Here is a 54,362-nt window from a genome sequence, read left to right on the forward strand (position 1 = left end):
ACGCTGCCGCGTCCACCGCAAGCCCGGCTCGCGAACGTGACGACCACAAGATCGCCCCTCAAGGATGAGCCGGGATGCACGACGCATACGCCATTTCCGAATTTCGGTAAAGCGGAATATTTTTCCCGGAGGGGATTGACGCGCCCGCGACACAGGTCGCGCAACGAGACGCCTCGCGCAGAAGCAACAAGGGGCGGTGCAAAACACCGCCCCTTGGCGCGAAACGAGGCTGCGGCGAGGACAGGCGCCTAATACGGCTGATAATAGCCACGCGGACCATAGTAGGGACCGCCGCCGTAATATCCCTGGCCGCCGTAGTAAGGACCGGGGCCGTAATTATAGCGGTCCTCGTAGTACTCCTGGCGCCTGCTCTCTGCGATCGCGCCGCCGATCAGACCTGCCGCCACGCCCATGAAGGCAAGGCCTGCAGCGTTCGGACCCCGTCGATAATAGCGGTGACGGCGAGCCGCGCTGAAATCGGTCGCAGCCGGAGCGGCCGGGCCCGCAGCAGCGGACTTGGTAGGCGCGGGCGAGTTGGCAGCCGAAGGCGTGATAGAGGCCGAAATCAGAACAAGACTTGCGAAAGCTGCCAACACAACGTTGCGGCCGGCTGCAGAAATCATCGGTCCCTTATTCATCTTGACCTTCCCATGTTCTGCTCAAAGCGACATCATCGAACAAGACTTAATGCGCAAACCACTGAAATGGTTTCGTGATCGCGGCAATCTGCCACGCTTTGAACGATTGTAAACCGAACGTCCAAGTCCAGCTTGCACCATCCAACATGAGCGGATAATGAACAGACGCACCGCTTTTCGGTCGCCGTAAGCGTTTTACGTGAACCAACGCATCAACCGACGCCGTCGGGATCGATGCCATCCTTGGGTTCACCGTGACTGACGCGTTCTATTCCAAAGAGAAAATCAGATGATTGCGGTTCGCAAACTGCCGGCGCGCTATGCGCCGATCGTGATGCCATTCGTGCTGTCCATCCTCATGACGGCCGTGGTGTCGGTCATTTCCACGCTTCGAAGCCTCGGCGCAACGCCGGCGTTCATCGCGACCTGGCCGGGCGCCTGGGCGCTGTCATGGCTGGTCGCCTTTCCCACGTTGCTGATGGTGCTGCCACTGGTCCGCCGGATCGTGGCTTGCGTTGTCGCTGCTCCCTCGCCGCCAGGCCGATAGCAGGCGCGGACGGCGGCGCATGACGCACGCCGTCCCGCTTCCGCGTGACCTTACGATAGCGCGCCGAGTACGCCGCGCGTCGCCTTGTCGATCTCCTCGACATAGCGGCGCCGGGCGAAGGTCTCGGTGAGGAAGCCGACCACCTTGCGGCTGTCGGTGGAATCGACCACTGCCAGCATCTCGGCCTCCGCTTCGTCGAACACCGCCATCGCCGACTTCACGTTCATTTCCGGGATCAGCACGATCTCGGTCAGGCGGGCGAGCTCGATCACCTGGATCTCGTCGGCGATGGTGTCGAGGTCGCCCGAGAACAGATCGGGCAGCAGGACGAGGCCGACATATTCGTCCGCATTGTTGACGATGACGATCCCGGGCCGCGAGCCCAGCGCGAATTCGCGGCGGACCGCGGCGATCGTCGTGGTCGACGGCACCTTGCCGACATCGGAGCGCATCAGCCGCTCGACGGTGAGGTTGCGCAGCCAGCCGACGTCGTTGGCGCTGCGGATGGTCTCGCCGCGCAGATGCAGGCGCCAGGTCGAGAAGGAGTGTCCGAACATGAAGCGGACGCAGATCGAGGTGACGATGCAGCCGGCGAGCACCACGGCGGTGACGTCGACGTTGCGGGTCATCTCGAGCACGAGGAACGACATGGTCAAGGGACCGCCGACGATGGCGACACCGAGGGTCGCCATGCCCGTCAGCATCGCCACCAGCGGATCGATCACGAAGTTCGGGCTGATCAAGAGCAGCACCGCGGAAAAGAACTTTCCGATCAGGCTGCCCACGAACAGCGAGGCAAAGAACAGCCCGCCGCGGAAGCCGGAGGCAAGCGAGATCAGGCAGGCCGTCACTTTCAGGGCGATGATCAGCGCAATCAGACCGATCGTCATGTCGTGAAAGAGATCGAGCACCATGGCGCCGTGGCCGGCCGCCAGCACCTGCGGCGTGACAATCGCAAAGCCGCCGACGATGAGCCCGCCGATCACCGGGCGCAGCCAGACCGGCAACCATTTGAACAGGCGCTCGAACATCGAGGACGAGCGCATCACGGCGATGCCGACGCCGCTGGTGACGAGCGCGAGCCCGATCAGCGCCAGATATTGCTCGACGCCGACGGCGCTCACCTTGGGGATTTCGAGCGAGTATGGCGCGCCGCCGAGCCATTGCGCGGTCAGCGCACCGGCGAGCGAGGCGGCGAGGATCGGCGCGGCGCTGCCGACGGAATAGACGCCAACGATCAGCTCGCAGGCGTAGAAGGCCCCGGTGATCGGTGCACCGAAGGCGGCCGCGATCGCCGCAGCAGCGCCGCAGCCGACAATCAGGCGCAGATCGTTGCGGCGCAGATTGAAGAACTTGCCGAGCAGCGAGGCGATGCCCGAGCCGATCTGGGTATAGCCGGCCTCGAGGCCGACGGAGGCGCCGCAGCCGTTCGAGATCAGCGTCTGGCTCGACACCACCACGCTGTCGCGCATCGACAGATTGCCGCCACGCAGCGCGTTCGCCTCGATCGGATCGACCGCGCTGGAGAGCTTCAGCCGTCGCCGCCACCATTCCATGATACCGAGCGCCAATCCGCCCAGCGCGGGCGCAATCAGCGCGGCCCAGGGACTGACGCTGGTATTGGCGGACAGGCGGACGTCGATGGGAATGCCGTAGATCACCATATGGGCAATCTGCGCAATCTCGGCCATCAGCGTCACGATGGCGCCGGCGAGCGTGCCGATCACCAGCGCCAGCGGGATCAGATAGAATTCGTTGCTGCGCAGCAGCGCCCGCAGCCGAACCATGACACGGTTCGTCCCCTTGCGGTCGGCGAGATGTCTGATCCGCAGGAACACTTTCGGCCCGCCCTACTCTTCCGACATGCCGTAGCCGGACATGCTCTGGCGGACCCGCTCGATCTCGGCGCCCGACAGCAGCGGCGGCTCTCCGATCTGGAGACAGCCGTGATATTGCCGCGCCAGCGTCTCGACCTCGACGGCGAGCCACATCGCCTTGTCCAGCGACTTGCCGACCGCGATCATGCCGTGATGGTCGAGCAGGCAGGCAAGCCGGCCCTCCAGCGCCCGCACGGCATGTTCGGACAGCTCTGCCGTTCCGAAGGTGGCATAGGGCGCGCAGCGGATGCTGTCGCCGCCGGCGGCCGCGATCATGTAGTGCACGGGCGGGATCTCCAGGCCCATGATCGCCAGGATGGTGCAATAGGTCGGATGGGCGTGGACGACAGCGTTGACGTCTGGCCGGGCCTTCAGAATGTCGAGGTGGAAGCGCCACTCGCTGGACGGCTTCTGATCGGGCGCGTGCGAGCCGTTCATCGTCATGAACACGATCTGGTCCGGCGTCATGGCGTCGTAGGGCACGCTGGTCGGCGTGATCAGAAGCCCGTCCACATGCCGGACGCTGATATTGCCCGAGGTGCCCTGGTTGATGCCGAGCGCATTCATGCGGCGGCAGGCGCCGATGATGGCCTCTCTCTTGTCGAGCTCGTCCGCTGTCATCGACATCTCGATTTCCTGACGATGGGCGCCTGTCAGACGGGGAGTACGTCAAGCAATATGGCAGCGCAAGAGAAAGCGGACCGGATCACGCGCGATCCCGCCAGCCGCTTCATGGCATCATGAAATAAACATGAAAATCAACGCATTAACAGATTGTCGCGGCTCTATGACAAGCTCGCCCGGACCGCCGCGATGCCGTTGATCACGAACTGCACCGAATAGGCCGCGAGCAGCATGCCGAGCACGCGCGAGAGGACGGCGTTGCCGGTGCGCCCAAGGCTCCGCGCGATCATGTTCGCGGAGACAAAGCAGGGCATGCAGAGCAGGCACACGGCGAGGACGACCGCGATGATGATCGCGAGCCTCGGCCCGTAGCCGGCATCGCCCGTCAGGAGCAGCGTGGTCGCGATCGCGCCGGGACCGGCCATCATCGGGATCGCCAGCGGGAATACCGCGACGTCGGAGGCATGCTCGGAGCTCGCCTTGTCGGCCTCGCGGGCCTCGCGATGCGGACGGTCGCCGAAGATCATCTGGTAGGACACGCCGAACAGCAGCAGTCCGCCGGCGATCTGGAAGGCGGGGATGCCGATCCCGAGCTGGCGCAGCAGCCAGTTTCCGATCAAGGCAATCACCACCAGGATCGACGCCGCAATCAGCGGCGCGCGTAGCGCGATGGTGCGTTTGGTCTTGTCGGGCATGCCTCCGGTCGCGGCGAGGAAGGCGGGCGCAAGGCCCACGGGATCGACCACCAGCAGCAACGTGACGAACGCGGACAGGGAGAAATCAATCATGTCTCGGTGGGCTCCCTGGACACAGGAACGATGGCTGGCGGACTGACTTAGCCCGGCAGAACCGCTTTGAAAATCACCGGAGATGCACAATGAGCGACAGTGGAATTGGAATGTTGCTGGGCCACCTTTCGGGCAACCTGCTCTGGCTCTGGTTCATCGGAGCCTTCGTGCTCGGTGGGGTCCTCGTCTACGGCGTGGCGAAGGCGGGCCGCCTGCGGCGCCGCGAGCGCGCGCAGCTCGACCGCAACACCGAGGAGCGGCAGCGCCAGGAAGATCCTTACAAGCGTCCGACCTGAGCGACGCGGCGAGTGAGCTTGCCGTTTGGAACTTTCGTTCACCTAAAGGCTTGGATCGCCTGAGGATTGAGGAAGGCGATGCCTTCCCGTGTCACCTCGACAGGAGGATTTATGGCCAAGAAAGCGAAGAAGCGCACAACCAAGAAATCGTCGACGGGCCGCCCCCGTCAGGCGCCGAAGATGTTGAGCGACCTATTCCTGGAAACGCTCAAGGACATCTATTTCGCCGAGAACAAGATCATCAAGACCTTGCCCAAGATGGCCAAGGCTGCCAACTCGAAGGAGCTCGCGGCGGCTTTCAACAAGCATTTGCGCGAGACCCAGGGCCAGGTCAAACGTCTCGACCAGATCTTCAAGATGCTGGGCAAGCCGGCCCGCGGCAAGCCTTGCGAAGCGATCAACGGCATCACCGACGAAGGCGCCGAGATCATGAAGGAGTTCAAGAACGCGCCTGCGCTCGACGCCGGCCTGCTCGCAGCCGCGCAAGCGGTCGAGCATTACGAAATCTCCCGCTACGGCACGCTGCGCACCTGGGCCGAGGAGCTCGGCATGCAGGACGCTGCAAGGCTGCTCCAGGCGACGCTGGACGAGGAAGAGGCGACCGATCACACGCTGACCGAGCTTGCCACCTCCGTGATCAACCTCGAGGCGGAAGAGGAATACCGCCAAGCGGCCTGAGCCACACGTGGCGTGACGACGAAACGCCGCGGCCCAAAGGCCGCGGCGCTTGTGTTTTCGGATCGCACGATCCGCATGGCACCTCCGCGCCGCCGGGCTGGAATTCTCGGGAACCGGCCCCATATTCAGCGTTCCCCACCGCCGAGCCCGCATCATGCAACCCAAAAATCCCCTCGACTGGATGCTGTCCGAAGCCCTGGACTCGCTGACGCGCGCCGAACGGCTGCGCCAGCAGTTCGGCCGGCAGGACGCCTGCTGGGAGCCACCGATCGACGTGCTCGAAACCGAGCATGAGCTCCTGATCCTGGTCGCGCTTCCCGGCGTCAATCCCGACAATGTCGAGACTGTCATCCATGACGGCGTGCTCGTCATCTCCGGCCAGCGCACCCTTCCGCCGGAGCTTCGCAACGCCCGCATCCACCGGCTCGAACTGCCGCAGGGGCGTTTTGAGCGCCGCATTGCATTGCCTGTTGGCCGCTACGCCATCAGCCGCTTCGTGATGGACGGCTGCGTCGCGCTGCGCCTCGCCAAATCCTGAGGTCGATCATGGCCACCGAACCAATGAATACCGCACCGACCAATCCCCAGAGCAATTCCGACGTGAAGATTCCCGAAGACGCGCTGATCATCATTCCCGTGCGTGAGATGGTGCTATTCCCCGGCGCCATCGCGCCGATCGCGATCGCGCGGCCGAAGTCGGTCGCCGCCGCGCAACAGGCGCTGCGCGAGCAGCGGCCGGTCGGCATCGTCCTGCAACGCAGCCCCGAGACCGAGGAGCCCGGACCGGACGACCTCTATCGGGTCGCGACCATCGCCAACATCGTGCGCTACATCACCGCGCCCGACGGCACCCATCACATCGTCTGCCAGGGCGTGCAGCGCGCGCGCATCCTCGACTTCCTGCCAGGGACGCCGTTCCCGGCCGCGCGGATCCAGCAGATTCCGGAGCCGACCACGAGCACGCCCGAGATCGAGGCCCGCGGGCTGAACCTGCAGCGCCAGGCCATCGAGGCGATCGAGCTGCTGCCGCAGGCGCCGCCCGAGCTGATCGCGATGTTCCAGGGCACCACCGCGCCCGGCGCGCTGGCGGATCTGGCGACCTCATTCATGGACATCAAGCCGCAGGACAAGCAGGAGGTGCTGGAGACCATCGACCTCGCCCTGCGCGTCGAGAAGGTGTCGAAGCATCTAGCCGAGCGGCTGGAGGTGCTGCGCATCAGCAACGAGATCGGCCAGCAGACCCGCGCCAGCTTCGACGAGCGGCAGCGCGAGGCGATCCTGCGCGAGCAGATGGCGACCATCCAGCGCCAGCTCGGCGAAGGCGACGGCAAGGCGGCCGAGGTCGCCGAGCTGACTGCCGCCATCGCCAAGGCCAACATGCCGCCCGAGGCGGACGCGCATGCGAAGAAGGAGCTGCGCCGCTACGAGCGCATGCCGGAGGCCGCCGGCGAGGCCGGCATGGTCCGCACTTACCTGGACTGGCTGATCGAGCTGCCGTGGGCGCTGCCTGCGGAGAAGCCGATCGACATCAAGGAAGCGCGCCGCATCCTCGACGCCGACCACTTTGGCCTGGAGAAGATCAAGAGCCGGATCATCGAATATCTGGCGGTGCGCAAGCTGGCGCCGCAGGGCAAGGCGCCGATCCTGTGCTTTGTCGGACCGCCCGGCGTCGGCAAGACCTCGCTCGGCCAGTCCATCGCACGCGCGATGGATCGTCCCTTCGTGCGCGTCAGCCTCGGCGGCGTGCATGACGAGGCCGAGATCCGCGGGCATCGGCGCACCTATATCGGCGCGCTGCCCGGCAACATCATCCAAGGCATCAAGAAGGCCGGTACCCGCAACTGCGTCATGATGCTGGACGAGATCGACAAGATGGGCCGCGGCGTGCAGGGCGATCCTTCCGCTGCAATGCTGGAGGTGCTCGACCCCGAGCAGAACGGGACGTTCCGGGACAATTACCTGGGCGTGCCCTTCGACCTGTCGCGCGTGGTGTTCATCGCGACCGCCAACATGCTCGACCAGATCCCCGGTCCGCTGCTGGACCGCATGGAGCTGATCAGCCTTGCCGGCTACACCGAGGATGAGAAGCTGGAGATCGCACGGCGCTATCTGGTGCGGCGGCAGCTCGAGGCCAACGGCTTGACGCCGGAGCAAGCCGAGATCGAGCCGGAAGCGCTGAAGCTGGTGGTCAAGGGCTACACCCGCGAAGCCGGCGTGCGTAACCTCGAGCGCGAGATCGGAAAGCTGTTCCGCCATGCTGCCGTGCAGGTCGCCGAGGGCACGGCTGCCAAGGTCGTCGTGACGCCGAAGGATATCGGCACCGTGCTCGGCCAGCCGCGCTTTGAAGGTGAGATCGCACAGCGCACCAGCATTCCAGGCGTGGCCACCGGCCTTGCCTGGACGCCGGTCGGCGGCGACATTCTGTTCATCGAGGCGTCGCGAGTATCAGGCCGCGGCGGCATGATCCTGACCGGCCAGCTCGGTGAGGTCATGCGCGAGAGCGTGCAGGCTGCGATGACGCTGGTGAAGAGTAAGGCCACGCAGCTCGGCATCGATCCGCAGCTGTTCGAAAAGAGCGACATCCACGTTCACGTGCCCGCAGGCGCGACCCCGAAGGACGGGCCGAGCGCGGGCGTCGCGATGTTCACGGCGCTGACGTCCCTGCTCACCAATCGCACGGTGCGCAGCGACACCGCCATGACCGGCGAGATCTCGCTGCGCGGCCTGGTGCTGCCGGTCGGCGGCATCAAGGAGAAGGTGGTGGCGGCTGCGGCCGCTGGCCTGAAGCGGGTGATGCTGCCGGCGCGCAACAAGCGAGACTATGACGACATTCCGCAGAGCGCGCGGGATAACCTCGAATTCATCTGGCTTGAGCGCGTCGACGAAGCCATCGCCGCGGCGCTCGAGCCGGCCGAGGCCAAGATCGAGGCCAAGATCGAAGCGGCGGAGTGAATGCGATGAAAAAACTGCTGGAAAGAGCGAAGCGATCGCGGACAACGCAACGGCTGCGCCAGTTGCTCGATCGCGCCATCGACGGGGTTCGCGATGCGCTGGCGGCATCAGGACCGCGGCTTCAGCCGATCCCGGTCCGCGCGAAGCGCCGCAAGGGTTGAGCCCTCCGTCTCAAGTCCTCGCGACAGCCCCGAACAAAAGGCCCCCTCCACGCGAGGGGGCCTTTGCGTTGTTAGCCCACGGCGTCCTTGGCGGCCTTGACCGGGCGGGCGCGGACGATCTTGCGGGCCGGCTTGGCCTTGAACATCATCTCTTCGCCCGTGAACGGGTTGGTGCCCTTGCGCGCCTTGGTCGCGGGCTTCTTGATGACCACGAACTTGGCGAAGCCCGGCACCAGGAACAGGCCGTTCTTCTTGAGCTCCTTGTGACCGACGTCGGTCAGCGTCTCCATGACGCTCTTGACGTCACGCTTGGAAAGCTCGGTGGTGGTCGCGATCTTTTCGATCAGCTGCGATTTCGACATTTGGGTGGCCATCGTGTCTCCTCTGATTCGTTGACGGCTGCATATTAGACCAACCGGTGAAGGCCTATAGCCTTCTGCACAGTTTTGTCGGGGTTTTACGGGCTTTTTTGGCCCTCTGTGGCAAAAAACCCTGCTTTTTAGCCACTTCCGGAGCGGGAGAAGCCTCAGGCAGCGGATTTTACCTTGTTTCAAAGGCCCGCACGCAGCCTTGCTAAAGCTGATTCGATGCTTTCGACAAGCGACGACCGGCCTCTTTGTCGAAAGCCGGCCGCGATTCACCCTGAAAAATAAGGCTAGATCGTCGTGATGCGGCGATGGCGGGTACTTTCTCTCCCTTATTTCTAAGGAGCGCGACGAGCTTCGCTCGCGCTAGATACGTTCGATGATGACGGCCGGGGCCATGCCACCGGCCGCGCACATGGTGACGAGACCGCGCTTCAAGCCGCGCCGTTCGAGCTCGTCGAGCACGGTGCCGATCAGGATCGAGCCGGTGGCGCCGATGGGATGGCCGAGCGCGATCGAGCCGCCATTGACGTTGACCTTGGCGCGGTCGAGCCGGAGGTCGCGGATGTATTTTTCCGCAACCACGGCAAAAGCCTCGTTGATCTCGAACAGGTCGATGTCGTCGATGGTCAACCCCGCCTTCGCCAGCACCTTGCGCGTGGCCGGCACCGGCGCGTTCAGCATCAGCGTCGGCGAGTCCCCCATGTTCGCCATTGCGACGACGCGGGCGCGCGGCTTCAGGCCGTGCGCCCTGGCGTAAGCGGGCGACGCCAGAAGGATCGCGGCGGCGCCGTCGACGACGCCGGACGAATTGCCGGCGTGGTGCATGAAATCGATCTCGAGGTCGGGGTACTTCTGCAGGATCAGACCGCGATAGGTCGTGCCCTTGTCGTCGAGCGCATGGTCGGCGACCGCGGGGAATGCAGGCTTCAAAGCGCTCAGCCCTTCCATCGTGGTCTGCGGCCGCGGATATTCTTCATGGTCGAGCGCGAGGCTGCCGTCCTCGCGATGCACCGGCACGAGGCTCTTCTTGAAGTGGCCGTTCGCGATCGCATGCGCGGCACGCTTCTGGCTTTCGAGGCCGAGCGCGTCGACGTCCCTGCGCGTGATGCCCTCCAGCGTCGCGATCGCGTCGGCGCAGACGCCCTGATGCGACTGCGGATGCTGCGCACGCAGGCGCAGATTGCCGTTGTCCATCATCATCGGGCCGCCGCCGCGGCGTCCTTCCATCGACATCATCTCGCAGCCGCCGGCGACGACGAGATCTTCCGCGCCCGCCATGATCGAGCTTGCGGCCATGTTGACGCTGGTGATGCCGGAGCCGCAGAAGCGGTCGAGCGTCACGGCACTGGCGCGCACGTCGTAGCCGGCGTCCAGCGCCGACATGCGGCCGAGATCGCCGCCTTGCGTTGCGACCTGCGCGCTGCAGCCCCAGATGATGTCGTCGACGTCGGCGGTGTCGATGCCGGTGCGCGTCGCCAGCGCACGCAGCACGGTTGCTCCGAGCTGCTGCGGATGAATGCCGGAGAGCGCCCCCTTGCCGGCCTTGCCGACGCCCCGCGGGGTTCGGCAGGCATCGATGATGAGTGCGTCGGTCATTGGCGTGTCCTCTTGTTATGAGTGGTTGAGGACGGTTTTGAATAAGGCAGAGAGTGGAGTCAATGCGCGGCGCTGCACTCCCTCTCCCCGTTCTTACGGGGAGAGGGTTGGGGTGAGGGGCTGTCTCAACAAAGACGGTGACAGACGGACTCGCGGAGACTCCCCCTCACCCGGATTTTCCGCTGCGCGTAAAATCCGGCCTCTCCCCGCAAGCGGGGAGAGGCGAAGAGACGCCGCTACGCCCCCGCCGCGTTCTTCGCGATCACGTTGCGGTAGAAGCTTGCGCTGAGTTTCGGCGTGCGCACCTGGGTGTCGAAATTGACGTGGTAGAGCCCAAAGCGCTTGTTGAGCCCGAACACCCATTCAAAATTGTCCATCAGGCTCCAGAGGAAATAGCCGCGCACCGGCACGCCTTCGGCGGTAGCGCGCTGGAGCTGGGCGAGGTAGTTGCGCAAATACATGATGCGGTCGGTGTCGTAGATCTTGCCGTCGGGCGTCACGACGTCGTCGCCGGAGGTGCCGTTCTCGCTGATATAGATCGCATCTGTCTTCCAGATCTTCGCCGCCAGCTTCGGCACCCAGTAGATCGTCTCGGGGCCGACGCGCAGCCAGTCCGAATTCATGTGCGGGAACGATTTCGGCATCGGCAGCGGCATGAAGCCCGCGCCCTGGTCGGAGGCCACCACGTAGTTCTGTGGCGCGTAGATGTTGAGGCCGAGGAAATCGACCGGCGAAGAGATGATCTTCAGCTCCGCATCGGTGTATTTCGGCGCAGCGCGCCCGGCGAACTTCAGGAAGGCGTCGGTATACTGGCCCGTCATGATGACGTTGAGATAGCCCGCGTTCATCTCGCGCAGCGCGATCTCGGCGGCACGGACGTTCTCCGGCGTGTCGATCGCGGGCGCGCAGGCATCGATGTTCTCGGCCGGTCCCACCCTGGTGCCGCGGCGGCCATGGGCGCGCACCGCCTGCACCGCGAGCCCGTGCGCGAGCGCGCTGTTGTGCCTGATCTGATTGACCTCGGCTTGTGGCAGCGTCACGCCCGGCGCGTCGATGCCGATGCCGTAGCCGAAATGGACGAAGCGACCGCTCTCGTTCAGTGTGAAGACGTTCTTGACGCGATCGGTCAGGTGCTCGGCGACATAGGCCGCGTAATCACCGAAGATCCTGCAGGTCTCCGTCGATCGCCAGCCGCCAAACCGGTCCTGGAGCGATTGCGGCAGGTCCCAATGATAGAGCGTCAGCCACGGCTCGATACCATTCTTGAGGAGTTCGTCGACCAGGCGGTTGTAGAAGTCGAGTCCCTTCGGGTTGGGCTTGCCGTCGCCGTCCGGAAACAGCCGCGGCCAGGCCACCGAGAAGCGATAGGCCTTGCAACCGAGCTCCCTGATGAGCGCGATGTCCTCCTTGTAGCGGTGATAGTGCTCGTTGGCGCGGTCGCCGGTGGTGCCGTCCTCGATCTTGCCGGGGATGCGAACGAACTTGTCCCAGATCGAGGCCCCTCGCCCGTCCTCGTTGACCGCACCCTCGACCTGATAGGACGAAGTCGCCGTGCCCCAGACGAAGCCCGCCGGAAAGCCGTCCACGTTCCGCGGCGGCGATGCGGGCTTGGCGTCCGCGACCTCGAGAGGATTGGCGATTCCGGCTGCGGACAATCCCGCCAGCGTGGCGAACTGGCGACGCGAGACCTTGTCCGACATTGATCCTGCTCCGGGGTGATGCTCTTGCGGCGGCACCATGGCGAATCGCGGGTCGTTTGAGAAGCGGGCGAGCCGAGGGCCGAGGATGCAGGATTGCAGAATGCGACAAAGTTGTCCGAAAGGGGCCACGGCGATCGTCGGCAGAGCTACCCCAAAGCCGAAATACCAGCCCCGCCGTGATTTGAATTCCAGCCCAATCCGGCGAGGAAGTTGTCAGTTCCCTCGATACGAAGGCCCGTAGGCTCACAGAATGCCATAAACCGCTCGGAAATTACGACCAAAGTTCGCAAATATGGCGTATGGTGCGCCATCGCCGCTCCGCTCTGGGCGATTGTCTGTCTGCACCGGTCAAGCAAGGGAACGACTGACTTATGACGCGATTTGACCGCATGGGACTGTGGTGACCTCTTCCGCTTGACCAAGCGCCTGTCCTGCCAGGGATACAACGACTGACCCCGCGTCAGAGCCACTGTGAATTTCGAGGTAGATATATGTCGTATGCCTACAAGCTGAATGAAGACGTTCGCCACCAGCCGCAAGGCCCGCAAGGACGTGCCGCAACTGAGCCACCGATGATTTACACCATCGTCCAGCATATGCCCATCGAGGCCGATGGACGTCTCCGATACCGCATCAAGTGCAAGTCGGAGAAAATCGAGCGAGTCGTCACGGAAGATCAGCTTTCGTATTCGCAGTGATCTGCTTGATGACGGTGGCTTCCGCGATCAGCGCGAGCGCTTCGGCAACTTTGGCAGCTTGTCGGGATTGAACGGCGGCATCTGCCGGCTTCGTTCAGGTGCGGGCGTCTGCTGTTCCGTCAGAATCAGCGTACCCTGGAGGACCATTCCCGGCACCTGCACTGCCGTCGCCGTGTAGGTCGCGACCTTGCCCGGGCAGTTTCCCTCGATATCCAGCGTGAGCTCATCATCGACGCCGAACATCGTTGCGCGTCCGTCGGTGTGGCGCTTCGTCGACACGGTGGCGGTGAAGCGATCTCCGTCGATCTTGCAAGAGCCGTGATAGGTCATCAGGCTGTCGCAGCCCCAGATCTGTCCGTCTGCGACGTGGACGATCCCGGTCCCCTGATCGAGCGGTGTCTTGTACCAGGCGGCGTAGGTGCCGTCCTTCAGCATGGGAGCAGTCTCCCGGTATTCCCTCGCGCATCATCCACACGATCAGCGCTAACAAAGCGTTAATCGCGCGGCCCGTGCCAATCCTGGCTATCCCTGCGCAGCTCGGCTTCCAGGTCCTCGATGATGCTGTGAAGCAGACACGCGGCAAGTGGATCGGTCACTTCGCGCTCCAAACGCCGGTAACGCGCGATCTGAAATTCCTGCTCTCTCAACTGGTGCTCTGTCATCGGACGGGCCCTCCGACAAACCGACGCAGAGACAGCCAAGTCGTTTCGTTACAATTTTAGGATCATTCGCTATGGTTTCCGATCGGTAAAAACAACGCGACGCCGGGCTTCGCCGGCGCGCGGGATCATCGGACGTGTCAAAGGTCGATACGCCGACATGCGCCGCTGTTACGGCACATCACCGCTTCTCCGACTCTCGCCGATGCTGTGCGGCTTGTTGAGGAAGAACTCCCGGTTACCGAGAGCCGCTTCCGCGTATTGATCAATCGCAACCTGGATGGCCTCGATGTGCATGCGGCACCAGCCCTCGAGGCAGGACAGGCGCCGCGCATGATGGAGCGCCTTCAGAAATTCCGGGGGCTCCTGCATGTCGGAGAAGTAGGTCGGCCTCTCCCCCTTCATGCCCGTGCCATCTCTCGCGGCGGAACAAGGCGGTGCTTCTCACCACCAACGCGCGATGGCATCGGCCGACGGCGGGGAACGAAGAGGCTGGCGACGACGATCGGGTCGGTGTCTCCGAGCGCGGCCCGCTCCTGAACGAGGCCGCTCATCACTGTGCGCATCTTCATGACTTCGCCTGCGACGAAGCTGCAATCCTCGTCCCTGTTGATCTGCTCATGCATGATCGCCTCGGCCTCACGCATGCTGACTCGTAACGCCCTGATGATCCTGCGGATTTCGTTGATGCGGTTGTCCATGGCTCGCTCCCTTGGCTGGACGAGCAACATAAGAACAAAACATGAACAATGAGTCAATCGGCTTGAGGTAGAACAGAGCCGGCGTGACACGCGGTTCCGGGCGGCGCCACCCCGCGCCAGCCCCCGGGCTTACCGAGCCAGATCAGAACGTCACCCGCATCCCCGCATAGAAGGCGCGCGGCCTTGCCGGACTGAGCGAGCGCGGGTCGGTGAACTCGGCACCGCCATTGGTGAAGTTGGGCACGGCTTTGGTGTCGAAGAACTGTCCGTAGGTCGCGTAGCGCTTGTCGAAGATATTGTCGATCTTGCCGTAGAGCTGGACGTTCTTGGTCACCTGGTAGGACGTGTGCAGGTTGAACACGGTATAGGACGGCAGCTTCGCATATTGGTTGGACTCGTCGCCGACCAGATATTGGCTGGAGACGAACAGCGCGTTGCCGCCGACTTTCCAGACGTCGGTGACGGCATAGTCGATGCCGACCTTGACGCGATGGCGCGGGATCGCCGGGAGCTTGTTGCCGGGCAGCACCTGAATGGTCTCGGTGACAGTATCCCTGAACGGGCTTTCGGAACCGAGCGCGAAAGCATCGAGATAGCGTGCGTCGACGAACGCGTAACTCGCCTGAAACTGAAGCGTGGGCGACTTGATGTTGACCTCGGCTTCGAGCCCCTGACGCCTGGTACGGCCGACGTTGGAGAAATAGCCGAAGCCGGTGCGGCCGACTGCGGGAACGGCGACGATGTCGTCGTAATTGGTGGCGCGGAAGCCGCCGATCTTCCAGCCGAGCGTGCCGATGTTCAGCTCCCTGCTGCCGCGCAGACCCGCCTCCACGGTCTTGGACACGACCTGCTTCAATGGCGGATCGGAGACGAGAAACGCGGCAATGAGACAGGGACGGGCAGGATCGGCGCAGCCGAGTTCGAGTGGCGTCGGAACGCGGTTGGCCTCGGAATAGCCGGCATAGGCCGTCAGCTCCGGCGTGATCTTGTAGGTGCCGCCGATCACCGGATTGAAGCGGGTGAAGGTGTGATCGCCGTTGAGATCGGTCCCGAGCTGATCCTCCAGCGTGATGCGCGCCACGTTGAAACGGCCGCCGCCGGTGACAGCGAAGGCGTCCGTGATATTGAACGTGTCCATTGCGTAGAGGCCGTTATACTGGTTGACGGTCCGCAGCGAGACAGGGCCGGCAACGGTATCCGGTACGCCGGTTGGCCCCAGGAAGAGGCCGCTGCCGCTGACGACGTAGTTTTCTCCGATCGTCCCGATTTCGGCGGTGGCGTTGTAGCGCGTGACACTGGCGTCAAAGGTCGTGCCCATCACGAAGCGGTTGTCGTGGCCGAACAATTGATCGGTGTTGGTGGCCTGCCCCGAGACGCCGAAGGTGGTCGAGCGTATCGAGCTGCGGTCGATCTCGCCGAGGATGGTCCCGGACGCGAAAGGATTGGCAAGCGGCAGGCCGTTCACGCCGTTGGCCGGTGTGGCGCCGTCGCCGAAGCAAAGAAGGCCGCTGAGCCCCGGATCGGTGCATTCCTGCGCGTCGGTCGGATTGCCGTCGACGAGCTTCTGCTCGTACCGGCGCACATGGGCGGTGCCTTCGAGCGTCCAGGTCGGCGTCGCATCGACCTTGCCCGTCAGGTTGAGATAGCCGACGCGGTTGGAAGTGGTCTGCGGGGTCGTGTAGGTCGCGCCCCAATATTTGTCGAGCAGCTCGGCGGGACCGGCGGCGCTGGCGCCGAAATCATTCTTGGCGACGCCCATGTTGGCGTGGAATTCGCTGTCGCCGGCCTTGTAGCCGACATCGCCGTAGAAGCGCCGCACGTCCGACTGGGAGAAATTGCGGAAGCCGCTGTCGTGCAAGCCTTCGAGCGCGGCATAGACGCCGAAGTTCTTGTCGACCGTCTTGCCCCATTGCGCCGAGCCCTGGATGCGGCCGAACGAGCCGCCCATGAGATCAAGCTCCGCGCCCTGATAGGTGAAACCGTCCTTCATTTGCAAATTGATCGCGCCGCCCAGCGCGTTGAGGCCGAAGGCGGGGTTGTTGGTCACGAGCGTCACCGACCGGATCGCCGCGGTCGGGATCAGATCCCAGTTGACGGCGTCGGAGAAGGCTTCGTTGATGCGGACGCCATTCTGATACACCGCGAGGCCTTGCGGCGTGCCCGTCACGGGCGAGGCAACGAAGCCGCGGAATTCGATGTCCGGCTGAAACGGATTGCCGGTGACCTCGCTGATGTTGACGCCGGCGATGTTGTCGCGAAGCGCGTCGGTGATGTTCATCGAGCCGGTGCGCTTGATCTGGCTGGCGTCGACGGCGTTGATCGCCGACGGGACCTTGTCGACGTCAAGACCTCTGCCGGTACCCGGCGCGGTCGGGTAGACGTAGAGGCGCGTCCTGGGGCTCGCGGATGACGGCGCTCCGATGTGCGCGACCGGACGCGATGACGCAGTGCGCCGCGCCGTTGACGGCGGCGGCGCCGTCACCTCGACCGGCGGCAGGTTTTGGACGTTGGTTTCCTCGTCCGGCGCGGCCCACGCGGGGATCGCAAAGACGGAGAGCAGCCCGGTCGAAACCGAGGCCATCAACAAACGACGATTGAACCCAAGCTTGAACCGAACGCGATCGCCCATCCCAGCCTTCCCATCCGTCACCACCGGCTGTTTTGATTTTCGCCGGTTGGTCGAAACGAGTGTAATCGGCAGCGATGACTGCGCCAGCCACAAAAGGTCGGGCCGTATCCGCACCAATCTTCCCGACCAAATCGGGAATTTTTCCCGACGCGATCAGGCCGCCGCCGTCGGAACCAGCGCCTCGACGGTCAGACCGCCTTCACCGGAGACGACGTTGAGCGTGCCGCCCAGCGCGAGAATCCGCTCGCGCATGCCGACGAGCCCGAAGCCGAGCTTCTGGCCCGGCTCCATGCCACGGCCATTGTCGCTGACCCGCACCCTGGCACAGCTGCGGCCGTCGCTTGCCGCCTGCGTCACCGGCTCGATGACGACATTGACCGAGGTCGCCCCGGCGTGGCGGAACACGTTGGTGAGCGCCTCCTGCACGATGCGGTAGATGGTGAGGTCGGCGGTCTCCCCGGTGACGCCAAGCGCCGGCGAGATCACGGTCTCGATAGTGACATCGGGATGCGACTCCCGCCACAGCCGCGACATCGATTCCAGTGCCTGGCGCAGGCCGAGCTCGGCCAGACCGACGGGACGGAGGCGCTCCAGCACGCGGCGATTGAACTGCTGAAGCGCATTGATCTGCTCCAGCATGGCACTGCCGTGTTTTCGCACGGCCTCCGCACTCGGGGCGCGTCCGTCCGCCTGCTTCGCCAGCGCGCTGGCATGCGCGCGCAGCGAGAACAGATATGGCCCGAACTCGTCATGGAGCTCGCGTGCGATCTCCTTGCGCTCGACGTCCTGGAGCGACACCGTTCGCTCCGCAAGGCGCCGCTTGTCCTCGATGGCGTCACTGAGCGTTGCCGCAAGATGGTTGAGCTTGGTGCAGATCGCGGCGAGCTCCGGCGCGCCGCCCGGCGCGACGCGCGCCTGATAGCGCCCGTCTTCGAGCTCGGCCATCACATCCGCCAAGGACTGGAGCGGCGCCAGTGCCCGGCCGACCACATTCATCATCACCAGGAACAGCGCCAGCGCGATCGCCGAGCCGACCTCGAGCTGGGTTACGATGGCGTCCCATATCTCGGCAATCTCGTCATCGGGATGGGAGGTGATCAGCAGCGAACCCGGCTTGCCATGGATCGAGACGGGTACGCTCACCGCGGTCTGCTCGGGATGAACCAGGCTGACGAACCAGGCCGGCGGCGCGCGGGTGTCGTCATCGGCGTCGGTCCGGGGCTGCGTCAGCGGACTGCCGGCTTCGTCCCGAAGCGCGATGCTGACATGGCGCAGACGGCTGAGGTCGCGCGCGATCTGGTTCAGCCTCGCATCCGGATCGGGCGCCTCGTTGAGATCAGCAACGATCATTTCGATGAATTCGCGCGCGAGCCGGATCACGCTCTGGTCCTCGGCCCGCACGCGCGGTCCGGCTTCCGCGACCTGGCGGCCGATATTGACGGCGAGTCCCAGCGCCAGCAGCAGCGCCAGCAGCAGGTTGATGCGCCCGCGCAAGGATAGATTTTGCCACATTGGTCTCGCCCGCGCCCCGCGAAGGATTGGCCTGCGCCTGTCCGATAACGTTGACAGAGGCGAAGCGCCCGATATCTAATCGAAAGCGTACAGCAATCCCGGCCGGGCGCGAAACAGGCCAAGACGCTGTCGCGAGGAACGCCCATGCGCATTTTGATCGTCGACGATCATCCCATCGTCGCCTCCGGCTGCCGTGCCGTGCTGGCGGACGAGGGCGAGATCGAGATTTTGGAGGCCGCCGACGCCGAAGACGGCGAGTGCGTCTTCATCGTCGAGCGCCCCGACCTCTCGATCATCGACATCAACCTGCCGACCGTGTCCGGCTTCGAGCTCGCGCGCCGCATCCTCGGGCGCGCGCCCGAGGCTCGAATCATCATGTTCAGCATGAACGACGACCCTGCTTTCGCCGCGCGTGCGATCGAGTGCGGCGCCAAGGGCTATGTCTCCAAGACCGGCGACCCCGACGATCTCGTCGAGGCAATCCGCACCGTCGGCGGCGGCGGCACCTATCTGCCGAGCGCGATCGCGCGCAGCATCGCCTTTGCCGGACCCGCTCTGGCGCAAAGCCCGCTGTCGAAGCTGAACGCGCGCGAGATGGAGATTTTGCGGCTGCTCAGCGCCGGAAAGAGCCTATCCGAGATCGCCTGGCTGGTGCAGTCGTCCTACAAGACTGTCGCCAACACCTCGTCCATCATGCGCCAGAAGCTCGGGGTGAAAACCTCTGTCGAGCTGGTGCGCCTGGCGATCGACAGCGGCGTGGCCTGACGGCGCCACGAATTCGGTCACACAAGCGTTGCAATCCTGATGTGGTGTGATGCCACGGAGCATAACGGCATGACGATCCAGACTGTCTCGACCAACACATCCTATGGCGGCGTGCAGGGCGTGTATCGCCATGCCAGCCAGGCGACCGGAACCGACATGACGTTCTCGGTCTACGTTCCTCCGCATGCGCAGAGCGCCAAACTGCCCGTGGTCTGGTATCTCTCCGGCCTCACCTGCACCCACGCCAACGTCACCGAGAAGGGCGAATTCCGCAAAGCCTGCGCCGAGCTCGGCCTGATCTTCGTCGCGCCCGACACCTCACCGCGCGGCCCCGACGTGCCGGGCGATGCCAACAATGCCTATGATTTCGGTCTTGGGGCCGGCTTCTATGTCGACGCGACGGAAGCGCCGTTTTCACGCAATTATCGCATGTGGAGCTACGTCACCGACGAACTGCCGAAACTCGTGGCAGAGAATTTTCCAGTCGATGCAAAGCGCCAATCGGTGATGGGCCATTCGATGGGCGGCCATGGCGCGCTGACGGTGGCGCTGCGCAACCCGCACCGTTTTCGCGCGGCCAGCGCCTTTGCGCCGATCGTGGCGCCGTCGCTCGTGCCCTGGGGCATCAAGGCGCTGACCGGCTATCTCGGACCGAACAAGGACGTTTGGCGCAGCCACGACACGGTGGCGCTGATCGAGGACGGCGCGAAGTTTTCAGGCTTCCTCGTCGACGTCGGCGAGGCCGATAATTTCCTGAAGGAGCAGCTTCGTCCTGAATTGCTGCAGGCGGCCTGTGCCAAGGCCAACATCCCGCTGACGCTGCGACTGCAGGCGGGATACGACCACAGCTATTATTTCATCTCCACCTTCATGGGCGATCACCTGCACTGGCATGCGGAGAGATTGAAGGGGTAAATCCCCCTCACGGCTTGCCGTAATTCGGTGCCAGCAAGCGGTTGCGGATCAGATAGTTCATCGTGCGCGTCCAGGATTCATCCGTATTGCCGCGCATGTCGGCACTGGCGGCCGTGATCATGTTGCCGGTCTTCACGTCGCGCAGGTAGATGTTGAGGTTGATGATCAGGTTCGAGACCTTCTGCACCATGCCGGTGATTTCCAGATCGGCACCCAGCTGCCCGGCAAGCTTGAGGTCGCAGCCGCCGCAAGCCTGCAGATTGCTGTGACGGGCCGCATCCCGGATCGGCGCGATATCGAGCAGCTGGAACCTGCCTGACTCAACCAGTGCCTTGCGCAACTGCTCGCTGATGAGTTCGAGCCGCGCCTCCTCGGGCTTGGATCCATAGAACTCGCCGGGCAGGCTGGTGTCGATCAGTTCAAAGTCGAATACCGCGAGTTTCGGCGGATCGGCGAGCGCGGCCGAGCCCGTCAACAACAAAGCTGCGAAACATATCAGCGCTCGCATGATCGTGATTCCCGGCGTGGCAGCGTGAGGACGAAATGCGGGGTTGCATGCCCTGACAAATCGGTCATGCTTTAGCAGAGACAATTCTCCATCGGCGGTCAAGCCGGGGAGAACATCTGGAGGAAACATGATCCGATGGTTGATCGGCCTGATCGGCCTGGGTCTTGCAGCGACGAGCGCGCTCGCGGCCGACCCCGTCATGATCGGCGTCGGCTATCTCGGAATCGCCGGCACCAGATCGACGCTGTCGCTGGTCGAGCAGCCCGCGGAGAATGACGGCGTCGCCGGCGCACGCCTGGCCATCGAGGACAACAACACCACCGGCAAATTCCTCAACCAGCGATTTACGCTTGAGGAGCGCCGGATCAAAGAGGGCGAGGATGCCGTGCAGGCCGCGACCGACCTCGCCGCACGCAACGGCTTCATCATCGCCGACCTGCCGGCCGACGCGCTGCTGAAGGTCGCCGACGCCCTGCGCGACCGCGGCACGCTGCTGTTCAACGCCGGCGCGATCGACGAGCGGCTGCGCGAGGCCGATTGCCGTGCCAACATCATCCACACCGCGCCGACGCGCGCAATGCTGGCCGATGCGCTCGGCCAATATCTGGTGTGGAAGCAGTGGAAGCGCTGGCTGCTCGTGGTCGGCTCGCACGACGAGGACAAACTGTTCGCCGATGCGCTCCGGCGCACCGCGACGCGGTTCGGCGCCAAGATCGTGCAGGAGCGCAGCTTCGAGGACAAAGGCGGCGCGCGCCGCACGGACTCGGGCGTGACGCTGATCCAGCGCCAGATGCCGGTATTCACGCAACAGGCACCTGCCTACGACGTGCTGGTCGCCGCCGACGAAAGCGAGGTGTTCGGCGCCTACCTGCCCTATCGCACCTGGGATCCGCGGCCTGTCGCGGGCTCTGCCGGCCTGGTGCCGCGCAGCTGGGACGCCGCGCAGGACCAGTGGGGCGCGATCCAGATGCAGAACCGGTTCGTCAAGCTGAACGCGCGGCGCATGACCGCGCTCGACATGCAGGCTTGGACGGCCGTGCGCATGATCGGAGAGGCCACCTCGCGCACCAATTCCGGCGACGTCAAGAAGGTCACCGATTTCATCAAGGGGCCGGATTTCTCCGTCGCCGCCTTCAAGGGCACGAAGCTGACCTTGCGCGACTGGAACCTGCAGCTGCGCCAGCCGATCCTGCTGGTCGACGGCCGAATGGTGGTGTCGGTGTCTCCGCAGGAAGGTTTCCTGCATCAGGTCTCCGAGCTCGACACGCTCGGCTATGACCGCCCGGAGAGCAAATGCAAGCTAAAGTGAGGACATTAAAGTGAGGACTTGGACGTTGCGCGCGTGGCGCATTGGGTTGCTGTCCGGATTGGCACTGGCGGCAGCGCCGGCGCATGCGTTCGTCGCCTATGTCTCGAACGAGAAGAGCAACACGGTGTCGGTGATCGATACCGAGAGCTGGACGGTGACCAGGACCATCAAGGTCGGCCAACGCCCGCGCGGCATCGATTTCACGCGCGACGGCAAGTTCGTGATGGTCGCGGTCGGCGACGACGACACCATCCAGATGATCGACGCCAAGACGCAAACCGTGGTGGACAGCCTGCCCTCCGGGCCGGACCCTGAATTGTTCGCCCAGGATGCCGCCGGCAAGGTCCTCTATGTCGCCAACGAGAACGACAACACGGTGACCGTGATCGACCTCGAGAAGCGCGCCCGCCTTGGCGACATCCAGGTCGGCGTCGAGCCCGAGGGCATGACCATCAGCCCGGACGGCAAGACGCTGATCAACACGTCCGAGACCACCAATATGGCGCATTTCATCGACACGTCGTCGCGCCGGATCGTCGCCAACGTGCTGGTCGACGCGCGGCCGCGCTTTGCCGAATTCAAGCACGACGCTTCCGAATTGTGGGTGTCCTCGGAGATCGGCGGCACCGTGTCGATCATCGACCCCCGCAAGCACGAGGTGACCGGCAAGATCAATTTCGAGATTCCGGGGTTGAGGAAAGAGGCGATCCAGCCCGTCGGCATCGGCATGACCAAGGACGACAAGACCGCCTTCATCGCGCTCGGTCCCGCCAACCGCATCGCCGTGGTCGATACCGGCTCGCGCAAGGTGACGAAGTATCTGCTGGTGGGACAGCGGGTCTGGCACATGGCATTCACGCCGGACGAAAAATTTCTGCTCACCACCAACGGCGTCTCGAACGACGTCTCCGTCATCGACGTCGCCGCGCAAAAAGTGATCAAGACCATTCAGGTGGGCGAACTGCCTTGGGGTATCACGATCGCGCCATGACCAGCCCTGCTCCCATCGCCGAACAACGCGAAACACCAAGGCCCGATCCGGCGGCCGTGCCCGCGCTGTCGATCGACGGCGTCAGCCACGCTTATGGCCCGCGCCGCGCGCTGGTGGACGTGTCCTTCAACGTACAGCCCGCGAGCTTCACGGCCCTGCTCGGCCTCAACGGCGCAGGCAAGAGCACGCTGTTCTCGCTGATCACGCGGCTGTTCGGCATCCAGTCCGGCCGCGTCAGCATTTTCGGCCATGACATCAGCAAAAGCCCCGGCGAAGCGCTGCGGTTGCTCGGCGTCGTGTTCCAGCCGCGCACGCTCGATCTCGATCTGTCGCTGACGCAGAACCTGCTCTATCACGCCGCACTCCACGGCATCAGCCGTCGCGAGGCCGCTGCACGAGCTGCCGAGCTGCTCGGCCGCATCGGGCTTACCGAGCGCGCCGGCAGCAAAGTGCGCGATCTCTCGGGCGGGCAGATGCGACGGCTGGAGATCGCACGCGCCCTGCTGCACCGGCCGCGCCTGCTGTTGCTGGACGAGCCGACCGTCGGCCTCGACGTCAAGGCGCGCGCCGACATCATCGGCCATGTGCGCCAGCTCGTGAGCGAGCAAGGCATCGGCGTGCTCTGGGCCACGCATCTGTTCGACGAGATCATGACCGGTGACGATCTCGTGGTGCTGCACCAGGGCAAGGTGCTGGCGCAGGGACCGATGAGCCGCGTCGTCGCGGAAGCCGGCGCGCAGGACGTCAACACCGCCTTCATGCGCCTGACCGGCGCGCAGACCCTGCCGGGCGGCGGCGCATGAGCAGCATCACCACGCGCGAGGCGCCACGCGGCTTCTCCGCCGCCGAATACATGACCTGCCTCACGGGCATCGTCTGGCGCGAGGGACTGCGCTTCCTGCACCAGCGCGAGCGTTTCGTCTCGGCGCTGGTGCGGCCGCTGGTGTGGCTGTTCATCTTCGCCGCCGGCTTCCGCCAGGTGCTCGGCATCTCCATCATCCCGCCCTACGAGACCTACATCCTCTACGAGGTCTTCATCGCGCCCGGGCTGATGGCCATGATCCAGCTCTTCAACGGCATGCAGTCCTCGCTCTCGATGGTCTACGACCGCGAGATGGGGAACATGCGCACGCTGCTGGTAAGCCCATTGCCGCGCGGCTACCTGTTGTTCTGCAAGTTGCTCGCGGGCACCGCGGTGTCGCTGCTCCAGGTCTATGCGTTCCTTCTGATCGCCTGGTTCTGGGACATCACCCCTCCTCTATCAGGCTATCTCACCGTGCTGCCGGCACTGATCCTGTCCGGACTGATGCTGGGCTCGCTGGGCATGCTGATCTCCTCCGGCATCAAGCAGCTGGAGAACTTTGCCGGCGTGATGAATTTTGTCATTTTCCCGATGTTCTTCGCTTCATCGGCACTCTACCCGCTCTGGCGGGTGCAGGAGGGCAGCCCCTATCTCTACTATGTCTGCGAGGCCAATCCGTTCACCCATGCGGTCGAGCTGATCCGCTTCGCGCTGTACGGACAGATCAACTGGATCTCGCTGGCGGTGGTCGCGACCTGCACAATCGCCTTCATGATCGGCGCGATCTATGCCTATGATCCCTCGCGCGGGCTGGCGCGACGAGGCCCTGCGGGAGGCGAAGGATGACGGTTCGGGTTCTGGCCATGGCCGCTCTGATGCTTGCAGCCGCGAGCACGGCGGCACGCGCGGCCGATCCGCGTTATCCGGATTGGCCCTGCACGCAGGCAAAAGTGCCGGAAATTTCGCTCGCCGCCGTCTGGGCTGGTCCTTCGCTCGACGACGTGCAGAACAAGTGGAAGGACGACGCCAAAGTCAGCGCGCTGGTCGCCAAACTGTCGGCACGCAAGACGCCGCTGGACGAGGCCGAGAAGCTGGTGAAGGAGTTCTTGGCGGGCTCCGCGGCCGACAAGACCGCGAATGCGAAACTGCTGTTCGCAGGCCTGTTCGACACGCTCAACGCTCAGCGCTCGCAGGTCATGAGCGGGCTGGAGCGCGTCAGCCGCAAGCAGCGCGAAGCCGCCGACAAGATCCGCGAGGAGAGTGTCCAGCTCCAGGCGCTCCAGGGCGCCACGCCGCGCGACGAGGCCAAAGTCGAGGCGCTCAGCAACGAGCTGATCTGGAAGACCCGCATTTTCGAGGACCGCCACAAGGTGGTGCGGTTCGTTTGCGAGGTTCCCACGACCATCGACCAGCGGCTGTTTGCGCTCGGACGCGTGATCCAGCAGGAAATGGAATAGAGTCAGCCTCATTGACCGCCTGCAGCCGGTTCCCGCGCCTCCATTGCGGTCATTAACCTGTCGCCGCGCTGTATGCCGGAACCAAATCGGTCTAGGATGTCTTGTCGATGGGTAATCCAAGGCATCGGGAGGCCTCGATGGGAACCACGAAATTCATCCTCGCAGGCGCTGCGGCCATCAGCATGCTCGCAAGCAGCGCATTCGCTGACGATCTGACCGGAATGGTCACCCGGATCGATCGGCTCAACAGTACGATCTCGATCCAGCAGACGCAGAAGGGCACGGTCGGTGGCAGCGCAGGCGGCGCCGGCGCGCTCCAGCAGTACAAGGCCAAGGATGCCGCGATGCTCGACGCCGTCCATGCTGGCGACCGGGTGAGCTACTCTGCGACCGACAATAACGGCACGGGCACGCTGACGAAGTTGCAGAAGCAGTAGTGTTGCCTTCACCTCTCCCCGCTTGCGGGGAGAGGTCGGAATTCGCGCGCTGCGCGGATTCCGGGTGAGGGGTACAGTGTCCCTCGATGGGTTCAATCTGAGGAGAAAGGCCCCTCACCCCAACCCTCTCCCCGTAAGAACGGGGCGAGGGAGCGCACCTGCGCTAGGTGATGCAGCTTGCCTACTGCTCCGGCCGCGGCTCGGGCTGCGCCTCCTCAGTAGGAAGCTTTGCGCGCTCCCAGCCATCGGTGCCATCGGGATACCAGGCGACGTTGTAGCCATACGCGAGCGCGCGCTTGGCGGCGTTCCAGGACATCCAGCAATCGGCCAGGCAATAGATCACGAGCAGCGCGGTCTTATCGCCGTGTGATGCACGCGCGAGGCCGCGCTGGAAATAGTCGTCCATGGCGGGCGGCAGCGTGCCGTAGCCAGTATCCGGCAGCCAGATGCTGCCCGGGATGTTTTTGCGCGGCGCCTCGCGCCAGACGGTACCCGCGGGAAGGTTCTTCGGCTTCGGCGCGCGCGGCAGCACGTCGATGAAGGCGCCGCTCTTCGCGTGCCAGATCGCCTCGGCTTCTGACGTCGACAGCACGCGCGCGCCGCCGAGCGTCGCCGGCACGGGCGCGCGATAGTTGTCGGTGCGATAGCCCTCGGGCTCGAACGGCTCCTGCTGCTGCGCAACGACCGGCGCCACCAGCATGGCGGCGACGAGCGCAACGGCAAGAGGCCGCTTCATGGCGTCTGCCTCATGGCGTCTTCTTGGCCGTCTCCGCGCCGAGCGGCCGATCGCTCTCGTCCAGCAGCGGCACGCCGAAGTCGAGCAGGATCTTGTTGATCTCGCCCTGGTTCTCCTGGATCAGCTTGTTGAGCTGCCGCTTCCAGTTTTGGTCGGCGCCACGCACGCCCATGCCGATGCGATAGACCAGCTTTGGCCCGGTGGTTTCCTTCACCAGCGGCGTGACATGAAGCGATCCCGCCTTCTTCGCGTAGAACCCTGCCATCGGTCCCCACAGCACGCCGGCATCGATCTTGCCGGCCGTAAGGTCATCGATCATGGCCTGCGCCGAATTGTCGTAGCGCGTGTCGATCATCAGCGGATAGGGCTTTGCATCACCCATCAGTCCCGCGATGGCCATGTTGGTCGCAGGCGGCGTGCCGGCGACGATGCCGACATGCTTGCCCTTCAATCTGGTATCCTCGAGCGTGTCGACCTCCTCCAGCCCGCTGCCTGCTTTCGCGACCAGGGCATAGCTCGTGCGGTAATAGGGATTGGTGCCTTGCACGAGGTCGTCGCCTTGGGGGAAACCCATGATGACGTCGCAGCGATGCGAGCCGAGCGTCATGCGCACGAAGCCGGTGGCTTGCGGAAAAAAGACATAGTCGAGCTTCTTCTGGAGCTTGTCCGCAAACAGCTCGGCAAGCTTGTTCTCGAACCCCTCGCCCTTCTCGTTCGAGAACGGCAGATTGCGCGGGTCGGAGCAGACGCGCAGCACCTTGGGATCGACCAGCTCGAAGGAGAGGTCACCCGTCTCGTTGGTCTGCGCGATGGCGACATCGCCGAATGCCCAAGACGCAACCAGGATACTTAGTGAAAGCAACCAGCGACGATGTCGTCCGGCCTCCGTCATCGCGCTTCCTCCTAGGCTTGTTTGAATGCTAGCCATGCAACGCATGACGCGCCATGTTTTGCCAGACTGTGTGCTGGCTTTTCTTTGTTGCAGTGCAATGCGCGCAAACCCTTTGAACTGAGGCGGAAAAGTGTCTCGCATCGCTCTCGTGATCGCAGCCTTGTCCCTGCTGGTGAAAGCGACGCTAGCATGCGCCGCAGCGGCCGAATTGCCTGTGAGCGAAGTCGCACCCGGAATCTTCGTACACTCCGGGACCATCGCGCTGATGACCCGCGAGAACGAGGGCGACATCGCCAATGTCGGATTCATCGTGGGCGAGGATGCTGTGGCGGTGATTGATACCGGCGGTAGCGTTCGCGAGGGCGAGGCGCTGCTGGCGGCGGTGCGGGCCCGCACCAGCAAGCCGATCCGCTACGTCATCAATACCCACGGCCATCCCGACCATGTTTTCGGCAATGCGGCCTTCGCCATCGGGGACACCATTTTCGTCGGTCACAGCAGGCTGCCGCGGGCGCTCGCGGCGCGCGGGCCGTACTATCTCGACAATTTTAGGCGCATCATGGGCGACGAATTGATATCTCCCGTGAAGATCGTGCCGCCCACAATGCTCGTCACGGACACCCTGACGCTCGATCTGGGCGCGCGCCGCCTGACCTTGCGGGCCTGGCCGGCCGGGCACAGCGATAATGACCTGACCGTGTTCGACGAGACGACGAAGACGCTGTTCACTGGCGACCTCGTCTTCCTCCGCCATATTCCGGTGATGGACGGCAGCATTCGCGGCTGGCTCGGCACCCTCGGGGAACTCAAGAGCATTCCGGCGCAGCGCGTCGTTCCCGGTCACGGACCCGTGAGCGAATGGCCTGCGGCGCTGACCGATGAACGGCGCTATCTGACGGCACTGTTGGCGGACGTCCGGGCATCGAACAAGAAGGGCGAGCCGATCCGAACCGCCGCAGACAAGGCGGCCGCCTCGGAACGGCCGCACTGGGAGCTGTTCGACGACTACAACGCCCGCAACGCAACCGCAGCATTTTCGGAAATTGAATGGGAGTAGCGGACGCGCTACGATGCGCGAAACGTTGCTTCGTCCGCGGGACCAAGACCATGACGGGATGCACGCGCCGACTGCCTCTGATCGCCCTGCTCCTCGGCATTGCATTCGCCGTGCCGGCGCAAGCGGAAGAGGCTTACGATCCCTGGCCGGGCCTGGTGCAGGACATCTTCAGTAACCGTCCGATGAATGACGGCGGCAACGTCATTGGCATCGAGATGCCGTATCGCGCCGAGGACGCGGCCATCGTGCCGGTGACCCTGCGCAGCAAGCTCTCGCCTGGCGATGCCCGCCGCATCCGTTCGATCACGCTGGTGATCGATCGTAACCCCGCGCCGATGGCAGCGAAGTTCGAGCTCGGGCCGGATGCCAACGTCACCGAAATCTCGACGCGCGTGCGCGTCAACAATTACACCGACGTCCATGCGGTGGCCGAGCTCAGCGATGGACAGCTCTATGTCTCGAAGGTCTATGTAAAGGCTTCCGGCGGCTGCTCGGCACCGGCGGGCAAGAATGCCGAGGAAGCCCAGAACCGGCTCGGTCAGATGCGCTACCGCCAATTCGCGCGCGAAGAGGCCCCGGCGAGCCGCATGCGGGAGGCGCAGATCATGATCGGCCACCCCAACAATTCCGGCCTGCAGATGGATCAGGTCACGCAGCTTTACATTCCCGCCTTCTTCGTCAACCAGCTCAAGCTGACGCAGGACGACAGCCCCGTGCTCTCGATGGAAGGCGGCATCTCGATCTCGGAAGATCCCAATCTGCGCTTCACCTATGTGTCCAACGGCGCCAGGCGTTTTCGCGCGGAAGCCAAGGATACGGACGGACACGTGTTCCGCAACGAGTGGGATGTGGAGAAGCCGGGGACGTGAGGGCGTCCATTATCCTCCCTCAATATCCCTCGCCCCAACGATACTGCCATGCGATACCGACAGCTGTCAGTTCGCTTCCCGTGCGGCTGGTGATGCCGGTGCTGGCTGAGAGCTTGACTGAGTTTTGTCGATCGATCGGAAACGCAACCGTCACGCCCGCGCGCGAGATGGCCTGCTCGTTGTCGTTTTTGATGCCGTTGAGGGTCGTGCTGCCGCCGGCGAAATACAGTCCGTCCAGCGCCATCCATATGCCGGACTGGAACGTGTAGATGACATGTCCCTGCACCGCATAGATCGGAGCCTGCGAGAACGTCTTGCCGCCGAAGAAGTCGGTGTTGTCGCTGAAGAAGGTCACGCTGGGGGCGAGCTCGACGGTCCATGGTCCCCATGCCTTTGAAACTCCCAGCTCGGGCCGGAACGACCAACGGTTGCCGCCGAGGTTAAGCAGCTTGGTGCTGTCATATTGCCCGAGGGGCGCGGAGACCTGAAGGCTTACGCCCACGATCAGATCCTGGTGGTAGCTGACGAAGTCCTTCGCCGAGAGCGCGGGAGCCCCAAACAGGTTGACCGAGACACGAAATCGCGGATCGCCCAGACCGGACATCTCTCGTGCGCGCGGCTCGCCGTTGACGAGCCCATGCGCGGCAAACGACGATGTCGGCACGATCGCGTCGAACTTGGCCGACTGGCCGGCGAGGTCGAAGGACCGAACATAGGCCACTACGCCGGTATCGGAGCGGAATGTGGCATCGGCGATCGCGGTGCTGGGATCGAACGCGAGCTTGCCTTGGGCGTAAACGTAGCCCGAGATCAGGAAATTCAACCCGACAGGCGTATTCGAATACGATCGCGGCTCGGCCTCCTGCGCGCTCGCACTCGAGACCGCCGACAATGCGGCGACTATTCCCAATGCCGGGCCGAGCGGGAACCGTCTTGCGCGACGCGCTTGAGGCGCATCGGCGTTTGCATCATCGATGATGGGCGCATCACCAACCGCCCGGTGCACTCCAACGTCGTGCCGGTCCATCGAGATATCCTACCAAGCAAGCCCGTCGGATCATACCATCGAAGCTCCGCCGGCGACCTTGACGAGGGAAGCGAAGCAGCGCGGCACAGTCAAAAACACCTCACCTCGGCTTCCGCCTGCGCGCGCCTGAGGTCATTCACCGCGGAATTCGCCTGCTCCGACGTGCGGAACTGGACGCCGAGATTGCCGCGGACCTGGGACATGCTGAGCGCGGTTTCGGCGGTGACGTAGCGCTCATAGGACACGATCGAGGCCACAACGTCGATCGAGCAGGAACATTGCTCGATCGCCTGCCGGCTCTCGCCATTGGCCTTCATGCAGCCATAGACATACTCGGCACGCGCCGACGTCGGATAATCATTGGCCTCTTCAGCCTGCGTGGCGAGCGCGGGCGCAGCCCACACCGCCAATGCGGCGACAATCGGTCGTAGCTGTCCGGCCAGATTCATGAGCGTCCTCCCGCTGGTTGCGACGGAAGCTATGCTATGCGTATTGTCCTGAAAAGCACTCTATCAGAGGAAACGGCTCACAAGGTGATGAGAGCATTTGGTCGATCATTCGCGCTCGCGGTGACGCTGGCGCTGACACTGGCCGGGCCCGGCCGCGCCGCGGATACCATCCGCCTTGCGGTGCAGAAGACCGGAACATTCTCCTGGGAGCTGGCTGCGATCCGCGCCGACGGCCTCGACAAGGAGGCCGACCTGTCGCTCGACGTCACCGAGCTTGCGAGCCCCGAGGCCGGCAAGATCGCGCTACGTGCGGGCAATGCCGACATCATCCTGTCCGATTGGCTGTGGGTGTCGCGCGAGCGCACGCTCGGCGCCAAGCTCACCTTCTATCCCTATTCCAGCGCGCTCGGCGCGGTGATGGTGCCGGCCGCCTCGCCGATCAAGTCGCTGGCTGATCTGAAGGGCCGCAAGCTCGCCGTCGGCGGCGGCCCCATCGACAAGAGCTGGCTGCTGCTCCAGGCGCGCTTGAAGCAGGACGGTATCGACCTGAAATCGGAGGCGACCATCGTCTATGGTGCTCCGCCCCTGATCGCCGCCAAGGCGCTCGACGGCGAGATGGATGCGAGCCTCAATTTCTGGAATTTCTGCGCGCAGCTGGAGGCCAAGGGTTTTAGACGCCTCGCCGGCATCGAGGACATCCTGCCGAAGCTCGGCGCCAAGGGCGCGGTCTCCGCAGTTGGCTATGTTTTCGACGAAAGCTGGGCAGCAAGTCACCGCGAGGCGGTGGCGCGCTTCATCGCGATGACGCGCAAGGCCAAGCAGCTGCTGGTGACCTCGGATGCCGCCTGGGACAAGATCGCACCGCTCACCGGCACGAGCGATGCCACCCTGCTCAAGACCTATCGCGAGCGATATCGCGACGGCATTCCGCGCCGGGGCATCGATGACGAAGAAAAGGACGCGCGCGTGCTCTACCGCGTGCTGGCCGAGACCGGCGGCCGCGACCTCGTGGGCCCGGCTGCCGAACTCGATCCCGGCACGTTCTATCACGCAGTTCCCGGAGACTGAGGTGCTGCGCCTTCTGTCGTTTGCCCTGTTGCTCGCGATCTGGTGGACAGCCGCGCTGTTCGTCGGCGCCGCGAAGCTCCCCTCTCCGCCCGCCGTGCTCGACGTCGTCATCGCGGAAGCATCGAGCGGCGCGCTGTTCCTGCATCTTGGCGCCACGCTCGCCCGCGTGAGCCTCGCCTTCGTGCTGGCGATGTCGCTCGGCAGCGCCATCGGCTATCTGATGGGACGGGTGAAGCTCGCCGACAGGCTCGGCGATCCCTGGCTGATCCTGCTCCTGAACCTGCCCGCGCTGGTCGTGATCGTGCTCGCCTATATCTGGGCCGGGCTCACTGAAGCCGCAGCGATCGCGGCGATCGCCATCAACAAGCTGCCGACCGCCATCGTCACCCTGCGCGAGGGGGCGCGCGCGCTCGACCGCTCGCTCGACGAGATGGCGAGCGTGTTCGCGATGCCGCGCTGGCGCGCCTTCCGCCACGTCGTGCTGCCGCAACTGGCGCCCTATATCGCAGCCTCAGCCCGCTCCGGATTGTCGCTGGTGTGGAAGATCGTGCTGGTCGCCGAACTCCTGGGCCGGCCGAACGGCGTCGGCTTCGAGATCGGCGTCGCTTTCCAGCTGTTCGACACGCCGAGGCTGCTGGCCTATTCACTTACTTTCGCCGCCGTCGTGCTGGTGATCGAGACCGCGCTGGTGCAACCGTTCGAAGCCCGCGCAACACGGTGGCGGCCCCGTGCGGCTTGAGGTCGATATCACAGGCAAGAGGTTCAAGAGTGCCGCGGGCGGGACGCAGCAGGTGCTCGCGCCGGTCAGCTTCGCGCTTCAATCCGGCGAGGTCGGCGTGCTGATCGGTCCGTCCGGCTGCGGCAAGAGCACGATGCTGCGCATCATCCTTGGGCTCGACCGCGATTTCGCGGGGCGCGTCTCGCGCCCGCCGGAAGCGCGGATCGGCATGGTTTTCCAGGAGCCACGGCTGCTGCCATGGCGCTCGGTCGAGCAGAATGTGCGGCTTGCGGCACCCGATGTCACTGACGCCAAGCTCGCCGAGCTGTTCAGGATCCTGGAGCTGGAGGCGCATCGCAGCCATTTTCCCGGCGAATTGTCACTGGGGTTGGCCCGGCGCGTTGCGCTGGCCCGCGCCTTTGCGGTGGAGCCCGATCTGCTCGTGCTCGACGAGCCCCTCGCCTCGCTCGACGACGCGCTCGCCGGCCGTTTGCGCGACGAGATCGCGACGCTGGTAGCGCGCCGTCCGGTGATGACGCTGCTCGTCACCCACAGCCTGGATGACGCGATCCGGCTCGGCGACCGCCTGTTCTTGCTGTCGCCGCGACCGGCGCGAATCGTTCGGGAGGTGCCGATTGCCATCCCGCGCGCGGAGCGCAGCGAGGCCGAACTCGGCAGGATCAGGGCCGAGCTCGCGGCGTTGCAGCTTGAAACGAAATGAGAACTCATGGTCAACTGGACCAACGACATCTTCGCGGGAGGTTTCTCATGCGGCGCACGCTGATTGCGATCGGCATCCTGTTGGTTGCGATGCCGGGCGCGGCGCTCGCGCAGACCAAAGGCAAGGGTATCCGGCTCTGGAATCTGACGACGGAGACGATCTCCGGCTTCCAGCTCTCACCGGCCGGGAAGACCGAGTGGGGGCCGAACCAGTGCTTGAACGACAAGGACAAGGAGGTCGACCACGACGAGCGGCTGCGCATCACCGGCGTCGAGCCTGGCCGCTACGACGCCAAGGTCAGCTATCCCAATGCACGGCAGTGCATCGTGCGCGACATCGAGATCAAGGCGGATGCGGTGTTCTCGATCGCCGACAAGGATCTGAAGGACTGCAGCAAGTAGCGCGGGCTGCGTTACGAGCGTTTTCCCCTCATGGTGAGGAGCGCGGAACGCGCGTCTCGAACCATGCAGGCCCGTCTGTCGCCTGCGGCCGTCCTTCGAGACGCTTGCTTCGCAAGCTCCTCAGGATGAGGACCTAAGCCAGTTGCGACCGGCAACGCAGCTCAGGGCTTCACGGCTTCACGCCTTGTCGTTCGGATGCGGATATTCGCAGCGCCACCGCACCGCCTGCCACTTCGGATGGTCGCCGACCCATTGCGCGATATAGGGCGGCGCAGCCATCGCGCATTGCTTCGGCGACCCCGCATAGTTGAACACCAGATGCTGCTCCTCGCAGGTCGCAGGCGAGAGCAACGCACACACAGTCACTACCAGGTCGATCGGGTTCATGCCGGGATCCTCGCAGAGGCGATGAAGATTAGCACAAAAAGTTACGCTCCGAGGAGCCGGAAGTTTCAATCCGGTGGAACAAACGGGGGCTTTTTCCTCTCCCTGCACGCGCGGAGAGGCGAAGAGCGCGCCTAGAAATTGATGCCGAATATGACCCTTGCCTGGTGGCGCTCGAAATTGACGAGGTCAAGATTGCCGCCCGATCCGGCCGGACGGCCCCAAGCCTGCATGCTCCAGCTCATGGTCAGGCGCGAGCGCTCGGAAAGCTGGAAATAAGCGGTCGGGCCGACAAAGAGGGCCTGTCCTGCGAACTCGCCGAGGCCGATGCCTTCGTACTCCCGGAAGTAGCGCACCTCGCCGCCGAGCAGCACATCGGGCCGCACGCGCACCAGGCCGGCGAAGGCCGCGCCGATGGTCGAACTCTTTTCGGACAGTCCCGCCATCTCGAAGCGCGCCCATTCGGGCTGATAGATCAGGTTGAGCGCCCCGATGGCGAAGTTCGGGATCAGCTCGCGATCGAAGGCGAGCGTGAAATCGGTACCGTACATCCGGCCTTTTGCGCCAGAGGTCTCGTCGATGCGGTCGCCATGGAGTTCGGCGGCGACAGTCAACCCGAATGGCGCGCGCTCGCGATCGAGCAGGCGATAACGCAGATCGAGCGAAGCGCCCTGAAAATTGAACTGGCGGCGATCGCCGATATCGGGGACGCCGGTGATGTCGTGCAGCGTGGCCGTGCCGCCGACCTCGATGCGGAAGTTCGGCAGCGGCACGATCTCGATCTCGACCTCCTGCGAGAGGGCGCGATAGGTCCCGCCGCCTTTGCCGAATCGTCCTGTCGTCTGGGTCTGGAATTCGCGCTCGCCGGGATTGCCGACATCGGTGCCGATCATGAAGCCGAAGATGTGCTCGGTATCAAAGCCCTCTTCGGCGCTGACGCATGCCGGCGCGAGCGCGACGGTGCAGGCGGCTATGGTCCAGAATGTAAGGGCTCTCGCGCGCATCCCCGACACTACCACGGCTTCGACGGTGGTTGCCATCGAAGCCGCGGCAGGTCGTCAGTCTTACTTGTGGTCTTACTTGCGCAAAGCGCAGGCGTACATGTTGATTTCCATGCCGACCGGCACTTCCACGATTTTCGGAGCTTTCCAGGCCATTCGGGGACTCCCAAGGGATTGAGCGCGACATCGCGCCGGCCAAAACCTAGGGCTGCGTCAGGGACAACGCAAGTCGGGAATCGCGCCGTTGACACAGCGAACTGTCGCATCGCGCTTGCAAATTTCTCTCTCGGGCAACTCGCCTTCGCTCCCAGTCAAGGGTCGCAGTTCTCACCGCAACAAGCGCAGCAGCGCGCGGCCGGCGCGCGAGTTCAGCTCCTTCGCATCCAGCGTTCCATCCTTATCGGGATTCGTCGCGTTGAAGCGCTGCTCCACCACCGAGAGATATTCGTCGAGCGTGAGAGTCCCGTCGCGATCGGGATCGGCGGCGGCGAGTTCTTTCGCCGTTAATCGTCCGCGCAACTCGCGGGCGTCGAGCGTGCCGTCGTGATCGGGATCGAGCTTGGTGAACAACGCGGCCGCCCCCTTCTTCACCTCGGCAAGATCGAGGGTGCCGTCATTGTCGGTATCGAAGGTCTTGACCGCGTTGCCGGAGGCCGACCAGGCCGGACCAGACAGCAGTGCAATCGTGAACGCAAGTGCAACAGAGCGACGCGATATCATGAAGACCTCCTTGACCAAGACGCCGATTCGAACCGGATCGAAGCGACATAAGTCCACAAGCGAGCCTCGGTTCAAGCCCCGAATTGCAGCCTGCGCACCGCACAACTTGCTGAACCTGTCGGCCCGACCGCTGCCGTCGCGCTCGCGCTCTGCTCCGTGCCGCGGAATTTCTTCAGCGCCTGCGCACAAGTGAGCCTTGCTTGTCAGGTCACGACATCCGGCGCCCACCATATCGGCGTCGCGATTGCGACTTTCGTATTGACGCGTTTTGCATTCGGGCGGAGTGTTGCTGTCGCAGCGTCAATAGGCGCGCATATTGGGAGGGACGGATGAAACGCTTTGCGATGGCCGCGAGCCTCGTCATGCTTGCATCGACTTGTGCAAATGCACAAACTAGCGAGCAGCTGGTCAAGGGTGCGACCGATACATCGAACGTTCTCAACTACGGGATGGGCTACAATCTCCAGCGCTTCTCGACGCTGAACCAGATCAACAAGGACAGCGTCAAGAACCTTGTCCCGGTTTGGAACTACTCTTTCAACGACGATCGCAGCGAGGAATCGCAACCACTGGTCTACCAGGGCGTGATCTACGTGACATCGCACAACGCGACCATGGCGGTCGACGCCAAGACCGGCAAGCAGATCTGGAAATCCAAGGTCGAATATCCTGCCGAAACGCCGCGCATCGTCTGCTGCGGCATCATCAATCGCGGCGCAGCACTCTATGAGGGCAAGGTGTTCCGCACCACGCTCGACGCCAACGTGATCGCGCTCGACGCCAAGGACGGCAAGGAGCTGTGGCGGCAGAAGGCGGCCGATATCAAGGAAGGCTATTCGATGACGGTGGCGCCGCTCGTCGCCGACGGCGTCCTGATCACCGGCATCTCCGGCGCCGAGTTCGGCACCCGCGGCTTCATCGACGGCTGGGATCCGGCAACGGGCAAGCACCTGTGGCGGACCCATTCGATCCCCTCGCCCGACGAGCCCGGCGGCGACACCTGGAAGGGCGATACCTGGAAGCTCGGCGGCGGCTCGACCTGGATTACGGGCTCCTATGATCCCGAGCTGAACACGGTCTATTGGGGTATCGGCAATCCCGGCCCGTTCAATTCCGCAGTGCGCCCGGGCGACAACCTCTACACCTGCTCCGTGCTGGCGATGGATCCCAAGACCGGCAAGATCAAGTGGCACTACCAGTTCTCGCCCAACAATCCGTTCGACTATGACAGCGTGGCCGAGATGGTCCTCGCCGACATGAACGTCGAGGGCAAGCCGACCAAGGTGTTGATGGACGCCAACCGCAACGGCTTCTTCTACGTGCTGGACCGCACCAACGGAAAGCTGCTCGCGGCCAATCCTTACGTGAAGGTCAACTGGGCGACCGGAATCGACATGAAGACCGGACGTCCCATCGAGACCGACGTCGCGAAGGATGCGCGTGAGGGCAAGAAGGTGACCGTCTATCCGTCGATCCTCGGCGGCAAGAACTGGGAGCCGATGTCGTTCAATCCGCAGACCGGCCTCGCCTACGCCAACACGCTCGCCTTCGGCGGCAGGTACAAGACCGAACCCGCCACCTTCAAGCAGGGTGAATGGTATCTCGGCATGGACCTCACCGATCTCTGGGAATGGGGTGACGGCCCGCGCGGTCATCTGAAGGCGATCGATCCCATGACCGGCAAGGCGAAGTGGGAAGCGCCCAGCGACATCCCGCGTTTCTCCGGCGTGCTGTCGACCGCGGGCGGCGTGGTGTTCTCGGGCGCGCTGACCGGCGAGTTCGAGGCCTTCGATGCCGACACCGGCAAGAAGCTCTGGCAGTTCCAGACCGGCTCGGGCATCGAGGGACAACCGGTGACCTGGCAGCAGGACGGCGTGCAGTACGTCGCGGTGACGAGCGGCTATGGCGGCGTCTACTCGCTGTTCTCCGGCGACGAACGGCTGGCCAAAGTGCCGCCCGGCGGCTCGCTTTGGGTTTTTGCGGTCAAGCAATAACCACGGCACGATGCTGAGAAAGCTATCTCACAAGACGGTGGCGATCCTCGCCACCGTCGCGGTGCTGACGTTCGCGCTTGCGGCGACCGTACGTGCCGCGGATGATTCAACCGGCAATCCCGTGCAGGCACAGGTCGACCACGGCAAGTCGACCTATGCCGAGAAATGCTCGCACTGCCACGGCCCCAACATGATGAACCCCGGCACCATCACGCCGGACCTGCGCGCCTTCCCCGACGACAAGACGCGCTTCGTCACCACCGTGAAGAACGGCAAGAACAACAGGATGCCGCCCTGGGCCGACATTCTCAGCGACGAGGAGATCGGGAATCTCTGGGCCTTTATCTCGAGCCGGAGAAAACCATGAGGCGCTGGCTGGCCGCTTGGAGCATTGCTGCGATCCTCGCGGCGGCGGCCGCGGCTGCAGGCGCGGCCGCCGATCCGCTCAAGATTTGCCTCGACGAGGACAGGCCGCCGTTGTCAGTGCATCACAAGGGCAAGCCGGGCTCGGGTTTCGACGTGCTGCTGGCGCAGGCGATCGCCGACCGGCTCGGACGGCCGCTGACGATCCAGTGGTTCGAGAGCAAGCTGGATGAGGATTCGAGCCCGCAGCTCGAGGCCAACGCGCTGCTGTCCGACGGGCGCTGCTCGCTCGTCGGCGGCTACGCGCTGACGATGGACTCCCTCGTCAAGCCCGGCATGAAAACGGCGCGCCTGCCGGATTTTGCCGGCGCCACGCGCGACGACCGGCGCCGCCGCGTCGCGCTCGGCGTGCTCGCGCCGAGCCAGCCCTATGTCTACTCGCCGATGACAGTCGTGCTCGGGCCGAAGCCGCGGGGTCGCAAGATTGACGACATTGGCGACCTCGCCGGCCTGCGCCTCGTCATCGAGAGCGGCTCGCTTGGCGATGCGATCCTCATGACCTTCGACAAGGGGCGCCTGATCGATGACATCACGCATCTTGTCCCCGGCCGCGATGATCTCCTCGGTGCACTTGCCCGTGGTGACTATGACGCGACGCTGATCGATCTCGGCCGCCTAGACGCCCATCGCGCCGCGCACCCCGATACGGCGATCACCGCGTCCGGCTACTACTATCCGATCGGGGCCAATCGCGGCTACGTCGGGCTGGCCAGCGATCCCGCGCTGATCGACGCCGTCAACAAGGCGCTGAGCGGGCTTGCTGCCGAGGACAAGATCGCGGAATTCGGCACGCAGGCGGGGCTGACCTATCTGCCGCCACGTGAGCCTGCGATCCTCGGTGACGTCTGGATGAAGATCATTCAGCGCTAGTCGAATGGATACCTGGCGCGCCTAGCGCAGCCCTTCGAATGCGCCAATCTGTCTCGCCAGCCACCCATGGCAGAGGCGACCCGATGCAGTACCGTCGGCGACAACCCGGGAGAGAATCATGTCCGCAAAACTCGATCGACGCCGCTTCATCGCCGCCGGCACCACCACACTCGCGATGCCTTTCGTCTCGCGCGGCGCCTCGGCGCAAGCTGCGTGGCCATCGCGGCAGATCCGCATGATTTGCAGCTATCCCGCCGGCGGACAGACCGACCTGCTCGCGCGCGCCTATGGCGAATTCATTGCCAAGCAAGTCGGAAAGACCGTCGTCGTCGAGAACAAGCCCGGTGCCGCGGGCGCGATCGGGACGGCGGAGGTCGCCCGCGCGGAGCCCGACGGCCACACCATCCTGTGCTCGATCTCGACCACCTACATCATGAACCGGGTGGTGATGAAGACTCCGGGCTACGACATGGACAAGGATTTGACGCTGGTCAGCGTCATTCCGGGCGCCGGCCTGTTGCTGGTCGCGAACCCGAAGACCGGCGTCAAGACGCTGGAGGATTTCGTCGCCTTTGCGCGCAAGAGCGGCAAGGTCAATTTCGGCACCTATAGCGCGGGCTCGGCCCCGCATATGACGGTCCACGAGCTCAACAAGCAGTATGGCCTTGCTATCGAGCCGATCCACTATCGCGGCGAAGCCCCGATGTGGACGGGCATGCTGGAAGGTACGCTCGATGTGGCCATGGGCAGCTACACGGCAGCGCAATCGGTTTTGCAGAGCGACCGTGGCACCGTGTTCGCGGTGCATTCGAAGAAGGTCGACGCCATCCCCCATATCAAGACGCTCCCCGAGCAGGGCGCGACGTCGAAATTCTTCACCGTCAGCGGCTTCTCCGGTTGGGCCGTGCCGAAAGCGACACCGCAGCCGGTCGTCGACCGCCTGGCGGAGCTTTGCGTCGCTGCCAACAGCGATCCGAAGGTGAAGGAGGTGCTCAACACGTTCGTGCTCGAATCCGCGATCGGCTTCAAGGAAACCAACGCCCTGTATCAGCGCGAGCTGCCGATCTGGATCGAGAGCGCGCGGTCGCTCGGCCTCGAACCCTCCTGAACCGCGAGGCAAGACGGCCTTCGCGGCGCGGCATCCGACCAAAGCCTGGTGCCGGAGACGCATTTTCCCGCTATGATTGTGCGACGCCGGCGGGAAGGTCTCACCGGCGCGGAAAAGAAAGGCCGATCCCATGACACCGGATGGCGTTGCCGTAGCCGTCATGATCATCCTGCTCTTTCCGATGGGCTATTTCACGCTGGCGTCTCCGGCCTTCCTGCTGGTGAAGCTGGATATCCAACCCGTCGCCCAGCTTTTGCGCGGAATGTTCAATGCGCATTTTCTGGTGATGCGCGTTGCGGGAATAATCGGAGCGGTAGCTTTCCTGCTCGACGGTCGTCTGGTCGCGGCAATGGGCGTTGGCCTCCTTGCAGCCTTGGCGATCTACGGACGCCGCGGGTTCATGCAGCGGATGGATGAACAGCTCAGCGCCAGGGACGCCGGCGATGCCGAGGCCCCGCGCCGGCTACGCCGACTGCATTGGAGTGGAATGCTGGGCAACGCGGTGTTGCTCGTCGCTCTCCTGACCAGCATTCCCTACATCGCCATCTCGGCATGAGAGACATCGCGGGCGCGTGACGGTCAATCGTCGTCGTCGTCGCCGAACCTGGCGTTTGCCTAATGCTCGTCCGCCGCAACCGCACCCTGTTGCGCCTTGTGAATCGAGGACGGCACCACGCCGAAATATTTCCGGAACACCCGGCTGAAATGAGATGAGCTCGAGAAGCCCCAGGAGAACGCGACGTCGGTGATGGTCTTGCCGGCGTGGGCCTCGAGCTCCTGGCGGCAATTCTGAAGACGCGCCTGCCAAATGTAGTCGCTCACCGTGGTGCCGCGCTCCGAGAACAGCATGTGCAGATAACGCTTCGAGCAGCCGAGCTCGCCGGAAATCTGGTCGATGCACAGATCCGGATCGCGCAAATGCTCGCGGATGAAGAACTGCGCGCGCACATAGGTCGCTTCGGGCCCGACGCGATCGAGCATCGTGTCGGCCTCGCGCAGCGGCAGCAGCAAGAGGTCGATCAGCGAATCGGCGACGCCGACCGCACTGTTTGCCGACAGCTTGGCTGCCTCGTCGAAGGTCGCATGCACGAAATCATGGGCGATCCGCCCCGTCCCCGTCCGTGAGGTCAATTTGCAGGCGGGCATCCGCTGCGACGGGAATCCGCGGTCGCGCAGCAGCGCCTTCGGCACGATCACCACGTCGTGGCGCGTGAAAGCGGGGCTGATGATCGAATGCGGACAGGAGACGTCATAGGCGATGATGTCGCCCGGATTCAGCTCGATGTGGCGACCTTCCTGCTCGAAATAGGACACACCGTAAGTCTGGAAGTGGATCTTGATATACGGGTGTTCATTGGCCTTGGCGCGCGCCAGCGTGTGCGCGATGCGATGCTGGCTGACCTCGATCTGGCAGAGCTTCAGGCGCGAGACGCTGGTGTAGTCGATGCGGCCTTCGAGCGAAGACGCTTCCAGCGGATCGACGTCGAAATGTCCACACAGGCTGGTCAGCCCGTCGATCCAGCTTTGGATCTGACGTTTCGGCGTCATGCCCGTCGTCGAGAGCGTGTGAATTGTGTCGGACATTAATCCAGCCACTGGTTTGATCCGGAGATTTGACGCGAATCGCGAGCCGCGCTGCCGGAGCCCTGAACCGTGATTGCGTGACGTTTACCTCGATTTTGAGCGATCTTCTAGAACGAGCGCCATCGTTCCATTGCCACCCTTGTAAGTTAATCCTCCGCCTTAGTTGCAGCGCCGTCAAGGGGAACCTGAGCGTTGATGGCGCTCCCAAAGCGCTGCGGAAGCAGCTGAATTCGCTACTGCAAAATCAAAAACTTCCTACCCGTGCGCTGTCAAGCAAACCAGCTTCTCTCTTGGGCAAGTTTCCCGATAGCGAAGTCGTTAGGGATTGTATCAGGAACAACAAGAACGGGCCGCTCCGCACGTGGACCCGTGGCTCTCATCAGGAGGAGGAAACACCACAGCATCGTTTCTGGTCCCAATCGTGACCGCCCTGCACGAGCAGACGCCGGACGAAAAGCCCGGCGATTAAGCAATGCTTCGGAAACAATAAACGAGACCAATGGAGGAATGACTATGCGCAAGGTACTACTCGCGGCCTATCTTGGCTCCGCGGCGGCTCTCGCCGTCGGCAGCGCGTCGGCCAACGATGAAGTGCTCAAGATGTCGCAGAACCCGAAAGACTGGGTGATGCCGACGGGCGACTACGCCAACACCCGCTATTCCAAGCTGAACCAGATCAACGCACAAAACGTAGGCAAGCTCCAGGTCGCCTGGACCTTCTCGACCGGCGTGCTGCGCGGCCACGAAGGCGGCCCGCTGATCATCGGCAACATGATGTACGTCCACACGCCGTTCCCGAACAAGGTCTACGCTATTGACCTTTCCAACGAGAACAAGATCGTCTGGAAGTACGAGCCGAAGCAGGATCCGAACGTCATCCCCGTGATGTGCTGCGACACGGTCAACCGCGGCTTGGCCTATGGCGACGGCAAGATCTTCCTGCATCAGGCCGACACCACGCTCGTTGCGCTCGATGCCAAGAGCGGTCAGGTGGCATGGACCGCGAAGAACGGCGACGCCAGCAAGGGCGAGACCGGTACTTCGGCCCCCATGGTCGTCAAGGACAAGGTGCTGATCGGCATCTCCGGCGGCGAGTTCGGTGTTCAAGCCCATATGACCGCCTACGACATCAAGACGGGCAAGCTGGCTTGGCGCGGCTACTCCGAAGGGCCGGATGACCAAATCCTGGTCGACGCAGAGAAGACCACCGCGCTCGGCAAGCCTATCGGCAAGGACTCCAGCCTCAAGACCTGGCAAGGCGATCAGTGGAAGATCGGCGGCGGCGCCACCTGGGGCTGGATCTCGTACGATCCCGAGTTGAACCTCGTCTACTACGGGTCGGGCAATCCCTCGACCTGGAATCCGAAGCAGCGTCCCGGCGACAACAAATGGTCGATGACGATCTGGGCTCGCAACCCTGACACCGGCAAGGCCAAGTGGGTCTATCAGATGACGCCCCACGACGAGTGGGACTATGACGGCGTCAACGAGATGATCCTCTCGGACCAGTCGATCAACGGCCAGCCGCGCAAGCTGCTGACGCATTTCGATCGTAACGGCCTCGGCTATACGCTCGATCGCGCCACCGGCGAGCTTCTGGTCGCCGAAAAGTACGATCCGAAGGTGAACTGGACCTCCGGCGTCGACATGGACAAGAACTCGCCGACCTACGGCCGCCCGAAGGTGCTCGACTCAGCTTCGACCGACAAGGCGGGCGAGGACCACAACGTGAAGGGCATCTGCCCGGCCGCGCTCGGCACCAAGGACGAGCAGCCGGCAGCCTACTCGCCGGACACGCAGCTGTTCTACGTTCCGACCAACCACGTCTGCATGGACTACGAGCCGTTCAAGGTGAGCTACACCGCGGGCCAGCCCTATGTGGGTGCGACGCTCTCGATGTATCCGCCGCAGGGTGAAACCCACATGGGTAACTTCATCGCCTGGGACGGCAAGACCGGCAAGATCGTCTGGTCGAACAAGGAGCAGTTCTCGGTCTGGTCGGGCGCGCTCGCAACCGCAGGCAACGTGGTGTTCTACGGAACGCTCGAAGGCTACCTGAAGGCAGTCGACGCCAAGACCGGCAAGGAGCTCTACAAGTTCAAGACTCCCTCCGGCATCATCGGCAACGTCACCACCTATGAGAACGGCGGCAAGCAGTATGTCGCAGTGCTCTCCGGCGTGGGCGGCTGGGCCGGCATCGGTCTGGCGGCAGGCCTGACCGATCCGACCGCCGGCCTCGGCGCAGTCGGTGGCTACGCGGCGCTCAGCAACTACACGGCACTCGGCGGTACGCTGACCGTGTTCTCGCTGCCCAACTAGGCCTCTCAGCATCGCTCCGGCGCGTGGATCAACTCCACGCGCCGGCTCGTCTCACAGAATGCCTTCCGAGGAAAATCTCTTGCGTAAAATCTGCTCTGCCATTGCTGCGATGTTCTTGGTCGCGTCCGGGGGAATTGCCGTCGCGGACGGCTCAGGTGATCCGACCGCCGTCAAGCAGAACGAAACCGGCGAATGGTCCGACAAGGAAGGCAACCCGACCTACAAGATCACTGACGGATCCGTCGACTGGTACACCTATTCCGGATACCGCCGCTATCACTCGGACTGCCATGTGTGTCATGGCCCGGATGGCATGGGCTCGACCTACGCCCCGGCGCTGAAGGATTCGCTGAAGACGATGAGCTATGCCGATTTTCTCGGCGTCGTCGCCTCCGGCCGCAAGAACATCTCGACTGCCGCAGAGAACGTGATGCCGGCCTTCGGCGATAACCCGAACGTCGCCTGCTACATGGACGATCTCTACGTCTATCTGCGCGCCCGCTCCAACGAGGCCTGGGGCCGCACAAGACCTAGCAAGCACGAGGACAAGAACGACGCCTATACCAAGAACGAAGATTCGTGCATGGGCAAGAAGTGAACGTGCGGAGCCCGACCAGGACCTGGTTCCTGGCGCCCTGCTGGAATTTGAGGAGTTTAAGATGAAAACACGTGCCGCAGTCGCTTTCGAAGCCAAGAAGCCGCTCGAGATCGTCGAAGTCGATCTGGAAGGACCAAAGGTCGGCGAAGTCCTGGTCGAGATCAAGGCGACGGGCATCTGCCATACCGACGCCTACACGCTCGACGGCTTCGACAGCGAAGGAATTTTCCCGTCGATCCTGGGCCATGAGGGCGCGGGCATCATCCGCGAGATCGGCCCTGGCGTGACCTCGGTGAAGCCGGGCGACCATGTCATCCCGCTCTACACGCCGGAATGCCGGCAATGCAAAAGCTGCCTTAGCCGGAAGACCAATCTCTGCACCGCGATCCGCGCGACCCAGGGCAAAGGCGTAATGCCCGACGGTACCAGCCGCTTCTCCTACAAGGGCAAGCCGATCTACCACTACATGGGCTGCTCGACCTTCTCGAACTTCACCGTGCTGCCGGAGATCGCGGTCGCCAAGATCCGCGAGGACGCGCCGTTCGACAAGAGCTGCTACATCGGCTGCGGCGTCACCACCGGCGTCGGCGCCGTCGTCAACACCGCCAAGGTCGAGCCGGGCTCGAACGTGGTCGTGTTCGGCCTCGGCGGCATCGGCCTGAACGTGATCCAGGGCGCCAAGATGGCTGGCGCGGACAAGATCATCGGCGTCGACATCAACGACTCCAAGGAGGAATGGGGACGCCGGTTCGGCATGACCGATTTCGTCAATCCCAAGAAGATCACCGGCGACATCGTCCCGCATCTCGTGACCCTGACGGACGGAGGCGCCGACTACACTTTCGACTGCACCGGCAATACCACAGTGATGCGCCAGGCGCTGGAAGCCTGCCATCGCGGCTGGGGCACCTCGATCATCATCGGCGTTGCCGAATCGGGCAAGGAGATCGCGACCCGCCCGTTCCAGCTCGTCACCGGGCGAAACTGGCGCGGCACCGCCTTCGGCGGCGCGCGAGGCCGCACCGACGTGCCGAAGATTGTCGACTGGTACATGAACGGAAAGATCCAGATCGACCCGATGATTACCCACACGCTCAAGCTCGAAGACATCAACAAAGGCTTCGACCTGATGCATGAGGGCAAATCGATCCGTTCAGTCGTCGTGTTCTAGCTCGAAAAGCGTCACCCCAAGGAGGATCGACCCATGACTGTTGCACTCCATCCCTCGATCGATAACGGCATCAAACAGGGCAGCGGCAGCTTCGCCGGCGGCACGCTCGCATGCAAATGCAGCGACCATCAGGTCAAGGTCGCCGTCAAGGGCGACGTCGCTCATAATCACGCCTGTGGCTGCACCAAGTGCTGGAAACCGCAGGGCGCGAATTTCTCCGTCGTCGCCGTGGTACCCCGCCAGAACGTCACCGTGCTCGAGAACGGCGACAAGCTCCAGATCGTCGATCCATCGGCGGTGATCCAGCGCTACGCCTGCAAGGCCTGCGGCACGCACATGTACGGCCGCATCGAGAACAAGGGTCACCCGTTCTACGGCCTCGACTTCATCCACCCCGAACTGTTCCAGGAACAGGGTTCGCAGGCGCCGCAATTCGCCGCCTTCGTCTCGTCGGTGATCGAATCGGGCGTGAAGCCGGAGCAGATGGGCGGAATACGGGCTCGGTTCAAGGAGCTTGGGCTTGAACCCTATGACTGCCTGTCGCCGGCGCTGATGGACGCGATCGCGACCCACGTGGCGAAGGCCAAAGCCGCTTAAGCAGAGGCCGCCTGAGTCAAGGCCGCCTAGGCAAAAAGGCCGCCTGACGTTTGCCGCGCCCCGCCCGCTCGCTGGTTCCACCACACCCAGCGAGCGGACGGAGCCGGCCCGGGACAATCGCGGCGATGCCGCCGCTTCTCGACTGCGCTTGTGTGGGGGCCGTGAGCTCCCTCAGTCCTGGTCTCTGAATGACTGCGCAGGGCCGCCCGCTTCCGGCTTGAAGTCCCCGGCGCCTGCGTTTCTCCCTCCCTCGACTGAGGCATCCTGCTTCGTCCGCACAGGTCTTCTGGCGGGCGAAGCTTTTTTTCGAGTGCGCCCATCTCGAGAGGCGCGCGGCGCGATGCGGCGCCCTGCTTTTGACAAACCTTCGTTGCAATCTTTTCCCATCGAAACAGCTGAGTCAAAAACACTTGGCTGTGAACGCCAGACTGAGGCGATCCTGCTACGATCGCGACGTGACGATGCCGCGCGAATTCAATAATCAAGAACACGACGGGAGGTATCGAACACATCCGGACATGACATCGGCATTCCTGATTCCTGCCGGGATCTGCCCGCGCGGGATGACCGCTGGAATGCGACGCCGCGCAGCGGACATTGCACCGACCGGCATTTGGAAAATCTGAAATCAACAAGCTTATGAAGAGCGAGGGACGATCATGATCAAAGTGAAGATCAACGGCCAGGAACAGAGCTGGGACGGCGACCCGGATCTCCCGCTACTCTGGTTCCTGCGCGACGAGGCCGGGCTGACCGGCACCAAGTTCGGCTGCGGCCAGGCCCTGTGCGGCGCCTGCACCGTCATCGTCGACAAGGAAGCCGTGCGCGCCTGCATCACGTCGATCAACGACGTCGCCGGCCGCGAGGTGACGACGATCGAAGGCCTGCATCCGAACGGCGATCACCCGGTGCAGAAGGCCTGGCGCCAAGTCAACGTTCCCCAATGCGGCTTCTGCCAGGCGGGCCAGATCATGCAGGCGGCTGCGCTGCTAATGGACAATCCAAAGCCGTCGCACGACCAGATCCGCGAGGCGATGTCCGGCAACATCTGCCGCTGCGGCTGCTACCAGCGCATCGAGAATGCGGTCCATCTCGCATCGACGGGAGTGTGACATGAATTTCATCGACAACCCGAAGAAGCTTCGTGGCTTCGAGAAGAACATCAGGGTCGAGAAGGTTTCGCGCCGCAGCATCCTGAAGGGGCTCGGCATCACAGGCGGCTTCGTGCTCGCGGCGCCCGTGATGTCGCGCCAGGCGTTCGCCTACGAGACCGGCGCCGGCAAGATGCCGCACGGCGTCGTGGTCGATCCGCGCGTGTTCGTCGCGGTCGCACCCGACGGCACCGTCACCATCCTCGCCCACCGCGCCGAGATGGGCACGGGCGTGCGCACCAGCTTGCCGCTGATCGTGGCCGAGGAGATGGAAGCCGACTGGTCCAGGGTCAAGGTGGAACAAGCCCACGGCGACGAGGTCAAGTTCGGCAACCAGGACACCGATGGCTCGCGCAGCACGCGGCACTATTTGATGCCGATGCGACAGATCGGTGCCTCCGCCCGCACCATGCTGGAGCAAGCCGCCGCGAAACGCTGGGGCGTGCCGGCCACCGAGGTCAAGGCCGTCAATCACGAGGTCGTCCACAGCGCGACGAGCCGCAAGCTCGGCTTCGGCGAGCTCGCAGCCGACGCCGCCAAGGAATCGGTGCCGAGCATCGAAGGGCTCAAGCTGAAGGACCCCAAGGACTTCCGCTATCTCGGCAAGGGCCAGATCGGCATCGTCGATCTCCATGACATCACCACCGGCAAGGCGCGTTACGGCGCCGACGTGCGGCTGCCTGGCATGAAGTATGCCGTGATCGCGCGCCCGCCGGTAACCGGCGGCAAGCTCGTCAAGTTCGATCCGGACGCGGCGTTGAAGGTCCCCGGCGTCGAGAAGGTGATGCAGGTGCGCGGCTGGCCGTGGCCGTCGAAATTCCAGCCGCTCGGCGGCGTTGCCGTGATCGCGCGCAATACCGGCGCGGCGATCAAGGGCCGCGACGCGCTGAAGCTGACCTGGGACGACGGCGCCAACGGCAAATATGACTCCGTCGCCTACCGCAAGGAGCTCGAGGAGGCCTCGCGCAAGCCGGGCCTTGTGGTGCGCCAGGAAGGCGATGCCGAGGCTGCTCTGAAGGGCGCCGACAAGGTCGTCGTCGGCGAATATTATCTGCCGCACCTTGCCCATGTCAGCATGGAGCCGCCGGTGGCGGTCGCTGACGTCAAGGGTGACAAGGCGGAGATCTGGGCGCCGGTGCAGAGCCCGGGTGGTACGCGCGAGGACGTCGCAAAGACGCTCGGCATTCCCGAGGGCAATGTCACGGTCAACGTCACGCTGCTCGGCGGCGGTTTCGGGCGCAAGTCGAAATGCGACTTTGCGCTCGAGGCCGCGCTGCTGTCGAAGGAGCTCGGCGTGCCCGTCAAGGTGCAGTGGACGCGCGAGGACGACGTTCGCCACGATTTCCTGCACACGGTCTCCGTGGAACGGATCGAGGCGGGGATCGACAAGAACGGAAAGGTGATCGCCTGGCGCCATCGCAGCGTGGCCCCGAGCATCGGCTCAACGTTTGCGGCGGGTGCAAAGCACCAGGCGCCTTTCGAGCTCGGCATGGGCCTCGTGGACATGCCGTTCGAGATCGCCAACATCTCCTGCGAGAACCCCGAGGCTGCGGCGTTCACCCGCATCGGCTGGTTCCGCTCGGTCTCGAACATCCCGCGCGCCTTCGCGGTCCAGTCGATGGTGGGCGAGATCGCCCATGCGACCGGCCGCGACCAGAAGGAGACGCTGCTGGCGCTGATCGGCAGCCCGCGCATCGTCAAGCCTGCTGTGAAGGACATGTGGAACTACGGCGAGCCCCTGGACAGCTATCCGATCGACACCGCGCGCCTGCGCAAGGTGGTCGAACTGGTCGCCGAGAAGGGCGAATGGGGCCGTCAAGTGCCGAAGGGCCATGGCCTCGGCATCGCCGTGCACCGCAGCTTCGTCAGCTATATCGCGACCATCGTCGAGGTGGCCGTCGACGACAAGGGCAAGCTGACGGTGCCGCGTGTGGACACCGCCATCGACTGCGGCACCTATGTCAACCCCGAGCGCATCGCCTCGCAGATCGAGGGCGCGGCGATCATGGGGCTCAGTCTCGCCAAATACGGCGAGATCACCTTCAAGGATGGCAAGGTGCAGCAGAAGAACTTCGACGACTTCCAGGTCCTCAGGATCGACGAATCCCCTGCGGTGACCAACGTCTACATCGTGCCGCCCGGACCCGACACGCCGCCGAGCGGCGTGGGCGAGCCCGGTGTCCCGCCATTCGCGCCGGCGCTGATGAACGCCATCTTCGCCGCGACCGGAAAACGCATCCGCAGCCTTCCGCTCGGCAAGCAATTGGAGACCTAAAGGCGGGAACACAAGGCGGCCTCGCGCCGTTTGCATCGATCTGACAGGAGCAGATCGATGACCCATATCTCAAAGGCGCTCGCAGTCCCGTTGCTGTCGAGCGCCTTTCTTTTGACGGCCACTGGCGCATACGCCCAGAGCAACACCAAGCCGCCGACCACGGCGACGCGCCCCAGCACGCCGGACCAGAACTCTCTGCCCAACGCCAATGCCACGCCGCCCTCGACCACCCAGACCACCGGACAGCACAATCCAGATCCCAAGGTTCGCGAGATGAACCAGAAGGAAAAGGATAAGGTCGAGCGCGAGGGGAAGTAACGATCTGGCGCATCGGCGTTTTGACGCCGTGATTATCGGCTCTAGTTCTTCGCCGAAGCGCATCGATGTGCCCTCTCGCCTTGCGGGAGAGGGCAGCGACACCGGTTGCCACGATCACGCTTGGGTGAGGGGTATGCCTGCGCGAGTCTCGCACATTGTGATGTGCGGATAGAACCCCTCATCCGGCGCTTCGCGCCACCTTCTCCCGCAAGGGGGGGAAGGGAAGCCGCCGACGCAAAATGCGGCGGACGTTGCCGTCCGCCGCATTTGCCCCCTGACACTCCGCTTCTTTCGATCCGCCAGCGGAGCTTATTTCTTCAGCGCAAACACCCAGATCACGCCGCCCTGCGGCACGTTGGCTTCGATGCCGATATCGTTGGTCACGAGTGCATCCTGGATGCGCTGCGCATCCACGCCCCATCCCGACTGGATCGCGATGTATTGCGTGCCGTCGATCTCATAGGACACCGGCATGCCCATGATGCCGGAGTTGGTCTTCTGCTCCCACAACAGCTCGCCGGACTTCGCGTTGAAGGCGCGGAAGTTGCGGTCGTTGGTGCCGCCCACGAAGACGAGATCGCCTGCGGTCGCCGTCACTGATCCGAACAGCTGCGACTTGGGGAAGTTGTGTTGCCACATCTTCTTGCCCGTCACGGGATCCCAGGCCTGGAGCTCGCCGAAATGATCGGCACCCGGCTTCGTCTTCAGGCCGATGTCCTCCGGCTTGGTGCCGAGCCAGAGCTCGCCGGGCTTGAGCGGGACCTTCTCGCCGGTGAACCCGCCGCAGAAATTCTCGTTGGCGGGCACGTAGACGAGGCCGGTTTTCTGGCTGTAGGCCGCCGACGGCCAATCCTTGCCGCCCCACAGCGACGGACAGAACTCCACGCGCTTGCCGACCATCGGCTTGTGCGCGGGATCGACGATCGGCCTGCCACTCTCGGCGTCGATGCCCTTCCAGACGTCGGTGGAGACGAACGGCCAGCCGGCGACGTAGTTGATCTTGGTCGGCGTGCGCTCGAGTATCCAGAAGATCGCATCGCGTCCCGGATGGACCAGGCTCTTGATGTTGCGACCGTCGCGTTGCAGGTCGATCAACATCGGGGCTTCGACCTCGTCCCAATCCCAGGAATCGTTCTGGTGATACTGGTGATAGGTCTTGATCTTGCCGGTGTTCGGATCGAGCGCGAGCACCGACGAGGTATAGAGATTGTCGCCCGGATGCATCTCACCGGGCCACGGCGCGGCGTTGCCGACGCCCCAATAGATCGTCTTGGTGTCCTTGTCGTAATTGCCGGTCATCCAGGCCGAGCCGCCGCCGTTCTTCCAGTCCTCGCCCTGCCAGGTGTCGTGGCCGGGTTCGCCTTCGCCCGGAATCGTATAAGTCCGCCACAGCTCCTTGCCGTCCTTGGCATCATAGGCGGCGACATAGCCGCGCACGCCGAACTCACCGCCGGAGCCGCCAACGATGACCTTGCCGTCGACGATCAACGGCATCAGGGTCATGTACTGGCCCTTCTTGTAGTCCTGCACCTTGGTGTCCCACACCACCTTGCCGGTCTTGGCGTCGAGCGCGACGACATGGTCGTCGGTGGTGGCGAGATAGAGCTTGTCCTCCCAGAGGCCGACGCCGCGGCTGGTCGGATGCAACTGGAACAGGTCGTCGGGAAGCTGCCGCTTGTAGCGCCAATATTCGTCGCCGGTCTTGGCGTTCAGCGCGATCACCTGCCCCATCGGGGTCGCCACGAACATCACGCCGTTGTTGACGATCGGCGGCGCCTCGTGACCTTCGACCACGCCGGTCGCGAAGGTCCAGACCGGCGTCAAGTTCTTCACATTCGAGGTGTTGATCTGGTCGAGCGGGCTGTAGCCCTGCCCGTCATAGGTCCGCCGGTAGAGCATCCAGTTGGCGGGCTCCGGGTTTTCCAACCGCTGCGCGGTGACCGGCGCGTAGTTCTCGATCGGGCCTGAGATGGCGGCGGTCGAGGCAAGACATGTGAAGGCGACGAAGCCGGACAGTAACCACTGCTTCCTGGTCATGGCGTTCCCCTTTTTCATCCGTTTTGAATTCTTGTTTTGAATTCTTGTCGTTCGTCCCGTCGTCCGCCCATCGGCGGATGCGGCCTCTCGTGACGCGGGCAGAACCCGCACGCCCATCATCCCTGCTGCGCGCCACCTACCTTTCCGACGAAGTTTCCGGCGACGCTGAGCGAGCCGTCAGCCAGCGCCAGCGGCAGCGCAGCGAGCCGTCGCGGCGCCGGCCCGAACACGACCTGCGCGCCCGCGCGAGGATCGTATTCGGAGTTGTGGCACATGCATTTGAGCACTTCCTTGTCGCCGACATCGCTCTTCACCCACGCTGTGACAGGACAGCCGGCATGCGAGCAGATTGCCGAATAGGCGAGGATGCCGTCGACAGCGCGCGCTTTCGTCTGCTCGTCGAGCTCGGCGGGGTCGAGCCGGATGATCAGGATCTCGTTGAGGCGCGAGGCGCTGCGCACGACCGACGTCTTCGGATCTTTCGGCCAGGCATGCACCGGCGGTCCGCCGGCCGACAGAGCGGCCGCGGTGACGGGCTGTCCCTCCTGATCGCCTTCTGAGAACACGAGCAGATCGCCCTTCTGAGGCCGCTCGTCGGAGCCGGGTGCATCCTCGTCCGCGTGGACTTGCGTGGAGCAGGCGAGGCACGCCGTGGTGGCCAGCGCACTCATCAACAGCGCCCGCCGGGTTTGCTCCGTGCAGGCGTCAGCTTCGGATTCCGCTGTATTGTCGGAAGATGAAGAGGATGTGTTGAACGATGCACGCGACATGTTTGCAAGCAGGCGCTGGAACTCTGCCGAAAAAAAGGCAGCGATTTTTCCCGCAGTGCATCAATAGGCCTTTGCTCGCATTGATTGAATACGAACATGCGCATTTACGCGCTTATTTTGAATTGCAACGTCACGCTACGCGACCGGCATGATGATTTTGCAGATCAGGTCAATGCTGTCGGTATTGGTGCAATGCGCCGACGCTCGGCGCGATCATAGCGAGATCAGTGCGGCTTGCGCATTTCTCAGGCAGGCATTTTGTATTCTAGGAGCGGAGCACGTGACGCGGCGAAGCGATGCGACCGGCCAAGGTCGCCGACGCCATCTCGAAGCTGTCGGCGATGCGGCGCGCCCTGTCGATGAACAGCGCGGCTGCTTGCGGCGGGCAGACCTCGCGCGCGGTTTGTTCGAACAGATCGAGCCAGCGGTCGAAATGATGGCCGGCCAGGCTCAGTGGCATGTGCGCCCGCATCGGCGAGCCATGGTAGCGGCCGCTCATCAGCACGACCGACGACCAGAAATCCCGGAGCTTGGTGAGATGTTCGTCCCAATTCTGCACGATCGCGAACACCGGCCCCAGCAGCGCATCCTCACGGACGCGGCCATAGAAACGAGTCACGAGTTCCCCGATCATCTCTTCGGTGATCCCCGTGCGCTCGATTGCATCCTGAGTCAGCAAATTCCGCCGCGCGGTCGCAGCCTCGCGCTCGGCCTTCAGTCGATCCGACATCTTTGTTTTCGTCCGTTTTGTCTTCACCCTCTCCCCTTGTGGGAGAGGGTGGCTCGCCGCGAAGCGGCGAGACGGGTGAGGGGTTCTCTCCGCGTATTCCTCACGCATTTGGGCTCGCGGAACCAACCCCTCATCCGGCGCTTCGCGCCACCTTCTCCCACAAGGGGAGAAGGAAGGACGCATCCGCGCCCATCTTGGTGCAAGTCGGTGCACCCGTCTTTGTCGCAACGCAAATAACGGGTCAGGCGCTGTAGGTGTAAAAGCCCTGCCCGGTCTTGCGGCCGAGATGGCCGGCATCGACCATTTCCTTGAGCAAGGGTGCCGGACGGTATTTGGGGTCGTTGAAGCCTTTGTAAAAGACCTCCATCACCGACAACATGGTGTCGAGCCCGACAAGATCAGCGAGCGCCAGCGGCCCGATCGGATGGTTGCAGCCGAGCTTCATGCCGGCATCGATCTCTTCCGCCGTCGCAATCCCCTCCTGTAGCGCGAAGATCGCCTCGTTGATCATCGGGCAAAGAATGCGGTTGACGGCAAAGCCGGGGCTGTTCTTGGCCGTGATCGCCACCTTGCCGACGCGCTTGGCGAAATCGAGCGCCTTGGCGTGGGTGTCGTCGGAGGTCTGCAAGCCGCGGATGAGCTCCAGCAGCGCCATGACCGGAACCGGATTGAAGAAGTGCATGCCGATGAAGCGGTCGGGGCGGTCGGTCGCCGCGGCGAGCTTCGTGATCGAGATCGAAGAGGTGTTCGTGGCGAGCAGCGTGCG

General features: G+C 63.8%; 60 protein-coding genes (1 of these 60 running past the window's edge). 33 read left to right on the plus strand and 27 right to left on the minus strand.

Annotation, left to right across the window (positions count from 1 at the left end):
- Positions 1–248: 248 nt before the first annotated feature.
- The gene (locus tag AC0L2F_RS30070) at positions 249–638 is read right to left on the minus strand and encodes a hypothetical protein (RefSeq protein WP_473250863.1); all 390 of its coding nucleotides are present in this window, start codon (positions 636–638) and stop codon (positions 249–251) included.
- A 289-nt stretch (positions 639–927) separates the two neighbouring features.
- On the opposite strand from AC0L2F_RS30070, the gene AC0L2F_RS30075 reads away from it, so the two are divergent.
- Positions 928–1,185 (plus strand): DUF2798 domain-containing protein, encoded by a 258-nt coding sequence (locus tag AC0L2F_RS30075; protein WP_473250864.1) that lies wholly within the window; start codon positions 928–930, stop codon positions 1,183–1,185.
- A gap of 50 nt (positions 1,186–1,235) precedes the next feature.
- Here the strand turns inward: AC0L2F_RS30075 and AC0L2F_RS30080 are convergent, their stop codons facing one another.
- From AC0L2F_RS30080 to AC0L2F_RS30090, 3 genes are all read right to left on the minus strand, one after another.
- A complete protein-coding gene (locus AC0L2F_RS30080; RefSeq protein ID WP_007601437.1) occupies positions 1,236–3,023 on the minus strand; it encodes a chloride channel protein in 1,788 nt (595 codons plus the stop codon).
- Between the two features lie 12 nt (positions 3,024–3,035).
- The gene (locus AC0L2F_RS30085; protein ID WP_473250865.1) at positions 3,036–3,689 is read right to left on the minus strand and encodes an L-fuculose-phosphate aldolase; all 654 of its coding nucleotides are present in this window, start codon (positions 3,687–3,689) and stop codon (positions 3,036–3,038) included.
- Positions 3,690–3,847: 158 nt separating this feature from the next.
- The gene (locus AC0L2F_RS30090; RefSeq protein ID WP_473250866.1) at positions 3,848–4,474 is read right to left on the minus strand and encodes a MarC family protein; all 627 of its coding nucleotides are present in this window, start codon (positions 4,472–4,474) and stop codon (positions 3,848–3,850) included.
- 89 nt (positions 4,475–4,563) lie between these two features.
- On the opposite strand from AC0L2F_RS30090, the gene AC0L2F_RS30095 reads away from it, so the two are divergent.
- The 5 genes from AC0L2F_RS30095 (at position 4,564) to AC0L2F_RS30115 (ending at position 8,561) form a co-directional block, all read left to right on the plus strand.
- On the plus strand, positions 4,564–4,770 hold the full coding sequence (locus tag AC0L2F_RS30095) for a hypothetical protein (protein WP_007612900.1): 207 nt from the start codon (positions 4,564–4,566) through the stop codon (positions 4,768–4,770).
- Between the two features lie 111 nt (positions 4,771–4,881).
- Positions 4,882–5,448 carry a YciE/YciF ferroxidase family protein gene (locus AC0L2F_RS30100; protein ID WP_473250867.1) on the plus strand — a complete coding sequence of 189 codons (567 nt, stop codon included), beginning with the start codon at positions 4,882–4,884 and terminating at the stop codon, positions 5,446–5,448.
- 154 nt (positions 5,449–5,602) lie between these two features.
- On the plus strand, positions 5,603–5,986 hold the full coding sequence (locus AC0L2F_RS30105) for an Hsp20/alpha crystallin family protein (RefSeq protein WP_007612908.1): 384 nt from the start codon (positions 5,603–5,605) through the stop codon (positions 5,984–5,986).
- Between the two features lie 8 nt (positions 5,987–5,994).
- Complete coding sequence (lon, locus tag AC0L2F_RS30110; protein ID WP_473250868.1) at positions 5,995–8,400, plus strand: endopeptidase La; 2,406 nt, start codon at positions 5,995–5,997, stop codon at positions 8,398–8,400.
- A 5-nt stretch (positions 8,401–8,405) separates the two neighbouring features.
- The gene (locus AC0L2F_RS30115) at positions 8,406–8,561 is read left to right on the plus strand and encodes a hypothetical protein (RefSeq protein WP_167552295.1); all 156 of its coding nucleotides are present in this window, start codon (positions 8,406–8,408) and stop codon (positions 8,559–8,561) included.
- A gap of 71 nt (positions 8,562–8,632) precedes the next feature.
- Here AC0L2F_RS30115 and AC0L2F_RS30120 read toward each other — a convergent pair whose 3' ends face one another.
- The 3 genes from AC0L2F_RS30120 to AC0L2F_RS30130 all read right to left on the minus strand — a co-directional run bounded on the left by AC0L2F_RS30120 (position 8,633) and on the right by AC0L2F_RS30130 (position 12,225).
- Positions 8,633–8,935, minus strand: coding sequence for an HU family DNA-binding protein (locus AC0L2F_RS30120; RefSeq protein WP_007601427.1), 303 nt, complete (start codon positions 8,933–8,935; stop codon positions 8,633–8,635).
- Between the two features lie 357 nt (positions 8,936–9,292).
- Positions 9,293–10,525 carry an acetyl-CoA C-acetyltransferase gene (locus tag AC0L2F_RS30125; protein WP_063995438.1) on the minus strand — a complete coding sequence of 411 codons (1,233 nt, stop codon included), beginning with the start codon at positions 10,523–10,525 and terminating at the stop codon, positions 9,293–9,295.
- Between the two features lie 236 nt (positions 10,526–10,761).
- Entirely contained in the window at positions 10,762–12,225 is a 1,464-nt protein-coding gene (locus AC0L2F_RS30130) for a GH1 family beta-glucosidase (protein ID WP_473250869.1), read from the minus strand.
- A gap of 491 nt (positions 12,226–12,716) precedes the next feature.
- Between AC0L2F_RS30130 and AC0L2F_RS30135 the strand changes: the two genes are divergently transcribed.
- Entirely contained in the window at positions 12,717–12,923 is a 207-nt protein-coding gene (locus tag AC0L2F_RS30135; RefSeq protein ID WP_007601421.1) for a hypothetical protein, read from the plus strand.
- Positions 12,924–12,950: 27 nt separating this feature from the next.
- Here the strand turns inward: AC0L2F_RS30135 and AC0L2F_RS30140 are convergent, their stop codons facing one another.
- The 6 genes from AC0L2F_RS30140 to AC0L2F_RS30165 form a co-directional block, all read right to left on the minus strand.
- Positions 12,951–13,358, minus strand: a complete 408-nt coding sequence (locus tag AC0L2F_RS30140; RefSeq protein WP_473250870.1) for a hypothetical protein — start codon at positions 13,356–13,358, stop codon at positions 12,951–12,953.
- 59 nt (positions 13,359–13,417) lie between these two features.
- The gene (locus tag AC0L2F_RS30145) at positions 13,418–13,585 is read right to left on the minus strand and encodes a hypothetical protein (RefSeq protein WP_473250871.1); all 168 of its coding nucleotides are present in this window, start codon (positions 13,583–13,585) and stop codon (positions 13,418–13,420) included.
- Positions 13,586–13,753: 168 nt separating this feature from the next.
- Positions 13,754–13,987, minus strand: coding sequence for a hypothetical protein (locus AC0L2F_RS30150; RefSeq protein ID WP_063995436.1), 234 nt, complete (start codon positions 13,985–13,987; stop codon positions 13,754–13,756).
- Positions 13,984–14,283 carry a hypothetical protein gene (locus AC0L2F_RS30155; protein WP_473250872.1) on the minus strand — a complete coding sequence of 100 codons (300 nt, stop codon included), beginning with the start codon at positions 14,281–14,283 and terminating at the stop codon, positions 13,984–13,986. The genes AC0L2F_RS30150 and AC0L2F_RS30155 overlap by 4 nt, the downstream gene beginning before the upstream one ends.
- Before the next feature lie 142 nt (positions 14,284–14,425).
- Positions 14,426–16,912 (minus strand): TonB-dependent receptor, encoded by a 2,487-nt coding sequence (locus AC0L2F_RS30160; RefSeq protein ID WP_473250873.1) that lies wholly within the window; start codon positions 16,910–16,912, stop codon positions 14,426–14,428.
- 153 nt (positions 16,913–17,065) lie between these two features.
- Complete coding sequence (locus tag AC0L2F_RS30165; protein WP_473250875.1) at positions 17,066–18,424, minus strand: histidine kinase; 1,359 nt, start codon at positions 18,422–18,424, stop codon at positions 17,066–17,068.
- Positions 18,425–18,568: 144 nt separating this feature from the next.
- Between AC0L2F_RS30165 and AC0L2F_RS30170 the strand changes: the two genes are divergently transcribed.
- A complete protein-coding gene (locus tag AC0L2F_RS30170; RefSeq protein ID WP_473250876.1) occupies positions 18,569–19,189 on the plus strand; it encodes a response regulator in 621 nt (206 codons plus the stop codon).
- A 69-nt stretch (positions 19,190–19,258) separates the two neighbouring features.
- Positions 19,259–20,104 (plus strand): S-formylglutathione hydrolase, encoded by an 846-nt coding sequence (fghA, locus tag AC0L2F_RS30175; RefSeq protein WP_473250877.1) that lies wholly within the window; start codon positions 19,259–19,261, stop codon positions 20,102–20,104.
- A 7-nt stretch (positions 20,105–20,111) separates the two neighbouring features.
- Here the strand turns inward: fghA and AC0L2F_RS30180 are convergent, their stop codons facing one another.
- Positions 20,112–20,612, minus strand: a complete 501-nt coding sequence (locus AC0L2F_RS30180; RefSeq protein ID WP_007612923.1) for a DUF3280 domain-containing protein — start codon at positions 20,610–20,612, stop codon at positions 20,112–20,114.
- Between the two features lie 127 nt (positions 20,613–20,739).
- On the opposite strand from AC0L2F_RS30180, the gene AC0L2F_RS30185 reads away from it, so the two are divergent.
- The 6 genes from AC0L2F_RS30185 to AC0L2F_RS30210 all read left to right on the plus strand — a co-directional run bounded on the left by AC0L2F_RS30185 (position 20,740) and on the right by AC0L2F_RS30210 (position 25,608).
- Complete coding sequence (locus AC0L2F_RS30185) at positions 20,740–21,921, plus strand: ABC transporter substrate-binding protein (protein ID WP_473250878.1); 1,182 nt, start codon at positions 20,740–20,742, stop codon at positions 21,919–21,921.
- A gap of 10 nt (positions 21,922–21,931) precedes the next feature.
- A complete protein-coding gene (locus tag AC0L2F_RS30190; protein ID WP_473250880.1) occupies positions 21,932–22,912 on the plus strand; it encodes a YVTN family beta-propeller repeat protein in 981 nt (326 codons plus the stop codon).
- Complete coding sequence (locus AC0L2F_RS30195; protein ID WP_473250881.1) at positions 22,909–23,715, plus strand: ABC transporter ATP-binding protein; 807 nt, start codon at positions 22,909–22,911, stop codon at positions 23,713–23,715. Before AC0L2F_RS30190 ends, AC0L2F_RS30195 begins: the two co-directional genes overlap by 4 nt.
- Complete coding sequence (locus AC0L2F_RS30200; protein WP_473250882.1) at positions 23,712–24,560, plus strand: ABC transporter permease; 849 nt, start codon at positions 23,712–23,714, stop codon at positions 24,558–24,560. Before AC0L2F_RS30195 ends, AC0L2F_RS30200 begins: the two co-directional genes overlap by 4 nt.
- Complete coding sequence (locus tag AC0L2F_RS30205; RefSeq protein WP_063995429.1) at positions 24,557–25,171, plus strand: hypothetical protein; 615 nt, start codon at positions 24,557–24,559, stop codon at positions 25,169–25,171. The genes AC0L2F_RS30200 and AC0L2F_RS30205 overlap by 4 nt, the downstream gene beginning before the upstream one ends.
- Positions 25,172–25,308: 137 nt before the next feature.
- Positions 25,309–25,608, plus strand: coding sequence for a copper-binding protein (locus AC0L2F_RS30210; protein ID WP_063995428.1), 300 nt, complete (start codon positions 25,309–25,311; stop codon positions 25,606–25,608).
- Positions 25,609–25,789: 181 nt separating this feature from the next.
- On the opposite strand, the gene AC0L2F_RS30215 is transcribed toward AC0L2F_RS30210, so the two are convergent.
- Together AC0L2F_RS30215 and AC0L2F_RS30220 are read right to left on the minus strand one after the other, a co-directional pair.
- Positions 25,790–26,344, minus strand: coding sequence for a PQQ-dependent catabolism-associated CXXCW motif protein (locus AC0L2F_RS30215; RefSeq protein WP_007612941.1), 555 nt, complete (start codon positions 26,342–26,344; stop codon positions 25,790–25,792).
- Between the two features lie 10 nt (positions 26,345–26,354).
- On the minus strand, positions 26,355–27,236 hold the full coding sequence (locus tag AC0L2F_RS30220; protein ID WP_063995426.1) for a substrate-binding domain-containing protein: 882 nt from the start codon (positions 27,234–27,236) through the stop codon (positions 26,355–26,357).
- A gap of 130 nt (positions 27,237–27,366) precedes the next feature.
- Here AC0L2F_RS30220 and AC0L2F_RS30225 point away from each other — a divergent pair, with 130 nt between their 5' ends.
- Both AC0L2F_RS30225 and AC0L2F_RS30230 read left to right on the plus strand, forming a co-directional pair.
- On the plus strand, positions 27,367–28,293 hold the full coding sequence (locus AC0L2F_RS30225; RefSeq protein WP_473250883.1) for a quinoprotein relay system zinc metallohydrolase 2: 927 nt from the start codon (positions 27,367–27,369) through the stop codon (positions 28,291–28,293).
- Between the two features lie 50 nt (positions 28,294–28,343).
- Entirely contained in the window at positions 28,344–29,162 is an 819-nt protein-coding gene (locus AC0L2F_RS30230) for a quinoprotein dehydrogenase-associated SoxYZ-like carrier (protein WP_007612951.1), read from the plus strand.
- 19 nt (positions 29,163–29,181) lie between these two features.
- On the opposite strand, the gene AC0L2F_RS30235 is transcribed toward AC0L2F_RS30230, so the two are convergent.
- Both AC0L2F_RS30235 and AC0L2F_RS30240 read right to left on the minus strand, forming a co-directional pair.
- Positions 29,182–30,189 (minus strand): transporter, encoded by a 1,008-nt coding sequence (locus tag AC0L2F_RS30235; RefSeq protein WP_473250884.1) that lies wholly within the window; start codon positions 30,187–30,189, stop codon positions 29,182–29,184.
- Positions 30,190–30,278: 89 nt separating this feature from the next.
- Entirely contained in the window at positions 30,279–30,638 is a 360-nt protein-coding gene (locus AC0L2F_RS30240; protein WP_473250885.1) for a hypothetical protein, read from the minus strand.
- A gap of 87 nt (positions 30,639–30,725) precedes the next feature.
- Here AC0L2F_RS30240 and AC0L2F_RS30245 point away from each other — a divergent pair, with 87 nt between their 5' ends.
- Genes AC0L2F_RS30245 through AC0L2F_RS30260 form a run of 4 tightly spaced genes read left to right on the plus strand, consistent with a single transcriptional unit; the run spans position 30,726 to position 33,546 of the window.
- Positions 30,726–31,706 carry an ABC transporter substrate-binding protein gene (locus AC0L2F_RS30245; protein WP_473250910.1) on the plus strand — a complete coding sequence of 327 codons (981 nt, stop codon included), beginning with the start codon at positions 30,726–30,728 and terminating at the stop codon, positions 31,704–31,706.
- 1 nt (position 31,707) lies between these two features.
- Positions 31,708–32,445, plus strand: coding sequence for an ABC transporter permease (locus AC0L2F_RS30250; RefSeq protein WP_007612967.1), 738 nt, complete (start codon positions 31,708–31,710; stop codon positions 32,443–32,445).
- Positions 32,435–33,145: an ABC transporter ATP-binding protein gene (locus tag AC0L2F_RS30255; protein ID WP_007612968.1), complete on the plus strand. Its 711-nt coding sequence runs from the start codon at positions 32,435–32,437 to the stop codon at positions 33,143–33,145. The genes AC0L2F_RS30250 and AC0L2F_RS30255 overlap by 11 nt, the downstream gene beginning before the upstream one ends.
- A gap of 47 nt (positions 33,146–33,192) precedes the next feature.
- Positions 33,193–33,546, plus strand: a complete 354-nt coding sequence (locus AC0L2F_RS30260) for a hypothetical protein (RefSeq protein WP_473250886.1) — start codon at positions 33,193–33,195, stop codon at positions 33,544–33,546.
- A 177-nt stretch (positions 33,547–33,723) separates the two neighbouring features.
- On the opposite strand, the gene AC0L2F_RS30265 is transcribed toward AC0L2F_RS30260, so the two are convergent.
- The 4 genes from AC0L2F_RS30265 to AC0L2F_RS30280 form a co-directional block, all read right to left on the minus strand.
- Positions 33,724–33,933, minus strand: coding sequence for a hypothetical protein (locus tag AC0L2F_RS30265; protein ID WP_007612970.1), 210 nt, complete (start codon positions 33,931–33,933; stop codon positions 33,724–33,726).
- 131 nt (positions 33,934–34,064) lie between these two features.
- Entirely contained in the window at positions 34,065–34,970 is a 906-nt protein-coding gene (locus AC0L2F_RS30270; protein WP_473250887.1) for a hypothetical protein, read from the minus strand.
- 36 nt (positions 34,971–35,006) lie between these two features.
- Complete coding sequence (pqqA, locus tag AC0L2F_RS30275) at positions 35,007–35,087, minus strand: pyrroloquinoline quinone precursor peptide PqqA (RefSeq protein ID WP_018460299.1); 81 nt, start codon at positions 35,085–35,087, stop codon at positions 35,007–35,009.
- Positions 35,088–35,258: 171 nt separating this feature from the next.
- Positions 35,259–35,651, minus strand: coding sequence for an EF-hand domain-containing protein (locus AC0L2F_RS30280; protein ID WP_473250911.1), 393 nt, complete (start codon positions 35,649–35,651; stop codon positions 35,259–35,261).
- A gap of 329 nt (positions 35,652–35,980) precedes the next feature.
- On the opposite strand from AC0L2F_RS30280, the gene AC0L2F_RS30285 reads away from it, so the two are divergent.
- From AC0L2F_RS30285 to AC0L2F_RS30305, 5 genes are all read left to right on the plus strand, one after another.
- Positions 35,981–37,645, plus strand: a complete 1,665-nt coding sequence (locus tag AC0L2F_RS30285; RefSeq protein ID WP_063995418.1) for a methanol/ethanol family PQQ-dependent dehydrogenase — start codon at positions 35,981–35,983, stop codon at positions 37,643–37,645.
- A gap of 10 nt (positions 37,646–37,655) precedes the next feature.
- Entirely contained in the window at positions 37,656–38,012 is a 357-nt protein-coding gene (locus tag AC0L2F_RS30290; protein WP_473250888.1) for a c-type cytochrome, read from the plus strand.
- Positions 38,009–38,938: a substrate-binding periplasmic protein gene (locus AC0L2F_RS30295; protein WP_473250889.1), complete on the plus strand. Its 930-nt coding sequence runs from the start codon at positions 38,009–38,011 to the stop codon at positions 38,936–38,938. Before AC0L2F_RS30290 ends, AC0L2F_RS30295 begins: the two co-directional genes overlap by 4 nt.
- Positions 38,939–39,056: 118 nt before the next feature.
- Positions 39,057–40,046 (plus strand): Bug family tripartite tricarboxylate transporter substrate binding protein, encoded by a 990-nt coding sequence (locus AC0L2F_RS30300; protein ID WP_063995416.1) that lies wholly within the window; start codon positions 39,057–39,059, stop codon positions 40,044–40,046.
- Positions 40,047–40,176: 130 nt separating this feature from the next.
- Positions 40,177–40,602, plus strand: coding sequence for a hypothetical protein (locus tag AC0L2F_RS30305; RefSeq protein WP_473250912.1), 426 nt, complete (start codon positions 40,177–40,179; stop codon positions 40,600–40,602).
- Positions 40,603–40,661: 59 nt separating this feature from the next.
- Here AC0L2F_RS30305 and AC0L2F_RS30310 read toward each other — a convergent pair whose 3' ends face one another.
- Entirely contained in the window at positions 40,662–41,630 is a 969-nt protein-coding gene (locus AC0L2F_RS30310; protein WP_007601369.1) for a helix-turn-helix domain-containing protein, read from the minus strand.
- Between the two features lie 513 nt (positions 41,631–42,143).
- Between AC0L2F_RS30310 and xoxF5 the strand changes: the two genes are divergently transcribed.
- The 7 genes from xoxF5 (at position 42,144) to AC0L2F_RS30345 (ending at position 50,059) form a co-directional block, all read left to right on the plus strand.
- Positions 42,144–43,949, plus strand: coding sequence for a lanthanide-dependent methanol dehydrogenase XoxF5 (gene xoxF5, locus AC0L2F_RS30315; protein WP_007612979.1), 1,806 nt, complete (start codon positions 42,144–42,146; stop codon positions 43,947–43,949).
- A 109-nt stretch (positions 43,950–44,058) separates the two neighbouring features.
- On the plus strand, positions 44,059–44,547 hold the full coding sequence (locus tag AC0L2F_RS30320; RefSeq protein ID WP_007612980.1) for a c-type cytochrome, methanol metabolism-related: 489 nt from the start codon (positions 44,059–44,061) through the stop codon (positions 44,545–44,547).
- A 61-nt stretch (positions 44,548–44,608) separates the two neighbouring features.
- Positions 44,609–45,718 (plus strand): S-(hydroxymethyl)glutathione dehydrogenase/class III alcohol dehydrogenase, encoded by a 1,110-nt coding sequence (locus AC0L2F_RS30325; RefSeq protein WP_007612981.1) that lies wholly within the window; start codon positions 44,609–44,611, stop codon positions 45,716–45,718.
- Positions 45,719–45,751: 33 nt separating this feature from the next.
- Positions 45,752–46,315 (plus strand): S-(hydroxymethyl)glutathione synthase, encoded by a 564-nt coding sequence (gfa, locus tag AC0L2F_RS30330; protein WP_027519384.1) that lies wholly within the window; start codon positions 45,752–45,754, stop codon positions 46,313–46,315.
- 659 nt (positions 46,316–46,974) lie between these two features.
- Positions 46,975–47,427: a (2Fe-2S)-binding protein gene (locus tag AC0L2F_RS30335; protein ID WP_007612984.1), complete on the plus strand. Its 453-nt coding sequence runs from the start codon at positions 46,975–46,977 to the stop codon at positions 47,425–47,427.
- A gap of 1 nt (position 47,428) precedes the next feature.
- On the plus strand, positions 47,429–49,741 hold the full coding sequence (locus AC0L2F_RS30340) for a xanthine dehydrogenase family protein molybdopterin-binding subunit (protein WP_473250891.1): 2,313 nt from the start codon (positions 47,429–47,431) through the stop codon (positions 49,739–49,741).
- 57 nt (positions 49,742–49,798) lie between these two features.
- Positions 49,799–50,059 carry a hypothetical protein gene (locus AC0L2F_RS30345; RefSeq protein WP_473250893.1) on the plus strand — a complete coding sequence of 87 codons (261 nt, stop codon included), beginning with the start codon at positions 49,799–49,801 and terminating at the stop codon, positions 50,057–50,059.
- Between the two features lie 309 nt (positions 50,060–50,368).
- Here AC0L2F_RS30345 and AC0L2F_RS30350 read toward each other — a convergent pair whose 3' ends face one another.
- From AC0L2F_RS30350 to AC0L2F_RS30365, 4 genes are all read right to left on the minus strand, one after another.
- Positions 50,369–52,096: a methanol/ethanol family PQQ-dependent dehydrogenase gene (locus AC0L2F_RS30350; protein WP_473250894.1), complete on the minus strand. Its 1,728-nt coding sequence runs from the start codon at positions 52,094–52,096 to the stop codon at positions 50,369–50,371.
- A 116-nt stretch (positions 52,097–52,212) separates the two neighbouring features.
- Positions 52,213–52,866: a QcrA and Rieske domain-containing protein gene (locus tag AC0L2F_RS30355; RefSeq protein WP_473250895.1), complete on the minus strand. Its 654-nt coding sequence runs from the start codon at positions 52,864–52,866 to the stop codon at positions 52,213–52,215.
- A 265-nt stretch (positions 52,867–53,131) separates the two neighbouring features.
- Complete coding sequence (locus tag AC0L2F_RS30360) at positions 53,132–53,596, minus strand: group III truncated hemoglobin (RefSeq protein WP_007612990.1); 465 nt, start codon at positions 53,594–53,596, stop codon at positions 53,132–53,134.
- Between the two features lie 241 nt (positions 53,597–53,837).
- On the minus strand, positions 53,838–54,362 hold the 3' portion of the coding sequence (locus AC0L2F_RS30365) for a 3-hydroxybutyryl-CoA dehydrogenase (RefSeq protein WP_473250896.1). Its footprint extends 327 nt past the window's final position; only the last 525 of its 852 coding nucleotides appear in the window; its start codon lies off the right edge, out of view; it ends in the stop codon at positions 53,838–53,840.

This window comes from Bradyrhizobium sp. Ken64, from assembly GCF_055807555.1.

What these genes read in the sequence shown, in the direction of transcription:
- AC0L2F_RS30070 (WP_473250863.1), bottom strand. Translation starts at nt 638, where the DNA reads ATGAATAAGGGACCGATGATTTCTGCAGCCGGCCGCAACGTTGTGTTG.
- AC0L2F_RS30075 (WP_473250864.1), top strand. Translation starts at nt 928, where the DNA reads ATGATTGCGGTTCGCAAACTGCCGGCGCGCTATGCGCCGATCGTGATG.
- AC0L2F_RS30085 (WP_473250865.1), bottom strand. Translation starts at nt 3,689, where the DNA reads ATGTCGATGACAGCGGACGAGCTCGACAAGAGAGAGGCCATCATCGGC.
- AC0L2F_RS30090 (WP_473250866.1), bottom strand. Translation starts at nt 4,474, where the DNA reads ATGATTGATTTCTCCCTGTCCGCGTTCGTCACGTTGCTGCTGGTGGTC.
- AC0L2F_RS30095 (WP_007612900.1), top strand. Translation starts at nt 4,564, where the DNA reads ATGAGCGACAGTGGAATTGGAATGTTGCTGGGCCACCTTTCGGGCAAC.
- AC0L2F_RS30100 (WP_473250867.1), top strand. Translation starts at nt 4,882, where the DNA reads ATGGCCAAGAAAGCGAAGAAGCGCACAACCAAGAAATCGTCGACGGGC.
- AC0L2F_RS30105 (WP_007612908.1), top strand. Translation starts at nt 5,603, where the DNA reads ATGCAACCCAAAAATCCCCTCGACTGGATGCTGTCCGAAGCCCTGGAC.
- lon (WP_473250868.1), top strand. Translation starts at nt 5,995, where the DNA reads ATGGCCACCGAACCAATGAATACCGCACCGACCAATCCCCAGAGCAAT.
- AC0L2F_RS30115 (WP_167552295.1), top strand. Translation starts at nt 8,406, where the DNA reads ATGAAAAAACTGCTGGAAAGAGCGAAGCGATCGCGGACAACGCAACGG.
- AC0L2F_RS30120 (WP_007601427.1), bottom strand. Translation starts at nt 8,935, where the DNA reads ATGGCCACCCAAATGTCGAAATCGCAGCTGATCGAAAAGATCGCGACC.
- AC0L2F_RS30125 (WP_063995438.1), bottom strand. Translation starts at nt 10,525, where the DNA reads ATGACCGACGCACTCATCATCGATGCCTGCCGAACCCCGCGGGGCGTC.
- AC0L2F_RS30130 (WP_473250869.1), bottom strand. Translation starts at nt 12,225, where the DNA reads ATGTCGGACAAGGTCTCGCGTCGCCAGTTCGCCACGCTGGCGGGATTG.
- AC0L2F_RS30135 (WP_007601421.1), top strand. Translation starts at nt 12,717, where the DNA reads ATGTCGTATGCCTACAAGCTGAATGAAGACGTTCGCCACCAGCCGCAA.
- AC0L2F_RS30140 (WP_473250870.1), bottom strand. Translation starts at nt 13,358, where the DNA reads ATGCTGAAGGACGGCACCTACGCCGCCTGGTACAAGACACCGCTCGAT.
- AC0L2F_RS30145 (WP_473250871.1), bottom strand. Translation starts at nt 13,585, where the DNA reads ATGACAGAGCACCAGTTGAGAGAGCAGGAATTTCAGATCGCGCGTTAC.
- AC0L2F_RS30150 (WP_063995436.1), bottom strand. Translation starts at nt 13,987, where the DNA reads ATGAAGGGGGAGAGGCCGACCTACTTCTCCGACATGCAGGAGCCCCCG.
- AC0L2F_RS30155 (WP_473250872.1), bottom strand. Translation starts at nt 14,283, where the DNA reads ATGGACAACCGCATCAACGAAATCCGCAGGATCATCAGGGCGTTACGA.
- AC0L2F_RS30160 (WP_473250873.1), bottom strand. Translation starts at nt 16,912, where the DNA reads ATGGGCGATCGCGTTCGGTTCAAGCTTGGGTTCAATCGTCGTTTGTTG.
- AC0L2F_RS30165 (WP_473250875.1), bottom strand. Translation starts at nt 18,424, where the DNA reads ATGTGGCAAAATCTATCCTTGCGCGGGCGCATCAACCTGCTGCTGGCG.
- AC0L2F_RS30170 (WP_473250876.1), top strand. Translation starts at nt 18,569, where the DNA reads ATGCGCATTTTGATCGTCGACGATCATCCCATCGTCGCCTCCGGCTGC.
- fghA (WP_473250877.1), top strand. Translation starts at nt 19,259, where the DNA reads ATGACGATCCAGACTGTCTCGACCAACACATCCTATGGCGGCGTGCAG.
- AC0L2F_RS30180 (WP_007612923.1), bottom strand. Translation starts at nt 20,612, where the DNA reads ATGCGAGCGCTGATATGTTTCGCAGCTTTGTTGTTGACGGGCTCGGCC.
- AC0L2F_RS30185 (WP_473250878.1), top strand. Translation starts at nt 20,740, where the DNA reads ATGATCCGATGGTTGATCGGCCTGATCGGCCTGGGTCTTGCAGCGACG.
- AC0L2F_RS30195 (WP_473250881.1), top strand. Translation starts at nt 22,909, where the DNA reads ATGACCAGCCCTGCTCCCATCGCCGAACAACGCGAAACACCAAGGCCC.
- AC0L2F_RS30200 (WP_473250882.1), top strand. Translation starts at nt 23,712, where the DNA reads ATGAGCAGCATCACCACGCGCGAGGCGCCACGCGGCTTCTCCGCCGCC.
- AC0L2F_RS30205 (WP_063995429.1), top strand. Translation starts at nt 24,557, where the DNA reads ATGACGGTTCGGGTTCTGGCCATGGCCGCTCTGATGCTTGCAGCCGCG.
- AC0L2F_RS30210 (WP_063995428.1), top strand. Translation starts at nt 25,309, where the DNA reads ATGGGAACCACGAAATTCATCCTCGCAGGCGCTGCGGCCATCAGCATG.
- AC0L2F_RS30215 (WP_007612941.1), bottom strand. Translation starts at nt 26,344, where the DNA reads ATGAAGCGGCCTCTTGCCGTTGCGCTCGTCGCCGCCATGCTGGTGGCG.
- AC0L2F_RS30220 (WP_063995426.1), bottom strand. Translation starts at nt 27,236, where the DNA reads ATGACGGAGGCCGGACGACATCGTCGCTGGTTGCTTTCACTAAGTATC.
- AC0L2F_RS30230 (WP_007612951.1), top strand. Translation starts at nt 28,344, where the DNA reads ATGACGGGATGCACGCGCCGACTGCCTCTGATCGCCCTGCTCCTCGGC.
- AC0L2F_RS30235 (WP_473250884.1), bottom strand. Translation starts at nt 30,189, where the DNA reads ATGGACCGGCACGACGTTGGAGTGCACCGGGCGGTTGGTGATGCGCCC.
- AC0L2F_RS30240 (WP_473250885.1), bottom strand. Translation starts at nt 30,638, where the DNA reads ATGAATCTGGCCGGACAGCTACGACCGATTGTCGCCGCATTGGCGGTG.
- AC0L2F_RS30245 (WP_473250910.1), top strand. Translation starts at nt 30,726, where the DNA reads ATGAGAGCATTTGGTCGATCATTCGCGCTCGCGGTGACGCTGGCGCTG.
- AC0L2F_RS30260 (WP_473250886.1), top strand. Translation starts at nt 33,193, where the DNA reads ATGCGGCGCACGCTGATTGCGATCGGCATCCTGTTGGTTGCGATGCCG.
- AC0L2F_RS30265 (WP_007612970.1), bottom strand. Translation starts at nt 33,933, where the DNA reads ATGAACCCGATCGACCTGGTAGTGACTGTGTGTGCGTTGCTCTCGCCT.
- AC0L2F_RS30270 (WP_473250887.1), bottom strand. Translation starts at nt 34,970, where the DNA reads ATGGCAACCACCGTCGAAGCCGTGGTAGTGTCGGGGATGCGCGCGAGA.
- pqqA (WP_018460299.1), bottom strand. Translation starts at nt 35,087, where the DNA reads ATGGCCTGGAAAGCTCCGAAAATCGTGGAAGTGCCGGTCGGCATGGAA.
- AC0L2F_RS30280 (WP_473250911.1), bottom strand. Translation starts at nt 35,651, where the DNA reads ATGATATCGCGTCGCTCTGTTGCACTTGCGTTCACGATTGCACTGCTG.
- AC0L2F_RS30285 (WP_063995418.1), top strand. Translation starts at nt 35,981, where the DNA reads ATGAAACGCTTTGCGATGGCCGCGAGCCTCGTCATGCTTGCATCGACT.
- AC0L2F_RS30290 (WP_473250888.1), top strand. Translation starts at nt 37,656, where the DNA reads ATGCTGAGAAAGCTATCTCACAAGACGGTGGCGATCCTCGCCACCGTC.
- AC0L2F_RS30295 (WP_473250889.1), top strand. Translation starts at nt 38,009, where the DNA reads ATGAGGCGCTGGCTGGCCGCTTGGAGCATTGCTGCGATCCTCGCGGCG.
- AC0L2F_RS30300 (WP_063995416.1), top strand. Translation starts at nt 39,057, where the DNA reads ATGTCCGCAAAACTCGATCGACGCCGCTTCATCGCCGCCGGCACCACC.
- AC0L2F_RS30305 (WP_473250912.1), top strand. Translation starts at nt 40,177, where the DNA reads ATGACACCGGATGGCGTTGCCGTAGCCGTCATGATCATCCTGCTCTTT.
- AC0L2F_RS30310 (WP_007601369.1), bottom strand. Translation starts at nt 41,630, where the DNA reads ATGTCCGACACAATTCACACGCTCTCGACGACGGGCATGACGCCGAAA.
- xoxF5 (WP_007612979.1), top strand. Translation starts at nt 42,144, where the DNA reads ATGCGCAAGGTACTACTCGCGGCCTATCTTGGCTCCGCGGCGGCTCTC.
- AC0L2F_RS30320 (WP_007612980.1), top strand. Translation starts at nt 44,059, where the DNA reads ATGTTCTTGGTCGCGTCCGGGGGAATTGCCGTCGCGGACGGCTCAGGT.
- AC0L2F_RS30325 (WP_007612981.1), top strand. Translation starts at nt 44,609, where the DNA reads ATGAAAACACGTGCCGCAGTCGCTTTCGAAGCCAAGAAGCCGCTCGAG.
- gfa (WP_027519384.1), top strand. Translation starts at nt 45,752, where the DNA reads ATGACTGTTGCACTCCATCCCTCGATCGATAACGGCATCAAACAGGGC.
- AC0L2F_RS30335 (WP_007612984.1), top strand. Translation starts at nt 46,975, where the DNA reads ATGATCAAAGTGAAGATCAACGGCCAGGAACAGAGCTGGGACGGCGAC.
- AC0L2F_RS30340 (WP_473250891.1), top strand. Translation starts at nt 47,429, where the DNA reads ATGAATTTCATCGACAACCCGAAGAAGCTTCGTGGCTTCGAGAAGAAC.
- AC0L2F_RS30345 (WP_473250893.1), top strand. Translation starts at nt 49,799, where the DNA reads ATGACCCATATCTCAAAGGCGCTCGCAGTCCCGTTGCTGTCGAGCGCC.
- AC0L2F_RS30350 (WP_473250894.1), bottom strand. Translation starts at nt 52,096, where the DNA reads ATGACCAGGAAGCAGTGGTTACTGTCCGGCTTCGTCGCCTTCACATGT.
- AC0L2F_RS30355 (WP_473250895.1), bottom strand. Translation starts at nt 52,866, where the DNA reads ATGTCGCGTGCATCGTTCAACACATCCTCTTCATCTTCCGACAATACA.
- AC0L2F_RS30360 (WP_007612990.1), bottom strand. Translation starts at nt 53,596, where the DNA reads ATGTCGGATCGACTGAAGGCCGAGCGCGAGGCTGCGACCGCGCGGCGG.